Below are 46,037 nucleotides of genomic sequence, written 5' to 3' on the forward strand. Positions count from 1 at the left end.
CGCCAGTGTCTCGCCGTCGACGCGGTCGCCCGAAGCGGCCGCGCCGAACAGCGAAAGCGACCGGGCGCGACCGTACTCCCGAGCGTACCGGAGTGCGACCATCGCTCCGAGGCCGGCGCCGACGAGGTGGACGCGCCGAACGTCGGCGGCGGCGAGGACGGCCTCCAGGTCGGCGGCGAACCGGTCGACGGTGTACGGCGCCGCCGAATCGGAGCCGTCGGTGCCGCGCGGCGCGTAGACGAGCGTCCGATACGGGCCGGTCAGCGATGGTGCCTGCCACCCCCACAGCCACGGGCCGCTCGCGGCGTCGGGGACGAAGACCACCGTCGGTCGGTCGTCGTCGCCGGCGAGTTCATAGTACAGGGTCGCCCCGTCGGTCGTAACCGTCGGCATACGCGCCCCGAGGGGCGGTAGCCTCAAGCGCGTTGTGTTCCCCGACGACCGTCCGAACGTCTTCGTCGGCACACACTTGCCGCCGGCGGGCCAAGCCCGCGACATGACTCCCGAAGAACTCCGCGCGGACATCCCGGCGTGTGACGACTGCGTGTACCTGAACACCGGTGCGAGCGGCCCGAGCCCCCGCCACGTCGTCGAGGCCACGGTCGAGGCCCAGCGAAGCCACGAGTTCGACGCCTGCCGGAGCGACCACTACGAGGCTGCCGCCGAGACGAAGGACGCCGCCCGGGAGCATATCGCCGGATATCTCGGCTGTCGCCCCGCCGCACGTGGCGCTGGTCGCCTCGACGGGCGACGGCATCAGCCGCATCGCCAACGCCGTCGAGTGGAGCGCCGGCGACCGGGTGGTCCGGACCGACCTCGAACACCCTTCCGGCGTCCTCCCGTGGCGTCGACTCGAATCGGAGGGCATCGAGGTCGTCACCGTCCCCTGCCCCGACGGGCGCCTCCCGATGGACGCCTACCGCGAGGCCGTCGCCGACGCGCGGTTGGTCTGTCTCAGTTCGGAGAGCTGGCTCCACGGGACGCGACTGAACGTCTCCGAGGCGGTCGATGTCGCTCACGAGGCGGGGGCCCTCGTCGTCGTCGACGCGGTTCAGACCGTCGGCCAACATCCCATCGACGTGACCGAGTGGGGCGCCGACGCGGTGTGTGCCTCGGGCCACAAGTGGCTGCTCGGGCCGTGGGGGGCGGGGTTTCTGTACGTCGACCCGGATTCACTCGCGGAGTTCCGGCCGCGACACATCGGCTACAGCGGGACGGTCGACCCGACGGGTCCGGACCTCGAGTACAAACCCGAAGCCGCCCGCTTCGAGGTGTCGACCAGTTCGGTCGCGCCGTACGACGGTCTCGTCGCGGGCCTCGAGACGCTCTCCGAAATCGAATTTTCGACCGTCGAGTCACGCATCGAGCGGTTGACCGACCGGCTGAAGGCGGGGCTTGGTGACCGACTCGTCTCGCCGCAGGCCTACGAGTCCGGTCTCGTCGCCTTCGAAGTCGACGACGCCGAAGGGTTCGTCGCCCGAGCGAGCGAGGCGGGTGTCGCGGTCCGCGACGTTCCGTCGGGCGACGTTCGCGCGTCGGTCCACGTCTTCAACACGGCGGCCGACGTCGACGCGCTGTTGGAGTTGTTGTGAAACTGTAACGTTCACGGTCCTTCACGAAACTCGGGTTTTCGGGCGTCCGAGCGGTTCTCCCTCGTGGTTCGGCATCCGTTCACACGCTATTATTATGTGTGTCGGGTCCAACCTACCTGACATGCCGGAATGCCAGAACTGTGGCGCGTTCGTGACGGCAGCGTACGCACGGGTTTTCACGCCGAACGGAATCGAGAATCCACGCGTCTGCCCCCAGTGCGAAGACAAGATTCGCGACGGTTCGGACGTTCGCGAGGCGCGTTCGACCCGTCGCACGTGACCGAAACCGGCTCCTGACCGTTTCTCCGTCGCTTTCACCGACTCGCTTCGAGCAGTTCCAGCGCCTGCTGTAGCAGTTCCTCCGCGCGGTCGGCGTCCCGTGCCTCGGCGGTGACCCTGACGAGCGACTCGGTCCCGCTGGCTCGAACGAGGAACCACCCGTCGTCGGTTCCGACGCGGACGCCGTCCATCGTCTCCACGTCGTCGTAGGCGTCGTGAACGCGCCGTTCGACGCCCTCCATGACGGCGACTTTGTCCTCGCATTCGACGTTCGCTCGCCGAATCGGGTACGTCGGAATGTCGTCGACGCGTTCCGAAAGCGGCCTGTCGGCGGCGAGGGCGGCGATTCGTGCCGCCGCCAGCGGGCCGTCGGGACACAGCGTCTCCTCGGGCCAAATCCACGCTCCAGATGGTTCGCCGCCGAAGGCCACCCCCGGTTCGGCGGCGGCCTCCGAGACGAAGGCGTCGCCGACCGGGGTTCGGACGACACCAACGTCGCGCTCGGCGAGGAAGTCCTCGACTGCGAGGCTGGTGTCGACGGGGAGGGCAACGGACTCGCCCGCCTCGGCTGCGTCGGCGGCGAACAGCGCGAGCAAGGTATCTCCCGAGAGGAAGGTGCCGTCGTCGGCGACCGCCCGCATCCGGTCGGCGTCGCCGTCGTGGGCGATTCCGAGGTCGTAGCCGCCCCCGGCGACGAGATGTGAGAGCGCAGTGCAGTTCTCCGGGGTCGGTTCCGAGGGTCGTCCCGGGAACCGACCGTCCGGTTGGGCGTTCAGCGTCTCCACGTCACAGCCGGCCTCGATGAGGGCGTCGGCGCTGATTCCGCCGGCGCCGTTGCCGAGGTCGACGGCAACCGAGAGGTCGAGCGCGTCCGGCCCGCCAGCGGCCTCGACGAGCGCCTCGACGTGTCGCTTCCGCTCGTCGCCCGATATTCGGGTTCCGAGCCCGTCCCACGCGGCCAACTCGGGGTCGTCGGCTTCGATGCGTTCGGTGATGCGCTCGCGGTCTGCGGCGCCGTATGCCTGTCCCGTCGGCTGCCACAGTTTCAATCCGTTGTCCTCTGGTGGGTTGTGACTCGCGGTCACAACGACGCCCGAATCGGCGTCCCGCCACGCGACGGCGCGGCCGACCGTCGGCGTCGCCGCCACGCCCAAATCGATGACGTCGGTGCCCGTCTCGCGGAGGCCGGCGATCAGCGAATCGACGAGGAGGGCGCCGCTGTCGCGGGCGTCCCGGCCGACGACGACCCGGTCGGTTTCGGCGCCGACCGCTCGCCCCACCTGCAGCGCCAACTCGGCGGTCACGACCTCCCCGACGGGTCCGCGGATACCGCTCGTTCCGAACATACTCCGAACTCACGGGCCGGCCTCAAAACCCTAGCCGTCCGGCTTACTCCTCGGGGGCCCACTCGCAGGCGTCGCCGTACGTCAACGCCTCCTCGTCGATGTATGCGGAGAGACAGGCGTAGTTGCAGAAACCGCCGACGGGAACGCGTTCGTCGTCTTCGGTCGCTTCGACGAACACCGGGTCGTAGTTCGCGAGGTCGCTGCCACAGTAGGTACACTCCATACCCTTGTTCGGAGTCGTCACCGCAAGGGCTTTTTCCGCGTCGGCACGACTCGCGCACATGAAACAGCAGGGCGGAACCGACGACGCCAAGCGCCGTGCGGGCGAGAGCGCCGCCGACGCCGTCTCCGACGGCGCTGTCGTCGGCCTCGGGACGGGGTCGACGGCCGCCTACGCCATCCGTGAACTCGGCCGGCGGGTGGATTCGGGCCTCGACATTCGCGGCATCCCGACCTCACACGGCGCCCGCCGACTCGCTCGGGAAGTGGGTATTCCACTGACGACGCTCGCGGAGGCGACGCCCGACGTGGCCATCGACGGCGCCGACCAGGTGGCCGACTTCGAGTTGATAAAGGGCGGCGGCGCGGCCCACGCTCGGGAGAAACTCGTCGACAGCGCCGCCGAGCGGTTCCTCGTCGTCGTCGACGAGACGAAACTGGCCGAACCGCTGGACGCGGACGTTCCGGTCGAGGTACTCCCCGATGCGGCCCCCGTCGTCGAGCGGGAACTGGAAGCCCTCGACGGGACGCCGGAACTACGGGCCGCCGAACGGAAAGACGGCCCCGTCGTCACCGACAACGGCAACCTCGTCGTCGACTGTACGTTCGGCGCTATTGCCGATGCGGAGGCGCTCGCGGCCGACCTCTCGGCGCTGCCGGGCGTCGTCGAACACGGGCTGTTCGTCGGGTTGGCCGACGAGATTCACGTCGGTAGCGAAGATGCTGTCGACGTTCGTCGGTAGCGATTCCCGTCGACGGCGCTACCGCTTGGGAGGGTTGCGTCGAAAAAACGGAACGGAGGTTCTCGACCTTACAGGTCGCGCGGCTGGACCGTCTTCCGGTCGTTGGCCTCGGCACGCCGGGCGGCGTCCTCGAGGATCTCCTCGACTTCCTCGTCGAGGGCGTCGTAGAAGTCGGAGGCAACGTTCATGTCATCCAGCGCTTCCTTCACAGCGGCTTTGACGATTAGGTCTGCCATACAAGCCGCGGTTTGTCCGGGGTCCTTTATATAAGTTCCCAATCGTGGGCGGTCTCGCCGCTTCTACCGCCGGTTTAGCGTGAAGAACCGGGATGAACCCGGCTGTAGTTCCCGGGGTTTTGTAGCCTTTGTGGCTGGCCGTCACCGTCGTGCGGCCGTTCGGGCGGTACGTCCCGTCTCGCGCGCGCTGACGGTAATTCCCGGTATCGGTCGCGTGCGGAACCGCGAGAGTTTCCCGTTCGGGGGTCCGAACGGTCACCATGCGCGATATACTCGATGCGGTCGCCGACGGCGACCTCTCGCCCGCCGAGGCCCAAGCCGAACTCAGCGGCTACGCACGAACGGAAGCGGGGCGGTTCGACGCCGCCCGAGAGTCGAGAACCGGCATCCCCGAGGCGATACTCGCGGCGGGTAAGACACCCCAGGAGACGGCGTCGATGGCCGCTACAGCGGTCGAGACGACCGGAGCCGCGTTGGTCACGCGGGCCGACGACGACGCGGTCGACGCCTGCAAAACTCGGTTGGCCGACGAGGTCCCCGACGCCGATATCGAACGCGACGCCCGCGCTCGGACGCTCGTCGTCCACGCCTCCGACTACGATGCACCGGACCTCGATGCGACGGTCACCGTCGTCACTGCGGGGACCTCAGACGCCGCCGCCGCGGGCGAGGCCGCGGTCGTCGCCGAGGAGATGGGCGCGACCGTCGAGTTCGTCGACGACGTGGGTGTCGCCGGTATCGCTCGGCTGTTCGACCGGCTCGAGGAACTCCGGGCGGCGGACGTGTTAATCGTCGCGGCGGGCCGGGAAGGCGCCCTTCCGACGGTCGCTGCGGGGCTCGTCGACGTGCCACTCATCGGATTGCCCGTCTCGACGGGCTACGGCCACGGCGGCCGCGGGGAGGCCGCCCTCGCCGGTATGCTGCAATCCTGTACGCCGATTACGGTCGTCAACGTCGATGCGGGCTTCACCGCCGGGTCGCAGGCGGGACTCATCGCACGGACGGTGTCGTCGGCCCGTTCGGAGTCGTGACTCGGCCGTGCTAACATGGCCGAAAACCGGCTGTATGGTACGGTTTGGCGAGGGTATTTGTGTCTAGAGAACCAACTAAAAGGTAGCCGACGAGGGATATCCGCGTCGGCGGCCAGAATGCCCAGGTGTGACCACTGTGACGCGCACGTCTCCGACCGGTTTGCCCGGGTGTTCGCGGACGAAGGCGGACGGGTGCATGCCTGTCCGAACTGCTCTGCGAACGCCGGCATCGCCGAGGTTTCGCGAGACCGTGCCCACGAGTAACGGCCCTGCGGTCGTAGCACTGTGTTCCAACCACAGGGTGCCTCGTTCTACCGACGCCGACAATGAGTAGCGACTCGGTCGACCACTACGTGTACGTCATCGAGTGCGTCGACGGGTCGCTGTACACCGGCTACACGACCGACGTACAGCGGCGGGTCCGAGAACACGACGCCGGCGAGGGCGCGAAGTACACCCGCGGTCGCACGCCAGTCGAACTCGTTTATAGCGAATCCTTCGATTCGAAGTCCGCGGCGATGTCTCGGGAGTACGAGATAAAGCAGCTCTCGCGGGCCGAAAAGGAGCGACTCGTCTTCGAGGCGTAATCAGCCGTCGCTTCGCTCGTAGCGGTTCCGAATCAGTATCGCCGTCGCGTTCATCCCGATGAGCACCACGAGCAGGACGACGACGCCGGCGGCCATCACGCCGTACTGGAACTCGGGTTTCGCGGAACTGGACCACGCGTAAATCTGCATCGGCATGGCGCTGACGCGGTCGAACAGCGCCGTCGGCGGGCTGAAGTTCGTCGTCGGTGCGCCAATCATGATGAGCGGTGCCGTCTCGCCGATGGCCCGCCCCAGCGAGAGGATAGTTCCGGTGAGGATGCCGGGCATCGCTTCCGGGAGGACGACGTTCTTCGTCGTCTGCCAGCGGGTCGCGCCCATCCCGTAGGAGGCCTGTCGCATGTCGTCGGGGACCGACCGAATGGCCTCCTGTGCGGAGATGACGACGATGGGAAGGATGAGCAGCGACAGTGTAATCGAGGCGACGACGACGGTCCCGAAGCCGAGTCCGAGGAGGTTGACGAACAGCCCCAATCCGAGCAGGCCGTAGACGACGGACGGAACGCCGGCGAGGTTCGAGATGTTCACCTGAATCAGCCGGGTAATCGTGCCGACTGCGCCCGTATCCGAGGTGTAGTCCTCGAGGAAGACGGCGGTGCCGACGCCGAGGGCGAACGACAGCACGGCGACCATCGAGATGACGAATATCGATCCGACGATGGCGGGATACAGGCCGGCTTCGACCGGAATCGGCGAGGGTGCACTCGTCACGAAGGCGGGGTCGAGCCACGGGTCGGGGCCGGTGACCCCCCACGCGTCGACGAGGAGCGCCCCGGCGACGATGCCGCCGCCGATGAGTACCGGCAACAGGAGGCCGCCGCGTCCGCGTCGTCGGTGGAGCGTACGGTCGGCGTAGAGGCCGGCCGGAACCGCGGCGGTGACGAACAGCAAAACGGGACCGTTGGCGCCGACGCCGAACGTTCCGGCCGCAAAGCCCGCGGCGGCGGCCCCGCCGATTGCGAGAACGCCCGCCACGGCGGCCGCGACGGTGCTTCGGCGTCGGGCGACGAGCACTGCGGCGACGACGCCGACCGGAACCGCAAGCGTCCAGACGTAGATGAGCCACGTACTCGGGAAGACGACCAACACGCCTCGGAGCGGCCAGGAGGCGAGGAGTCCGAGGATGCCGACGACGGGCGCCAGGTAGACGAGTCGGCCGTACCCCCTGAGTTTGGCGGCGGCGTAGATGCCGACCGCCGGGAGAACACCGACGGAGTACGCGAGGAACCACTGGTAAACGTCGACAAGCACGAACAGCGCGGTGATGGCGACGGCGACGCCCATCCCGCCGACGATGCGTCCGAGCAGGCCCATCCCGACGGCGCCGAGCGGTCGCTGGAGGCCCGCGTAAGCAGTGTAGCTCCCAATCGGGACGGCGACGAGGAACATGTACGCGAGCGGCCACGAGAGCCGCGGCACCGACAGTCCCACCGCCGAGAGCAACTGGAAGACCCCGAAGACGGCGACCATGCCGCCGCCCAGTCCGAGCAGCGTCAGTTTCGTCACGCGGCGGTCGTCGGCGCTGTACAGCAGGAAGGCGAAGACGGGGACGACCAACGTGAGGAAATACGAGAGGAACCACTCCTCGCTCGCCGAGGCGAGGTCGAAGGCGTCGATGGTGACGTAGACGAGCAACACCGCGAGCGCGAGGATGCCGATGACCGACGCGGTCAGCGACAGCGCCTCGAAGACGCGCCCCTTGAGTTTGCTCACGCCGCCGAAGCCCTCGACGGTTCGGTTTTCGGTCGCCATCTCAGTACTCCTCCCGGTAGCGTGCCGCGATGCGGTCGCTTACGATGTTCATGACTAGCGTAATCGCGAACAGCGTCAGTCCGATAGCGAAGAGACTGTCGAAGGCGATGGTGCCGCCGGTGAAGTCGCTGCCGGCGATTTGGACCATCGCGACGGTCATGGTCTGTCCCGGTTCGAGCAACACGTCCGCGGGGTGGATGAAGGGAATCCCGAACAGTCCCGACTGGACGGGCGGTAACCGCGCCTGTGCGCCCATGGCGACGACGACGATCATCGTCTCGCCGATGGCTCGCGACACCGCCAGAATGTACGAGGAGGCGATGCCGGAGACGGCCGCGGGGACGACGACGCCGGTCGAGACTTCGAACTTCGTCGCCCCGAGGCCGTAGCCGGCCTGTCGGAGTTCGTCCGGAACGGCGTTCATCGCGTCCTCGCTAATCGAGGAGACCATCGGAATCGTCATGATGCCGACCATCAGCGACGCCGACAAGGCGTTGAACGTGCTGATTTCGGGGAACAGCGTCGCCCGGAGCGCGGGCGTGACGTAGACGAGCGCGAAGTAGCCGTAGACGACCGTCGGGACGCCGGCCAGTATCTCCAACAGCGGCTTCAGTATCGACCGCGTGCGTGCGTCGGCATACTCGGAGAGGTAAATCGCGGTGAGCGTCCCGATTGGGAGTGCGATGAGCGCCGCCGTAATCGTGACGACGATGGTGCCGAACACCAACGGGACGATGCCGAACACCTCGTTGCTCGGACTCCACTCGAAGCCGGCCAGGAAATCGACGGCCGAGTAGTTGGCGAAGAACGCGGAGGCGTCGACGAACAGCGTGACGACGATGCCGACGGTGGTGAGCACCGACAGCAGCGCACAGACGGCGAACAACCCGCCGTAGGTTCCCTCGCGGAGTCGTTGCCAGCCGTTGGACCGAGTCAACTCCGGTCCATCGGGGGCGTCGCTCACGTTTCGTCCCTCCGGAATCGGCCACTCCCGTCAGCGGTCCGGTCCATCGTATCTATCGACTAGTTCTGCGCTTCCTGTATAGCCGTTTCGAGACGGTCCATGACCTCGCTCTGCTGTTCGTCGGTCAGTGGGACGTAGCCGACCTGCTGGGCGACGAGTTCCTCGTTGCCGGCCTGCTCGACGAAGAAGCGGGCGAACTCCGCGATGTGTTCTTCTGCCAGCGAACTCTTCGAGGCGTAGGTGAAAAGCGGCCGCGACAGGGGCGTGTACTCGCCGTTCGAGGCCGTCTCCAGCGACGGCGGCACACAGCCGTCGCCACCGTCGACCTTCAGGGCCGTCACCTGGTCGGGGTTGTTGAAGTAATACGAGAAGCCGAAGTAGCCGATGGCGTACTGACTCCCCTGCACCCCTTGGACGATGGTGTTGTCGCGTTCGGTCGCCTGGTAGTCGTCGGTGTGGGCGCCGCTCTCGCCGTTGACCGTCTCGGTGAAGTAATCGAACGTGCCGGACGTCTCGGCGGCGCCGTAGCGTTCGATTTCCTCGTCGGGCCAGCCGTCGCGGACCTCGCTCCACGTTTCGGCGGCGTCCTCGCCCCAAATCTGGTTCAGTTCGTCGATGGTGATACAGCCGTCCTCGATGAACTCGTTGTCGTTGTTGACGACGACGGTGAGCGCGTCGGTCGCGGCCTGTAGTTCGACGGGTTCGACGCCGTTGTCGGAACAGAGTTGTTCTTCTTCCTCCTTGATGGGCCGACTCGCGTTGTTGAAGTCCGTCTGTCCGGGACAGAAGAAGTTCGAGAAGCCGCCACCGGAGCCGGTGGAACTGATGTCCATGCTCACGTCGGGGTGTTCGGCCTCGAAGGCCGCCGCGACGGCCTCCATCAGCGGGAAGACGGTGCTGGACCCGGCGATGGCGATGTCGCCCGAAAGTGAGTCGCCGCCTCCGTTGCCGTTGCCGTTCCCGCCGCTGCCGGGCGTTTCGGTACAGCCTGCAAGCCCTCCAGCGGCCAGCGCCGCCCCGGAGAGCAGGAACCGTCGTCGGCTACTCGATTCGAACCCACTGCGACCGCCGTTCGGGTCGTCTGTCATCATCCGAACCAAACGGACAATCGAATAAGAAGGGTGCTATGTGTTCTATATAGATTTATACAGTGGTACATTGGGTGTCCTTCTCACGCACGTTCAAGCCCCGATTCCGGTGATGTTGTGGAGCTATCCTCCAGCAGTCCCTTGATTACTTGTCACCGAACGAATCAGGGTGGTGGGTCACCGGCTACCGAGAAACGACCACTCGGTTGCTATCCGTTCCGAACTGACTCGAATGGCCTGCCCAAACTCGACGCTTTGGCTGACTATATATTCGCGACGACGGCTACAACTCCTCGACCAATTCGTCGGCGGCCGCCTCGACCTCCTTCTGCCACCCCTCGGTGAGAGTACCCCCTCGCTTCGGCGGGTCGATGTCGAGAGTCGCCGCCTCGTAACTCACGTGGTCGAACGTCGAGGCGATGCGCTCGCCGACGAACTCGGCGTTTGCTCGCTTCGAGGAGACACCGCCGGAGTTGAGGTCGTAGTAGCGGGTGAACAACTGCACCACCGACACCGGTCCGTCGACGCCGCTGTCCGAGAGGTGCCTAAACAGTTTCACCGTGTTGTTCGCGGGGTCGGCCCGCCGCCACTCGATTTCGACGAAGACGCGTCCGTTTCCCTCCCCGGCCACGTCGACCGGCGTTCGGCCGACGTAGTGTTCGGTGGTCCACGTGACGTCGGGGCGTCGCTCCGCGAGCGCGGCGGCCAACTCGGCGGTCACACGGTCGGCGTGGCTGCCCACGAGCTGGGCTACCGGAGCCCGCCGAAAAAAACCCTCGTGCTACTCCTCGATGTCGATGGCCGGTCGACCGGGTTCGGCCCGCCCTGCGACCTCCTCGTCGGCCGCTTCGGCGGCCAACACCTGCACATCGGCGTCGAACTCCCGCTTGACGAGCCACGCGGCGGCTTCCAGCGCCTCGAACTCGGTGTCGGGGTCGAGCGTCCGCTGGAGCGCCTCGCGGTTCTCCTGAAGGTCCTGTCCGTAGGCGGCGGCGTCGTCGCCGTGGCGTTTGATGTCGTCGTGTTGCATCAACTCGCCGATGACGTTCGGCGCGTCGCTGTCGATGGCGATTTCCAGCGCCTCGTACTTCCACTCTGGCGTGACGACGATGTCGATGCGCTCGGGGTCGTCGATGCCGGCCACGTCGCTGATTTCGCGGACGTCCTCGCGGGTGTTCTCGACGAGTCGGCGGCGCTTCTCGACGGTTTCGCGGTCGGCCGCGGCGTCGGGCCAGTCGGCGTCGACGGCGAAGCCGTCGTGGCCCAACTCCTCCCACAGTTCTTCGGCGATATGGGGTGAGACGGGCGCCAGCAGTTTCACGGCCGTCACCAGTCCACGCTCGAAGACGGCGGGGTCGACGGCGGTGTAATCCCGATACTGCCGGAGGGTGCCGACCAGCGACTGCGCCTCCCGAAGCGCCGTGTTGAACGTCAGTTCGTCGTACTCCTCACCGGCAATCGTGACGGCGGCCTCGATTTCGTCTTCGACGTAGCCGGTGACCGAACCCGGGTCGTCGGTGGTCTCGATGTCGCCCGCGGCGAACGTCTCGGTCACGTCTTTCAGTCGCGTCAGGAAGGCGTACGCCGATTGGACGCCCTCCTCGGTCCAGTCGAAGTCCCGTTCGGGTTGGGCGGCCTGCATCATGAACAGGCGGGCGGTGTCGGCGCCGTACTCCTCGACGATTCGCTGGGGGGGAGACGACGTTACCGACCGATTTCGACATCTTCTCGCCCTCCAACTGCACCATCCCCTGCGCCAAGAGGTTCTCGAACGGTTCCCGGTGGTCGAGTCCCTCGTGGTCGGCCAGCGTCTTCGTGACGAACCGCGAGTACAGCAGGTGCATCACGGCGTGTTCGATGCCGCCGACGTACTGGTCGACGGGCATCCAGTCGTTGGCCCGTTCGAGGTCGAACGGCGCCTCGTCGAGTCCGGGGGAGACGTACCGCAGGAAGTACCACGAGGAGTCGACGAAGGTGTCCATCGTGTCCGTTTCGCGGGTCGCCTCGCCGCCACAGTCCGGACAACTCGTCTGTTTCCACTCGTCGGCTTCGTCCAGCGGGTTCCCGGTCGTGTTGACGAACTCGGGCAGCTCGACGGGCAGGTCCTCCCCGGGGACGAGCACGGGGCCACAGTCGTCACAGTGGACGACCGGAATCGGCGTCCCCCAGTAGCGCTGCCGGGAGATACCCCAATCGCGCAGGCGGTACTGGGTATCGGTTTCGGCGCTGTCGATGTCCTCGGTCAACCGCTCGCGTGCGGTCTCGCTGTCCAGTCCCGAGTACTCCCCGGAGTTGACCAACACACCGTCGTCGGTGAAGGCCTCCTCGCTGATGTCGGGTACCTCGTCCTCGCTGGGCGCGATGACCGGTTCGATGTCGACGCCCATCTTCTCGGCGAAGTCGTGGTCGCGGTGGTCGTGGCCGGGGACGCCCATCAGCGCACCCGTCCCCACGTCCGACAGCACGAAGTCGGCGACGAAGACCGGAATTTCCTCGCCGGTAATCGGGTTCGTCGCCGTCAGGTCCGTCTCGACGCCGTTCGGCTCGTCGCCGTCGGGGTCTGCCTCGTGGTGGACGAACTCGTGGACGGCGTCGTCTTCCTCAATCAACTGCTCGCTGATGGGGTGGTCCGGCGCCAGCGCGAAGAACGTCGCGCCGAAGATGGTGTCGACGCGGGTGGTGAAGGCTTCGACGGGGCCGTGACCCTCCACATCGAACGTCAGCCGCGTCCCGTACTGCCGGCCAATCCAGTTGCGCTGCATCTGCCGGACGGAGTCGGGCCACCCCTCCAGTTCGTCGATGTAGTCGACCAGTTCGTCGGCGTACTCGGTGATTTTCAGGAACCACTGGTCGAGTTCGCGGGACTCGACGGGTGTGTCACAGCGCCAGCAGAGTTCGTCGTCGCCTTCGACCTGTTCGTCGGCCAACACCGTCTCACAGGAGGGACACCAGTTCACCTCGGCGTCGCGTCGCTCGGCCAACCCTTCCTCGTGGAACCGCCGGAACAGCCACTGGTTCCACTTGTAGTACTCGGGGACACAGGTCGTCACTTCCCGCTCCCAGTCGTAGCCGAAGCCCATCGACTCCATCTGGCCCTTCATCGTCTCGATGCAGTCGAAGGTCCAATCGCGGGGGTTCGTGTCGCGTTCCTTGGCGGCGTTCTCTGCCGGGAGGCCGAAGGCGTCCCACCCCATCGGGTGGAGCACGTCGTCGCCCTGCATGCGCCGATACCGGGCGTAGGCGTCCGTGATGGTGTAGTTGCGGACGTGACCCATGTGCAACTGCCCGGAGGGGTAGGGGTACATCCCGAGGACGTACGTCGGGTCCGAAACGTCGTCGGGGGTCCGATACACGGAGGCGTCGTCCCACGCCTCCTGCCAGCGCCGTTCGACCTCGGTGTGGTCGTAGCCGTCGTCGTGCATGGAGAGAGTAGTTGTGGAATCTTCCGTCGGTCCGGCCCTTAACCTTTCCATCCCAAGAACGTCACGGCGGTGTGGGGATAACACTCATACCGCTCGAAACCGACTGAACCGTATGTTCAAGACGGCCACAGCGAGCGGGGTGACACGGTTCTTCTCCGGTGAGAAACGCGAGATGGAAAGCGGTGACGGCTGGCCGCGCTGGCTCGTCGTCGTGGCGGCGCTACTCTTGGTTTTGGTTCCGTTACTGCCCTTCCTGGCCGTCGCGTGGGTGCTGTCCCGAACCCTCCGCGGCGTCAGGGAACGGGTCTCCTGGGATTAACGCAGTCGGGTGTCGACCAACTCGAAGGGCGTGCCGTTGTTCCGTTCGTTTGCGTGTTCGTAGACGACGTGGGCGGCCGCGACGTCCTGAATCGCCAGTCCGGTCGAATCGAAGACGCTCACGCCGTCGTCGGCCGTCCGTCCGGGTTGCTCGCCGGTGACGATTTCGCCCAACTCGCCGTAGAGGTCCTCGTCGGATAGCAGGCCGCGACTCCACGGGACGTTGATTTCCCCGGAGTGGGTACACTGCTCGTAGTCGTCGATGACGAGTTTCGCGTTGGCGACGATTTCCTCGCCGAGTTCGTTCTTGCCGGGCGCGTCGGCCCCCATCGCGTTGATGTGGGTGTGGTCGCCCACGTCCTCCGCGGAGACGATGGGTGACTCGACGGGCGTCACTGTCGAGAGCACGTCGCACTGTGCGGCCTCGGCGATGGAGCCGCCGCGAACGTCGAACTCGTCGCCGAAGCGGTCGACGAAGGCCTCGACGGCGTCGTCGCGCTTGTCGGCGACGACGACGGTGTCGATGTCCCGGACGACGCTGATGGCTTCCAGTTGGGTGTACGACTGGACGCCGGCCCCGACGATGCCCAGCGATGTCGCGTCGGCGACCGCGAGGTGGTCGGTGGCGACGGCCGCCGCCGCGCCGGTTCGCTTCCGGGTGAGCGTCGTCCCGTCCATGAGCGCGAGCGGGAAGGCGTTCCGCGGGTCGGAGTAAATCATCGTCCCCAACACGGTTGGGAGGTCGTACTTCTCGGGGTTGTCCGTGTGGACGTTCACCCACTTGATGCCCGCAGCGTCCCAGTCGTCGGCGGCCATGTACGCCGGCATCGACCGGAAGTCGCCGTTGTACTCCGGCAGGTCGATGTAGGACTTCGCCGGCATCTGTACGTCCCCGTGCTGGTAGGCGGCGAAGGCCTCCTCGACGGCGACGATGACCTCCTCCATGCGGGCGTTTTCGCCCACGTCGTCTCGGTTCAACAGAAGCGTCTCCATGTGGCAAAATTTGCTACGGCGGTACTTAGATACCCACCCTTTCGCCGGATGCGGTTACACCCACTCGACGCTGCCGTCGAGGTCGAACGGGAGTTTCCCGTACCGGTAGCCTTCGATGCGGCCGGTCGGGCGGGCACGGAAGACGACGGTGGGTTCGTGGCCGACGCCGGGTTGCTCGCCGGCGACGGCGTTCCACTCCGTCTCGGTAAAGGAGGTACAGTCGATGAACAGCGCCGAATCGGGGTGTTTCGCCAACTGGTCGCTCCGCTTTGCGCCGCCGGTCTCCTTGACGGCGGCGACGGGGTGGTCGGCGTGGGACCGACGCGCCGGCGGTTCGGGACGGGTCACCTCGACGAGGTCGTCGTCGACGGCGAAATCCAGCGCGTGGCCGCTGTCCTGTTCGACCTCGGGTTCGAAGTCGAGGCCGGCGTCCGTCAGCAGTTTGGCGACGTTGAACTCCGCCATAGTCGCCCGCATCCGCGTGAGGTCGTATCCGGGGGAGGTGCCGAGTTTCGAGGCCATCGTGTACCGGTGGGCGTCGAGACTCCCGGTCTGCAGCAGCGACTCGTAGAAGGCGAGCCCCTCTTCGGAACTGGCATCCGGGAAGCCGGCGGCGTCCTCGGCGAAGAACCGACGGGTGCTGTCCCGGCCGTCCTTCGAGCCGAAGACCGGGAGGAAGAACCACGTCACGTACTCGTAGTCGGCGAGCCAGGGGTCGGTCACCTCGATGCGGGCGGTGAGTTCCCGCTGTGCCCACCGGGAGACGGCATAGGGCGCCTCGGTGAACGTCTCCTTGTCGGTGCGCCACAGTGCCTCGGGCGTCTCGGTGTTGCCGAGCCAGTAGGCCCGGCCGGGTCGGAAACAGAACAGCGCGAAGTCGCCGTTGTCCATCTCCAACCGGAGGGCGTCGTAGCGGTCGTCGCCGATGGTGAACCACGGCTCTTCGATGCGTGCGCCGAAGGACTGATTCAGCGGCTGTAGTAACTGTTCGCGGACGCTCTGTCGCGTCCACGTCTTCTCGGACCGACGGAAACGGAGGGGACCTGCCACACTCGTCGTAGCACGTCAGCGGGTTTACCGATTACGCATATCCGACCGGATGGCGACGGAACCCCGGAGCCGTCCCGGAGCGAATACATAAATAACCCTTCATATTATCCGTTACATTGATTACCAAGAACTCGTTAGGTGCGTACAGTTACCATGTCAATGGGTGCCTATGACGAGGACGAACACGAGCGACGTGAGCAGAAGGCCTCGACCGTCGATGCCGCCTTCGACGACGAGCGGACGAACTACGAAGGCTCCATAGAGTACGACTCCGGCGACTCGGCGGAAGCACTCCTCGACCAGTTCAAGCAGATGCAGTCGCAGTAGCGGTTCACCGTTCTCGGAGCGTCAGTAGGGTGAGCGACAGCGCGACGACAACCGCCACGGCCAGCACGTGGCCGACGAGGGCAGCGAGCAACACGGGGTAGTCGACGACGAACGGGACCAACAGCAACTGGACGGCCGCGAAGCCGAGGGTTTCGGCGTCGGCCCGCCGGAGCGTGTCGACGGCGTCGGCGTCGAACCGATAGCGCCCCGACCGCCACAGCGCGACGACGGCGGTCCACCAGCCGGTCCCGATGCGATAACAGAGGTCCCACAGAATCAACAGCGTCAGGTAGACGACCAGTATCGGCGGCTCGGGGCCGAACAGCGTTTCGACGAGCGAGCCGCCGGCTCCGGGGTCGAAGACGAACAGGTGGGTGACGAGTGCGACGAACGCCAACACGGCGAGGACGACCTCCACGCTGGAGCCGAACAGCAGTCGCCGGTAGGGCTCCGGGCTGGGGGGCGCTCGCGCGGCGCGACTGATGCGAAGCATCTCGACGCTCCCGACGGCAGCGACGACGACGGCGGCAGTTCCCGCCACCGCCGCGTTCCAGAGGTCGTAGTACCACGCCAACGCGAGGACGGCGGTTTCGAAGACGGCCAACTGGATGGCGATGGCGGCGCCACGTGAGATGTCGACCCCCGGAAGCGCGCCGATGATGCTCTCGTAGACCCACGTCTCGCCGTACTCCGGCCGCATTCAGGGCTCCGGCTCCGGGGCTGGCGTTTCGCTCACGATGGCTCGGTCGCCGAGCGCCTGCCGGACGGCCTCGTCGAACGGCGTCGGTTCGACGTCGACGAACTCGTCGATGCGGCGGTCGGTGACGACGACGGTGTTGCGCAGGCCGGCGACGAGTGGCTTCGCAACCGACAACGGCACGTCCGTCAGCAGCCACAGCCACCCCGCAGACAGTCCCGGCGAGAGGATGGGAACCGGGAGAACGACCGGCGCCCGGCCGGACAGCAACCGGGCGGTGTGTTCGAGTATCTCCTGATACGTCAGCACGTCCGGGCCGCCGATTTCGAACGTCTCGCCGGCGGTTTCGGGGGCGTCGAGGACGCCGACCAGATAGCCGACGACGTCGTCGACGAAGATGGGCTGACACTCGGTGCGGACCCACCGCGGCGTCACCATCACCGGCAGGCGGTCGGCCAGTTGGGTGATGAGCTCGAAGCTCGCCGACCCTTCGCCGACGATGATGGCGGCCCGTAGCGTCGTCAACTCGAACTCGCCGGAGGCGAGGATGTGTTCGACCTCGCGTCGCGACCGGAGGTGTTCGGACAGTTCGTCGCGGTCGTCGCCCAACCCCCCGAGGTAGACGACGCGCTCGACGTCTGCGGCCTCGACTGCATCGACGAAGGTGCGGGCGGCCAGTCGGTCCCGCGACTGGAAGTCGCCGCCGGTCCCCATCGAGTGGACGAGATAGTAGGCGGCCTTGACCGGCGGCACCTCGACGGGTGGGTTCAGGAGGTCGCCCTCGACCACCTCGACGCCGTCGGGGGCGTCGTATCGCTCGATGTCTCTGACCAGAGCGACCACGTCGTGGCCCCGTCGTTGGAGGGCTGGAACGAGACGGCTCCCCACGAACCCACTCGCCCCGGTTACGAGTACGCGCATACCCATAGAACGGGCGCCGACCTCTTAATCCCAACCGGGCGTTTCGGGGGCGTCGAGTCGTTCCTCCACGTCCCGTCCGAGTGTGGGGTCGGGGTCGTCGGTGTCGGCCCGTCGGTTCCACTCGGCGATGGTCCGGCCGACCCACGAATCGGCGTCGAGAACCGCTTCGCGGGCCGTCTCGTAGCGGTCGGTGTCGATATCGAGGCTGCCGGGTCGGGAGGCGGCGGCGACGGCGAGGAACTCCGCGCGGTCTTCGGCGGTCGGGTTCCCGGCGGCGATGCGGTCGACCCGGCCCGACAGTCGGTCGACGTCGGGATGGGCGAACACCGTCGCGCCGAGGGCGCCGGTCCCGAGAAGTGGCGTCGCGTCGCCGGGATTGGCGTCGAGAAGTCGGTCCCTGCCGAAGGCCGTTTCGACGCGCTCGCATTCGGTTTCGGCGGCGAGCGCGAGGTTGTCCGCCGGATACGTGCCGCAGGCGTCGGGATAGCGGTCATCGCCGTGGATGCGACACTGTAGCGTCTCGGGGTCCAGGAAGACGCAGCTCGGGAGCCACGCGGGGTCCCGACCGAAGGGGCCGACCGGTTTCGGCGACTTCCGCAATCCGACGAAGAAGGCGGGACGGTCGCCGACGGCGGCGATGTCGTGGCCGTCGACGGAGACGGACGGTCCTTCGCGGGCGTCGAACAGCCGTGGGGTCATCGCGTCGCCGACCCCAGCCCGGACGAACGCCCGCACCTCGTCGCTGGACAGCGGTACGAGGTTGTACGTGTCGTCCAGCGGGACCAACCCGCCGCGGCGCTCGTGGTCGAGGTCGACGGCGTCGGGGGCGACCGCGCGCCAGTCGATACAGCAACCGGCACAGCCCTCACAGTCGACGCGCATACGTGTGGTTCGCTACCACGAGACAAAACGGTTTTCACGCCGAAGACCTCGACCGACTCCGTTCGTCGTCGACGGTCTCGCGATCAATCCGCCGTCGTAGGCCGGACGCCTTTTGCTGCCGGATTGCCTACTCCACCTATGGCCAAGGAGTCTTGCGACGCCTGCGGCGACGCCGTCCCCATCGGTGGGGGTATCTCGGGGCTGTGGTCGTCGGACCCGCAGGGTACGGGTGGGATGACGCTCGAACTCCGCGACGGCACCGAACACTTCCTCTGTTTCGACTGCATCGAGCGATTGCCCGACGACCCCACCGAAGCGGACGTTCTCGAACTCGAAGCCGAATGACGCTCGGGACCTCGAACCGCCCTCGGTGACGGGAGGGCCGTCAGTCCGTGGCGGCGGTCGTGTCGGGCGTCTCCGAACGTGACGGTTTCGCCGCGCCAATGTAGTTGTCGAGCGCGTAGGGTCCGGCGCCGGTGATGAGTAGCGCCGAAGCGAGGCTGAACGCACCGATGTGTGCGAGGACGGGGTCGTCGGGAATGCCGAACAGCGTGAGCGTGAAGACGGACAGCGCGGTCAACGCCGACATCCGGGTGAACAGCCCGAACGCAATCGCGATGCCGAGCCCCAACTCGGCGAACCCGGCGCCGAGGACCCACAACTCCGGCGGAACCGGGACGAGTTCGACGAGATTGTACTGCTCGACGACGGCCAGCGCCATCTCCGGGGCCAGCAGTTTCTCGAAGACGCCGAGGAACGCGAAGGTGACGCCCATCCCGACGCGGATGACCGTCGGGACGAACCGCTCGTACGGTTCGATGGCGTCGTTGAGCCACGCCGCGGCGTCGTGAATCGGGTCGATTCGTCCGTAGAAAGTGCCTTCGGCGGTTGCGACCGTCCCGAGGGTCTCGTCGGCGCTCGGCCGGCCGCTGCCGACGAGCGCGATGGCGAGAAAGCCCGGCACCCACTCGAGGGAGTACACGGCGAGCGGTTCGAGCGCCAGCGTCACGAGGTAGGCCGCGAGACCGACGAGCGCGGCCACCCGCGTCGCCAGTCCGAACAGCAGAGCGAAGCCGAGGCCGATTTGGAACAGCCTCGTCCCCGGAAACATCGGCTCTACGACCGGGTTGAACAGATAGCCGGCGAACCCGGCGCCGACGAGCGGGAGGCCGAACCCGAGTCGGAGGAGCCACGGGAGTAAATCGTCGTAGTCGCCCATCGCTATCCTGAACACCGCCACGTCTCGGCGGAACGGCCGCACTCGGAGGTAGACGAGGAGGGCCAGAAGCGTCGCGATGGCCCCGCCCCCGAGCACTGCCGCGTTCGTCGGGTCGGTCAGCGACGCGGCGAGGAACTGGAGTCCGTCACCGACGTCGTCCGCGTTCGTCACGTAGCGCACGTGAGCGGCCGCCACCCCTGGGACGGCGAGGAGCCCGAGGACGGCCGACAGGAGCCACCTGTGGGGTCGTTCGGCGCGAGGTTCTAACATAATCTTTCCTTATATTTTCGAACCACCTAAATCCGCGGTCGGTGGGCGACAGCACGGCCAAGCGATGACTTTAGGACGGTGCCACCGTTCGATTCGGTGTGGACCCGTCGCGAATCGTCGAGGAGTTCCCCGCGCCGTCGTTCCGCGGGGCCCAAGAGCAAGCCCTCAGTGACATCCGCGACGCCTTCGCCGCCGGCAACGATGTCGTCCTCGTGCGTGCGCCGACCGGTAGCGGCAAGTCGCTTCTCGCCCGCGCTATCGCCGGGTGTGCCCGCCGCCCCGGCGAGGCCGACCACGTCCAGGCCACCGGCGCCTACTACACCACGCCGCAGGTGTCCCAACTCGACGACGTGGCCGGCGACGAACTGCTCGAAGACCTGAGCGTCATCCGCGGGAAGTCCAACTACGACTGCATCCTCCCCGGCGAGACTTCGACGCCGGTCAATCAGGCTCCCTGCGCTCGCGAGCGGGGATTCGACTGCCCCGTCAAACATCGGTGTCCGTACTTTTCTGACCGCGCCATCGCATCGAACCGCGACATCGCGGCGATGACGCTGGCATACTTCATGCAAACCGCCGGCAGCGACGTGTTCGGCAAGCGCGACGTGGTCGTCGTCGACGAGGCCCACGGCCTCGCCGAGTGGGCGGAAATGTACGCCACCATCGACCTCTCGCCCGCCGAAGTGCCGGTGTGGGACGCCTGCGAACCGCCGAAAATCGACGGCCTCTCCGATGTCGAGGACTACGTCGAGCGACTGACGAGCGTCTGTTCGCGCCGACAGGAGGAACTCCGGGGGAAACTCGAACTCTCGCCGGCGGAGGCCGAAGAACGGGACCAACTCGCGGAACTGGTTCGCGATTTGGGCTGGTTCCTCGAGGACCTCCGTGACCCCGAGAGTCCGACGACGTGGGTGGCCGACCAAAGCGAGAATCGCGCTATCACCGTCAAACCGCTGGACCCGGCGAGATATCTCCACCACACCGTCTGGGACCGCGGCAACCGGTTCGCCCTGCTGTCGGCGACCATCCTCAACAAGGACGCCTTCTGCCGAAGTGCGGGCCTGAACCCCGACAAGGTCGCGCTGGTCGACGTGCCCCACACCTTCCCCGTCGAGAACCGCCCGCTGTACGACGTGACACAGGGGAAGATGACCTACGAACACCGCGATGAGACCCTCCCGAAGGTCGCCCGGAGCATCGTCCGAATCATGGCGAAACACGACGACGAGAAGGGGCTGATACACGCCCACTCCTACGATATCGCCGACCGCCTCCACGAGTTACTCGACGACTTCGGCGTCGCAGACCGGGTTCGCGGCCACGACAGCGAGAACCGCGACGCCGCCCTGTCGGGGTGGAAACGGAGCTCCGGCGCCGACGTGTTCGTCTCCGTGAAGATGGAGGAGGCGCTGGATTTGAACGGCGACCTCTGTCGGTGGCAGGTGCTGTGTAAGGCGCCGTATCCGAACACGAACGACTCCCGGGTCGCCCAGCGACTCGAAGACGGCCAGTGGGGGTGGTACTACCGGACGGCGCTGCGGACGGTGATTCAGGCCTGCGGTCGGGTCGTCAGAGCGCCTGACGACTACGGAGCGACGTACCTCGCCGATGCCTCGCTCGTCGACCTCTTCGAGCGCGCCCGCCACGATATGCCCGAGTGGTTCGAAGCGCAAGTCGACCGGATGACTCGTCCGGAGCTCCCGGCGTTCGACCCGCCGTCGGCCGTCGGCGACGCCTCTGAGTCGAAATCAACCCCATCCCAACCGCGCTCGAAATCGAAATCGACCTCGAACGCCCGACGCTCGGGGTCCATCGACGACCACCCGCTGTCGGACGTGTGGGGCGACGGTTAGAACAGACTCGCCGCGTAGGCGACCATCGATGTCACCATCAGCAGCGCGAAGAACAGCGCGAAGATTTTCTGTCGGTCCATACCCGGCGTTGCTCCCGCCGTCCTATAAGTCCCTCGCCGTCGCGTCGACCCGAGTCCCGGCCCGGAACGTCGCTTCCACGTCCCGAACCGCCTCGATGCCGTCGCGGGGGTCGCTTCCCAACGCGAGGAAGTCCGCCCGAGCGCCCGGCGTCAGCGTTCCGACGTCGTCGGGGACCGTCCGCCCGGCGACGCGCGTCGCCGATTCGATGGCCGCCACCGGCGAGAGGCCGACCTCCTCGACGAGCAGTTCGAGTTCGAGGGCGTTCTCGCCGTGGGGAACGAGGTCGGGTCCCATGAAGTCCGTCCCGGTGGCGATGGGGACGCCGGCCTCGTGGGCGCGGCGGACCGACTCGACGTGGGCGTCGAAGGCCTCCCGGGCCTTCCGCAGTCCGTACTCGGGGACGCCGTGGTCGGCACCCGATTCGACGATGCGGAACATGATGGCGAGTGTCGGGACGAACGTCGCGTCGGTCTCGAGCATGAGGTTGATGGCTTCCTCGTCGAGGTAGAAGCCGTGCTCGATGGTGCCGACGCCGTTCTCCAGTGCCGCGACGACGCCCTCGGTTCCCTGTGCGTGGCTGGCGACCTGCAGGCCCGCCCGCTCGGCCTCCTCGGTGAACGCCCGGATTTCGGCGTCGGTGAACTGCCGTTCGTCGGGGGCGTCCCTCTCCGAGAGGACGCCGCCGGTCGTCATTATTTTCAGGCAGTCGACGCCCTCGCGAAGCCGCTGTCTGGCGGTCTTTCGGCACTCGTCTTCGCCGTCGGCCAGCGTCGCGATACCGAGGCCGTCCTCGCTGGCCCACTCGTAGGGGAGGAAGTGGGCGTCGCCGTGGCCGCCGGTTTGAGAAATCGAGCGCCCGCTGGTGTAGATGCGCGGTCCCGCCACGTCGCCCGATTCGATGGCCTCCCTGAGCCCCAACGCGACCGTACTGCCGAGGTCCCGAACCGAGGTGAAGCCGGCGTCGAGCAACCGCCGACAGTCAGTGGTCGCCCGGGCCGCACACACCGCATCGCTCGCCAGCACCCAGTCGGTCGGCTCCATCGTCCGCAACCCCTGCATGTGGACGTGGGCGTCGATGAACCCCGGAACGACGACGCTGTCGGTCAAATCCAGTCGTTCGCCGGTCGGGTCGACGTCCTCCAGTGGGCCGGCCTCGGTTACGGTCCCGTCTTCGACAGTGAACCGTCCATCTTCCAGAACGCGGCCGTCGCCGTCGAGAAGCGTGCCGCAATCGACGTGCATACTCCTTCGTGCGGGTCCAACTCACATAGCATCGGCGGTCACCCCCGTCTCGGTCAGTCCACACGAGCGTCGACGACGCCGTGGACGACGCCGGCGCTGTGGCTCTTCACAACGCGGGTGTCCAGTATCTCGACCGCCCGCCCGTCGGTCTCCGCGGCGGCCTCCAATCGCGCGATTGGCCGCTCCGGAAACCGCTTTTCGGGCGTCGCTTCGTGGAGGTGAAGCGTTCCACCCGAAACGAGGGCGTCGAGTGCGGAATCGAGGTACTCTGCGGCCTCGTAGTAGCCCATCACGACCCGGTCGGCGGTCGTCTCCACCTCTCGGCAGTCGCCCAAGACGGCCCGAAATCGCTCGGAGACCCCGTTCAACATCGCGTTCTCGACGAGCAGGCGGTAGGAGTCGGGGTCGATTTCGGCGGCAGTCACCTCGGCGCCACCGCGGGCCATCGGCAACGCGAAGTATCCGATACCGGCGAACATGTCGAAGACCCGTTCGCCGGACTCGACGACCTCGCCCATCCGGGCGCGTTCGGCCTTGTTCCCTGGCGAGAACATGACACGCGAGAGGTCCACGGCGTACTTCGTGCCGTGTTCGACGTGGACGGTTTCGGTGTCGCCGGTTCCGGCGACGACCTCGGCGGTGGGGTCCCGGCGCGTGCCGTCGATGCCACCGCGGGCCAGCACCGTATCGGCCTCGCCGTGGAGGTCGAGCAGCGCCTCGCCGACCGCCTCGCGCCGGTCTGCGGGAAGCGACCCCTCGGCAGACACGTCGCCGAAATCGGCGAGGACGACGCTACCGATGACGGCCCACGACCCGGGTGCCGCGTCGATTTCAGCCGCCGAGAAGCCGCGGTCGGCCAGTAGGTTGTCGAGGCCGCGCTCCCGACGCGGCAACTCGACGGAGCGAACGTCGGTGACAGCCGTCGACTGAGGCGGTTTGATGACGGGAACGGCGATGTGGCTCTCGCCGTAGGGTTCGACGCTCCGACCGGAGTCGTAAACGCCCTCCTCGCGGAGCGCGTCGATGGCCGTCTGCGTTCGCGACTTCTCGACGACTGCGGCGAGGTCGCTGCCGTCGTCGCCGGCGGTCATTCCTCGTCGCCGTCGGGCAGGACATGCAGTCCCTCACGGTGTTTCAACACCGGCACCTCGTCGGCGTCGGGGTCCATGTAGTCGGGCCGTGGGACGGTCTTCGATTCGAAGGTTTCGGGGTCCAGCACCTGCACCGCACGCTCGTCTTCGATTGCGACGACGGTCGTCCGTTCGGCGTCCGCTCGGGTCCCGAGTTTCCGGGCGTCGGGGGGCGATGCCCTCCTCGAAGTCGGCCTCGTAGCGCTCGCCGGTCTCCACCCGCTTGCCCTTGAGGTTCCCGTGGGCGCTGGTGACGACGACGGGGCCGTCGCCGTCGTCGAGGTCGATGACGTCGCCGGGCGTATACGGCGGCAGACGCGCGACGAAGGTGACGCGGTACACCTCGTTGCCGTCGCCGTCCTCGGTGACGAGCGTCGGCGCATCCGACACCGACCCGCCCAATTCCCGGACGATGCGGTGGGCGATACCCTGGCCCATCTGGTTGGTGGAGATTTTCATGTTCAGGCCGTCTTTCGTCTCTTTGGTCTCGGTGATGAACGCGTTGCGGTCGCCCGTCGCCTCCCGTTCGGCGATGTACTCCTCGGCGATTTCCTTCGCACGGTCGTTCTCCTCGGGCGTCGGGTTGCGGTCGGTACCCCGAACCTGGACGATGGCGGCGTAGTAATCGCCGGCGATGCGACCACAGCGGTCGCAGGTCTCCCGGGAGATGTAGACCGGGACGGTCACTTCCTCCGAGAGCGGCGTCTCACGGATACGGCCGGTGAACAGACAGTGCATCCGGATGGTGTTCTGGTCGATTTGCTCGGGTTCGACGCCCCAGTCGACCTCTTCGGCGTCGACGTGGACCGACAGCTGTTCGGCCGTCTCCTCGACGGCGATGTCGGTGTAGTCGCGGGCGCCCACGTCGACCCAGCGCTTCCCGCGGTGGAGGGCGCCACACTGGCTACACACCCGGACCTCGATTCGGTCGGGGGCGTCGACCAACTCGAAGTCCTCGAAGTAGCAGTCGTCACACAGTACGGAATCGGGGTCTTTCGGTCCGCCCGGAAGGTCGGCCTCTGACGGCCGCTCGACGGCGTCGCCACAGCGCGGGCAGAACTCACCGGAGCGGGGACCGGAACTCATTGGCGGTCGTAATCGGCGGAGGCGTTTAAGCGGCGCGGCACGCGGACGTGCCGTTCACGCGTCTTCGCGACACTCCAGCAGTTTTCCGTCGGCTCTCGGGTCGGGTGACTCCTCGCCTGTGACTTCGACGCGCCAGACGACGTTCTCGTCGACGTAGTAGCGGGCCGTCCACCAGTAGTCCCCGTGGAATCTGTTCGCGTGGAGGGTGAGTTCGACCGTCGTGCCGTCGACATCGAAGTACGCCGTCCCCGACTCTCCGGGTGCGGATGGCGCCTCGAAATCCGACGACAGCGACGCGACCAACTCGATGTAGCGGTCGACCTCCTCGCCCGGCGGTTCGATGTGGGCCTCCGCCTCACCCTCCTCGGCGGCCTCCAGAAGCACCTCACGGAGGGTCTCGTCGTCGACCTCCCCGATGGGAACGAGGTCGGCTTCGTCGGGGGCGTCGGCCACCGTCGCCCCCACGTTGAGCGTCGGCCGGTAGACCCCGCCACTCCCGGAGAGCGTGGCCTCGTACCCCCCGTCGACGGAGGTGGGGGTCGTCCGAAACGGCGACGGACAACCCGTAGGAGTCGACCCGGGATTCGGGTTCGTACTCGACGACCTCGTCGCGATAGTAGACGTGTTCGTAGCTCTCGAGGAACGACGCGGCCGCCTCGCTGTCGAGTTCGCGTGGCCACTCCACGTCGAGGTCCTGACTCGTCGGACAGCCGTCCGGCAGTTCGCGGGTGCTGTTCCCGGGAAGGGTGTCGGTACAGCCGGCGAGTGCCGCCACGGTCGCTCCCGAGGCGACGAGCAAGGCGCGTCGATTCGGCGTTGGGTCCATACACGACTGTCCGGTAGAGGACGGGGTGGGTTTTGTGATGACTCAAACGCCGGCTTGAGTTATCGCCCCGGTGTGTCCGCGTCCTTCAGAGTACGTCGCCGCCCCACGTCCACTTCGTGTCGAGAACGTAGCGGTAGATGCCGCTGATGCCGATGGCGACGGCGTTCGCGAGCAGGTACTGCACCGACACCCACTCGACCAGCGCGAACAGGACGCCGAGTTGGATGGGTATCGCCGACCCGCGGACGAGGTTCGTCTTCAGCAGGCCGTACAGGTACGCCGAGAGACCGGTGTTTCGGTTCGCCTGAAACGTCCAGGCGTTGTTCAGAACGTACTGGAAGATGATGGTGGTCTCGATGGCGACCGTCGCTCCCACCAGATAGTTCCACCCGACGTAGTCGACGAACAGCCACAACAACAGCATCTGGAGGCCGGCAGCGGTCGTCCCGACGGCGACGAACCGCTGGAGTTGCGCCGCCGCCGGCCCGCCGACGAGGTTTCGGAGGAATTGCCGTACCATCTAGCGGTAACCGAGCGCCTCCAACCGTGTCTGGAGGTCCTCGTCGACCTCCTCCGGTCGTTCGGCCTCTGTGCCCCGAAGCGTCGCGGCGTGGGCGGACGCAATCGGCTCGAACAGCTCGATGACGGATTGCTGGTCCTCGGTCGGTTCCGCCGAGAGGTCGTCTTGCTGGGTCGGGTCCGATGGCCTATGATACAGTTCGGTCCCGCCCGACTCGACGTTCTCGATGTAGGTCCACTCCTCGTCCCGGACGCTCACGAGGAGGTCGCCGTCGTCGAGCGCGCGGGGAATCGGCTGGTCGGTCACGTCCTCGCCGCGGACGGTCACGGAGACGACCGGGTCGTCGGCGGGGTCGGCCCCCGAGGTGACGGTCGGGACGAGCGTGTCGCCGGCCCACGCCGGGGGGGCCTCGGCGCCGAGGAGGTCCGCAATCGTCGGCGGAATCGAATCGAGAGAGACCTGCCGTTCGACGCGCCGTGGTTCCGCTCCCGGCACGTCGACGAGCAGCGGCACCCGAATCAACTCGTCGTACAGTTTCGGGTAGTGGGCGAGGTGGCCGTGTTCCTGAAACTCCTCGCCGTGGTCGCCGGCGACGACGAACGCCGTCTCCTCGCCGACGCCAGCGGCGTCGAGGGCCTCCAGCAGGCGGCCGATGCTGGCGTCGACCTGCCGGGTCGCACCCTGATACAGCATTCGGAGGCTCTCGAGGGTTCGGTCGCTGACCTCGCGTCCGAGCCCCGTCTGTGCGTGGGCGAGCAACATCCGGTGGGTGCCGACGGTGTCGCCGGAGACCTCCCGGATGTACCGCGGTGCAGGGACGTAGGGCGTGTGGGTGTCCATGTAGTGGACCCACAGGAAGAACGGCGACTCCGTCTCCTCGATGAACGACTCGGCGGCCCCCTCGACGTCGGCCATCCGAGAGGTGTTGAGGAAGGGTTTGTCGTCGCTGCCGCCGCGGAGCCAGGAGGCGGCCCGGCGGAACGGCGATGTTGCCAGTTGGAGCCACGCCTCCACCGTCGGGTGACTCGCTAAATACTGGCTGTAGATGCTGCTGCCGATGTCGGCGACGAAGGCATCGAACTCGTCGAATCCGGAATCGTAGTTCCAGTGCTCCGTGAGAAAGCCGTTCGCGGCGTTGAAGCCGGCGGTAGAGACGCCAGCCTCCGAGAGCACTGTCGCGAGGGAGTTCGCCGACTCGACGCCGATGTCACCCGTATCGGCGAAGACTGGTCTGGACGACAGTATCGACGGGAACGAAAACGGCGTCCAGTTGCCGGTCGCGAAGGCGTTCTCGAACACCGTTCCGCGGTCGGCCAGCGAGTCCAGAACCGGCGTGTGTCGTTCGTCGTCGTACGGGGCGATGGCGTCGGCCCGCAGCGAATCCACCGTCACGAGAACGACGTTCGAAACCGGTGTGTTTGATTCCATTGTGATGGTTCCATCGGTAGCCCGCGAACGCGTTCGGACTCCTTGTGGGTATCTCAGGAGCCTCACCGTCTAAATACCGTGGGTTTCGGCGCGTTCGGTCAGCGACGGGGAGACACCGAATCTATATTCCCGCCACTCACACCCCCAGTATGGACAATCCAACAGTCGACGAGTTCGGCTCCCGGCGCTCGACGATGTACGGGCCGAACGGCGCCGTCGCGACGAGCCAACCGCTGGCAGCGGAGGCCGGCCTCCGGACGCTACAGGACGGTGGTAACGCCTTCGACGCCGCCGTCGCCACCGCCGCAGCGCTGAACGTCACCGAACCCACTTCGACGGGGCTGGGTGGCGACGTGTTCATGCTGTACCGAAGCGCCGACGGCGAGGTCGGTGCGATGCGTGCCTGCGGCGGCGCCCCAGCGGATGCGACCCGCGAGAACGTCCGTGAGGCCGTCGCCGACGAACAGGGGGTCGCCCCAGAAGAAGCGACGATGCCCGAAACCGGCGCCCACGCCGTGACGGTCCCCGGCACCGCTCGCGGCTGGGAGGCCACAGTCGAGGGATTCGGCCGCCTCACGCTCGCGGATGCGCTGGAACCGGCCATCGAGTACGCCACCGAGGGGTACCCTGTCACCGAGGTCATCGCCAGCGCGTGGGAACACGGCGAGGAACTGTTCGAGTCCGACCACGCACGGGAGGCGTTCCTCGTCGACGGTGAGCGCGCGCCGAATCCGGGCGAGACGGTCCGACTCGAACAACTCGGCGAGTCGATGCGGGCCATCGCCGAAGAGGGCGCCGACGTGGTGTACGAGGGGTACATCGCCGAGGCCATCGCCGAGGAGGTCCAACGCGAAGGCGGCTTCATGACTGTCGACGACCTCGCCGATTTCGAGGTCGAGTCCCCCGACCCCGTCTCGACGACCTACGGCGACGCGGAGGTGTACGAACTGCCGCCGAACAATCAGGGGCTCATCGCGCTGGAGGCGCTCAACATCGCCGAGGAGTTGGGGGCCCGCGAACACCCCGCCGACTCGGCGGCGCGGATTCACTACCTCGCCGAGGCGATGAAGTTGGCCTTCCACGACGGCCACCGCTACATCACCGACCCCGACTTCGAGGAGATTCCGCCGCTGGAATCGAAATCGTGGGCGGAGAAACGCGCCGCGAACGTCGGCGAGGAGGCCTCGGACGTCTCCTTCGGCGTCCCCGACTCCAACGCCGAGGACGCCGACACCGTCCTGTTGTGTGTCGGCGACAGCGAGGGCAACGTCGTCTCCTACATCAACTCCCGCTTCGCCGGGTTCGGGAGCGGTCTCGTCGCCGGCGACACCGGCATCGCTCTCCAGAACCGCGGGGCCTCCTTTTCCCTCGACGACGACCATCCGAACCGACTGGAACCGGAGAAGAAGCCGTTCCACACGCTCATTCCGGGGTTGCTGAAGCGCGGCGACGACGACTGGTCGGCCTTCGGCGTCATGGGCGGGTTCATGCAACCGCAGGGGCACCTCCAGACGCTCGTCGGAATGGTAGACGACGACAAGACGCTACAGGAGGCACTCGACACCCCTCGATGGCGCTACCGAGAGGACGGCCGCCTGGCCGTCGAGGCCCGGATGTCGACTGCGGTCCAGAACGGTCTGCTCCGCCGTGGACACGACCTCGAAGTCCTCCCGCCACTCATGTTCGGCGGCGCACAGGTCGTCCGCAACGAGGACGGAACGCTGTCGGCGGCGACCGAACCGCGGAAGGACGGCAACGCCTCCGTGTACTGAGTCCAGGTGACACTGCGGCCCGACGGCATCGCCGACGCGCGGACTTTTAGCCTTCGGGAGCCAAAGTGGACGTATGCAGTGGCAAACCGACTGGGGGCTCCGCGTTCGGATGGGGTTCACCATGTTCCTGCTGTTCGCCCTCTATCTCGTCTTCGTCGGCGTGTTGACGCTGTACTTCGGGAACCTGCTGATTCCGGCGATTCTGCTCGGAGCGTTCTCGTTGGCACAGTACTTTTTCAGCGACAAACTCGCGCTCCGCTCGATGGGGGCCCGAACGGTCAGTGAGGAGGAGTACCCGCAGCTCCACGCACAGGTCGGCCGCCTCTCCCAGCAGGCCGACCTCCCCAAACCCGACGTAGCGGTCGCCGACAACCGGACGCCGAACGCCTTCGCGACCGGCCGCTCGCCATCTCACGGCGTCGTCTGCGTGACGACCGGGCTACTGGAGGCGCTCGACGACGACGAACTCGAGGGCGTCATCGCCCACGAACTCGCCCACATCAAGAACCGCGACGTGGCAGTGATGACCATCGCGTCGTTCCTCTCGACTATCGCCTTCCTCATCGTCCGGTGGGGATGGCTGTTCGGCGGGCGGAACCGCAACGGGGCGCCCGTCATCGTCGCCATCCTCGTCTCCTTGGTCGTGTGGGTGATTTCGTTCCTGCTCATCCGGGCGCTCAGTCGCTACCGCGAGTACTCCGCCGACCGCGGCGCGGTCGCCATCACGGGCAAGCCCTCGGCGCTGGCCTCGGCGCTGATGACCATCTCCGGCCGGATGGACCGCATCCCCGAGGAGGACCTCCGCGAGCAGGCCGAAATGAACGCGTTCTTCATCATTCCCATCAGCAAGGGGTTCATCGGGAAAATCGCCCGGACGCACCCGCCGACCGAAAAGCGCATCGAGGCGCTTCGGGAGATGGAACGGGAGATAGAGACCTAATCGTCCTCGGCGGGTGCTCCGCCATCGCTCAGGAGGTCGACCACTTCCACGAGGACGGCGACGGCCAGCGGCCCGGCGATGATGCCGATGACGCCGACGGTGAGGACGCCGCCGGTGAAGCCGACGAAGTAGAGACTGGCGGGGAGGTGTGCCTGACTCGAAGCCAACCGTGGGCGGACGAGCAGGTCGGGAAGGAGACCGATGAGCAACGGTCCGAGAACGATGATTCCGACCGCCCGGTCCGGCATCCCGATGACGAAGTCGTAGCCGGCGAGGCCGACCGCCAACACCCCGGGGCCGACGATGGGGATGAACTGGAGGATGGCGGAGATGACCGACAGCACGACCACGTCGCTGTAGCCGAGGATGTAGAACACGACGAGCGCGATGGGGAACGTGACGACGGCGGTCGCGGCTTGGATGACGTACAGCGCGTACAGGGTCCCCGAAATCCGGCTGTTCAGCGCACGGAGCACGTCGTGGTACTGTGGAGGGGTAATTTCGAAGGCGGCCCGGCCAACGGCGTTCGGCCGCAACAGGAGTCCGTACAGCAGGATGGTGAACATCCCGAGTTCGAGCAGCAGGAAGATAGAGGAGAAGGCCAGCGTACTGGCGATGTCGCGGACGATTTCGGTCGCGGTGGCGACCAGTTCGGCCGTCTCCTGGGTCACGACGAAACCGAAGGCCTCGACGGTAATTTCCTCCGGGAGGTTCCGGAACAGTTGGAGTATCGCGTCCCGCTGCCGGAACAGGGTCCAGACGATGGGCGAAAAGAGGACGACGACGACGACGAACGCCAGCGTCGTCACGAGGGCGCTCGCGATTCGGCGGGAGGTACCGCGGTCGACGAGGCGTTGGCGAACGGGGTAGAGGACGTAGGCGACGGTGATGGCGAAGAAGACGACTTCGACGACCTCCCAGAGTATCGCCGCGGTCAGGAGTGCGACGGCGACGAACAGCGCCGCGAGGACGTATCGGCGGCGACGAAGCGTTGACACAGACCTGATTGCGTGGGGGAGGCCAAAACCGTTTCCCGCCGACGGCCCGCCTGTCGAACGCGCTGCTTAAGTACACGGAGAGATACCACTGGGTAATGAGACGACGCACGTTCATCGCGGGTGCGGGAACCGCCGTCGCCGCGACGGCCGGCTGTGTCGGCTACACGGGCGGCAACGAGGGCGACGGCGTCGTCACCGTCGCCACCTACGAGTCCTTCGTCGACAGCGAGGAATCCATCGGCCCGTGGCTCAAGGAGAACTTCGAGGCCGACCACGACGCCGAAATCGAGTTCACCGTCCCGAGTTCCGGCATCAACCAGTACATCCGTCGGAAACAGGAGGGCGCCGACATCGACGCCGACCTCTTCGTCGGCCTCAACGTCGACGAACTCATCCGCATCGACGATGAACTCGACGAGCAACTGTTCGATTCCATCGCCGGCGACCTCGAACGCTCCGACCGCGTCATCGACGAACTCCGGTTCGACCCCGACGACCGTGCGATTCCCTACGACACCGGCTACATCAGCCTCGTCTACGACGAACGCGAGGTCGAACCGACGACGTTTGAGGACCTCACCGACGAGGCAAATCGTGGGGAACTCATCACCCAGAACGCCCAGGAGTCCGACCCCGGCCTCGCCTTCCTCCTGTGGACGGTCCACGAGTTCGGCGCGGACGGCTACCTCGACTACTGGCAGCAACTGGAGGACAACGAGGTTCGCATCCTCGGGTCCTGGAGCGACGCCTACAACGCCTACACGAACGAGGCCGCAGACATGGTCGTCTCCTACTCGACCGACCAGGTGTACAACGGCGACACGCCACGGCATCAGGTCGGTTTCCTCAACGACCAGGGATATGCCCAACCCGAGGGGATGGCCCGATTCGCCGACGCGCCGGATGCCGACGCCGCGACCGACTTCATAGAGTTCATGCTCCAACCGGAGGTACAGGGCGTCATCGCCGAGAAAAACGTCCAGTTCCCGGCGGTCGACGACGCCGAACTCGACGATGAGTTCGCCAGCCTCGCCCACGTTCCGCCGGAACCGGTCACGTTCGGCTACGACGAACTCGCCGGCAACCTCGACGGCTGGGTCGACGAGTGGGCCCGCCAAATCGTCGAGTAGATGGCTCGCTCCCGCCGGCGCGTCGACACCCCGTTTCTCGTCGCCGGTCTCGTGACGGCCGCGCTGTTGGTCGTCATGCTGTACTACCCGGTCGGGAGCGTCCTCGTCGAGGCGGTGTTCGCCGACGGCCGCCTCTCGCTCGAACCGATTCGGGTGGTTCTCACCGACTCGCTGTACTTCGGGGACCTCGCCGGTGTGTTCGCTGGCGAGTCGCCGCTGGAACTCCTCCGTGCGGTGCTCGCCGGCGAGGCGAGTTTCGGCCGGTTCGGCTTCACGGCGTATCAGGCCGTCCTCTCGACGCTCCTGAGTCTCGCAATCGGCCTGCCGGGGGCGTACGTCCTCGCCAACTACGAGTTCCCCGGCCGCCGGACGGTTCGGTCGCTGACGCTCGTCCCCTTCGTTCTCCCATCAATCATGGTCGCCGCCGGGTTCGCGGCGATGTTCGGCATCAACGGCCCGCTGAATCGGGCGCTTTCGGCGGTCGGCCTCCCGACGGTCGAACTCATGTTCACGCTGGAAATCATCCTGCTGGCCCACGCCTTCTACAACGCGCCGCTGGTCGTCCGGGTCGTCGCGGCGGCGTGGGAGGGCGTCGACACCCGGATGGTCGAGACGGCCCGGAGCCTCGGCGCATCGCCACGCCGGGCGTTCCTCGACGTGGTCGTCCCGCAACTCGCTCCCGCCGTCCTCACGAGCACCCTGCTCGTGTTCATCTTCACGTTCATGTCGTTCCCAATCGTGCTGGCGCTGGGTGGGTTCCAGTTGGCGACCGTCGAGGTGTTCCTCTACGACCGTATCTCCCGGCTCCAACTGGAGGAGGCCGCGGCGTTGGCCGTCCTCGAAGCCGCCATCACACTCGGGCTGACCTACGCGTACCTCCACTACGAGCGCGCCCAAGCCGCCACCCGCGGAGTCGCCGCCAAGTCCCGCCAACGGCTGTTCGCCCGCGTCGACCTCGAACGCCTCGCGGTCGCTGGCTACGGAATCGTGATTGCAATCGTCTTCGTCGGTCCCATCGTCTCGATGCTGCTGGCGAGTGTCCTCGACGCAAATGGGGCGTTCACCCTGCAGTACTACGAGTTCCTGCTCGACCGTCGGGACGCCGTCGTCGGCACCCAACCGGACGTGGCCATCCGGAACTCGCTGGCCTTCGCCGTCGGGACGCTCGTCCTCGCGGTGCCGATGGGCGTTGTCGTCGCGCTGGCGACCGCTCGTGACACCCTCTCCGCCCGCGTCGTCGGGACGCTCGCGATGCTCCCGTTCGCCGTCTCCGGCGTCGTCGTCGGCCTCGGATTGCTCCAGACGGTCGTCTTCGGCGTCGAGGTGTTCGGTCTCCAACTGCAGGTCACCGGCGCCGTCGCCATCGTCGCCGCCCACGCCGTCGGCGCCTACCCCTTCGTCGTCCGGACGGTCACGCCCGCACTCTCGTCGATGGACGACAGATTGGTCGAATCGGCCCGCGCGCTCGGTGCCTCGCGGACCCGAGCGCTCCTCGATATCGAACTCCCGCTCGTCACGCCCGCCGTCGCCGCCGGAGCTGCCTTCGCCTTCGCCATCTCCATCGGCGAGTTCAACTCCACGGTCGTCCTCGTCGAGGGCGGCGACGCCTACACGATGCCCGTCGCCGTCCAGCGGTATCTCTCCGACAGGACGCTCGGTCCCGCCACCGCGATGGGGTCGGTACTCCTGGTCGTCACGAGCGTCAGTTTCGTGGTCATCGAACGTCTCGGGGCGTACGGAGGAATCGAGTGATGGCACGGGATGGCGGCGCGACGAGGTGGCGACGGTGAGGGTCGACCTCGATGGTGTGAGCAAACGGTACGGCCCGACGACGGCGCTGGCGGACGTGTCGCTGTCGGTCGCCGACGGCGAGTTCTTCACGCTGGTCGGCCCCTCCGGGTGTGGGAAGACGACGACCCTGCGACTGCTCGGGGGCTTCGAGGAGCCGACGGAGGGGACGGTTCGCTTCGACGGCGAGTCGATGGCTGGCGTGCCGCCGGAGGCCCGCGGCGTCGGCTTGGTGTTCCAGAGCTACGCGCTGTTTCCACACATGACCGTCGCCGAGAACGTCGGCTACGGACTCCGATTCGCCGACCCGCCGGGCGGCGTCACGACCGACGCGCGAATCGCCGACCTGCTGGAGCTGGTCGGATTGGAGGGCTTCGAGGACCGCGACCCGACGGAACTCTCCGGCGGCCAACAGCAGCGCGTCGCATTGGCGCGGGCGCTGGCGCCCGGTCCCGAACTCCTGTTGCTCGACGAGCCGATGAGCGCACTCGACGCCCGCCTCCGGGAGCGGCTCCGCCGGGACGTCCGCGAGATTCAACAGGAACTCGGGGTCACGACCGTCTACGTCACCCACGACCAGGCCGAGGCGCTCGCCGTCTCCGACCGCGTGGCGGTGCTCTCCGAGGGCCACGTCGAACAGGTCGGCCGGCCACAGGAGCTGTACCGCCGACCGGCCTCACGGTTCGTCGCGGAGTTCCTCGGCGAGAACAACGTCTTCGACGCGCAGGTCGTTGGCACGACCCGTGGTAACTCGACAACTGCAGGTGAAACGGAGGGGTTGACCGTTCGGGTGCAGGGGTGCGATTTCGTCCTGCCTCGGGTGGAGAACGCGTCCGACGAACGTCTGACGTTCTGTGTCCGACCCGCGGCCTTCGAGGTCGATTCGGGGACGAACCGACTCACCGGCGACGTGGTCGACAGCGAGTTCCTCGGCGAGACGACCCGGGTCCACCTCGACTGGGAGGGGACGCGGGTCGTCGTGGCGCTCGATACCCCGCCCGAGGCCGACGAACTGACCGTCGGGTTCGACCCCGAAGACGCGTGGGTGTTGTAATCAAGTCGACCAGAACCGTTCTAATGCGAAATCGAACATATCGGTGCTGACGGCGCCGAACTCCTCGCGGTCGGCTTCGCCGAGCAACTCGCGGACGCTGTCCCAGGAATCGCGCGCGTAACGTTCGTCACAGAACACCCGGACGCCGCGTTCCTCTGGGCCGCGGATGACGCGGCCGACGGCCTGTCTGGCCTTCCGGACGGCCGGCACCGCCAGGGCGTATTTGAACCCGTCCCCGAAGGCGCGGTCGTAGGCCGTCCGGACCGCCCGGGTTCGGGGACTCGCCGTGTTGATGATGGGGACGCCACAGACGATGGCCGCCGACAGGCGGTCGCCGCGGTAGTCGACGCCCTCGGTCAGCGTTCCGCGGAGACTCGTCACGAGCACCTTCGGGTCGCCCTCGAAGAACTCGCGTTTCAGTTGCTCGGTCGCCACGTCGTCGGTCGCCTCGTCGACGAGCACCTCCTTGTCGTGGTCCGAGAGGATGGAGGCGGCCCACTCGGCCTCCCGGTATGACGGCATCCCGACGAGGACGTTCCCCGGCGAGTCGGCGACCTGTCGAATCGCCCGGGCATGGGCGCGTCGGGTGTCGGTCTCTTCGTCGGGGTCGCCGCGGTTCGAGTAGGTGAATTTCGGCGCGGCGACGGCGTAGGACCCCCGGTTCTCCTCGGGGAACTCCAGTCCGTACGTTCGCTCGACGACGGGTCGGTCCTCCTCCTCTTCGAGATGTCGGAGGCCGGTCACCTCGGCGAAGGCCTCCAGCGGCTCCAGCGTCGCACTCATCAGGATGCCGCCGCCGAACTCGCCGAGTTGCTCGCCGATGGCGCCCGATGGGAGGCAGTTGTGCAGCGAAAAGCGGGCGGTGTAGGCCCGGCGCCACGACTCGGCGGGGTGGGTGTCGTCCCACGTCCGTTCGAGTTCGATTTCCCGGAAGAAGTCGGTGTGGTCGGCCCGGTACCACGTCCCCAGCGTCCGTCCGACCGGGGGTGCAGCACGGCGTTTGTCCTCCTCTTCGACCGTGTCGAGGATGTGGCCGGCGACGGCACACACCGACTCGGCGCGAGTCCACACTTTCGCGTCGAAGCCGTTGCGTTCGGCCCACCGCGTCAACTCGTCCGTGCCGGGCTGTTCGGGGTCTCTGAGCGGTATCTCGTCGTCGCGTAGCTCGGGGAGGTTCCGCTGCCAGTCGGGTCGCTCGGCGTCGAGGTGGTCGGTGACTCGTTGGTCGAGTTCCTCTTGGAGCGCGACGAAAAACCGCTTGGTGTCGCGTAACTCCCCCAGCGTCACGTCGGTCTCGTTCAGTTCGTCTCGGACCGTGGCGGCCTCCTGTTTGGCCTCGCCGCCGTAGCGGGTCTCGGTGCCGCCGCCGGCTTCCTCCATCGCCGCCAGTGGCTCGATGACCCGCGACAGTTCGCTCTCGGCGCTCCGGAGCGAGCGCCCGGAGACGCCGTCGCCGACCAAATCCCGGACTCGGGGTTCGAGCATGTGCGCCTCGTCGCAGACGACGAACGTCTCGTCGTCTATCAACGCGCCGGTGAACGACTCGACGGTCGTCGGGTCGAAGGCGTGGTAGTAGTTGCCTACCAGAACCTCGACGTGGGGCAACAGCGCGCCCATCACCGAATGCGGGCAGGCGCCGTGCCCGGCCGACAACTCCACGAGGTCCTCGCTCTCGATGAGGCCCAACTCGGTGGGGTCGAAGGGGACTGCTTCGACCGGGTCGCCCTCTTCGGGCAGGTCCGCGAGGTACTGTGCGTAGAAGGGGCAGTACTCGACGCCGCTGTCGCCGGCCTCGGGCATCTCCCGGGGATACGGCGTCGGTTCGCCGGCCGCCTCCAGATACGACGCGCTGCTTCCGGAATCGCCCAAGCCGACCTGCTGGCTGCGTGCCTGTGCCGCCAGCGAGTCGGCGGTCGTCTCGTCGGTCAGTCCACGAGTGCGCTCCCGGAGGCCCTCACAGCGCTCGTAGACGTTCGTCTCGTCGATGCCGCCGGCTCCTTCGATGTTGTACGGACACACGTCCGCTTTCCCGACGAGCGTCATGGCCGAAATCGGGTGCCAGTCGTCCGGCAGGTTTCCGTTGATGGTTCGGAGGTCCTCCTCGAACTGCCGGAGTTGCTGTTTGACGCTCGTGAGGACGAAGACGCGTTCGTACGTCGAGTCGGGGTCGCGGACGAGGTGGATGCCGGCGGTCAACGCAAGCATCGTCTTGCCGGTGCCGCAGGCACCCTCCAAAGCGAGAAATCCGCCCTCGCGGGCCGTCTCGACGGCCGTCTCGATGCCGTCGACTTGGTCGTCGTAGGGTTCGTCGTGGCCGAAGATGGGCCGCCAGTCGGGGCCGTCGGCGCCGTTGCCCCTCCCGACAGACGCGCCGCTTCCGTCGTCGCTCCCGCTCGACTCCTCGGCGTCGTGGGACACACCGGGAGTGACGCGTCTTCGCCTAAAGACGTGTCGAACGGCCCGGCCGTGGGTTTATTTGCCGTCGGGAACCAACTCGGTCCGATGGCCCGCGAACGCTCGCTTCGACCCTCCTTCGACGTGAACTGGCGGCCGACGCTCCTCGGAGCCGCCGCGCTGTTGGCCGTCCTCCTGCCGGGGTTGCTTCGGCTGGAAATCCGTCGGGAGGTGTATCTCGGCGGCCTGCTGGCGGGTCTCGTCGCCGGCGGGCTGACCGACCGCTACGGCAACGCGATGTCCAACGGGCTGTTGGCGGGCGCCCTCGGCGGCGCGGCGGCCTGTGTGGTGCTGTTCGCCTACGGGTCGTACGCCTCGTGGCGGCTCGGCTTCGGCTTCGATTCGGTGTTCGCCGCCCAGTACGGCTTCCGCGCGATTGCGCTGTTCGTCCTCGCGGTGCCGATTCACGCCGTCGAGGGGGCGCTTGCGGCGCTTCTCGCCAACGGCCTCCGGGTCCGACTGCTGGACCGCTTCGCCAGCGGCGGGTAGCGACGGTAGCGTCCCGGTGCCGGGCGGCTTATCCGTCCGACCCCCGAGATTCGGGTATGGAGTTCGACACCGAGGCGTGGCGCGAGGAGTTACAGTCCTACCGCGCCGAAAAGGACGAGCAGTTCGCCACTTCGCGGCAGTCGCCGCTCCCGCCCGAGAAGCGCGAGAACTTCGACGGCCTCGCGTACTTCGACCCCGACCCCGCCTACCGCGTCGAAGCGACGGTTGAGTTGGTCGACAGCGACGAGACGGTGGCGATGGAGACGACCGCCGAGGGCGAGCAACTGTACGAACGCGCCGCTCGCCTCCACTTCGAGGTGCCCGACGCCAGCGGCGATGTCGACGAACACACCCTCGTCGCCTACCAGCGCGTCGACCACGAGGGCGGGTCGCTGTTCGTCCCCTTCCGCGACAAGACGACCGGCCAGCAGACGTACCCGGCCGGGCGGTACATGGAACTGCACGCGGAGGGTACACTCGAAGACGGCGCGACGGTGCCGCTTGATTTCAACCTCGCGTACAGCCCGTTCTGTGCCTACAGCGACGCCTACGAGTGCCCGCTGCCGCCCGAGGAGAACTGGTTGGAAGTGGTGATTCCGGCCGGCGAGCGCTACGAGAACTGACGACTGGCTTCGCCGAGCCACGTCTTTTTGCCCACTGCCGACCACGTGTGTCTATGCCACACGACTGGCGGGATTCCGTCGACCTCACCGAGACCCAGCGACTGGTCCGGCGGAACATCCGGGAGATATGCGAGGCCTTCGACGACGCCTACTGGCGCGAGAAGGACCGGTCTGGCGAGTATCCCCACGAGTTCGTCGACACGCTGGCCGAGGAGGGCTGGCTCGGAATCCTGATTCCCGAGGCGTACGGCGGCGCGGGGATGTCGACGGCCGAAGCCGTCGTCATGATGGAGGAAATCGCGGCCAGCGGCGGCGGGTTCGCCGCCGCTCAGGCGATTCACGGCGGCGTGTACAACTCGGTGCCGCTGGTGAAATACGCCGACGAGTCGCTGAAAGCCGACCTGCTGCCGAAGGTCGCTTCGGGAGACGTTCGGATTCAGGCGTTCGGCCTGACGGAACCCAACGCCGGGTCGGACTCGACGGCGATGGAGACCCGCGCACGGAAGGACGGCGACGAGTACGTCGTCGACGGGGCGAAAATCTGGATTTCCCGCGTCGAAGCCAGCGATTACCTCCTCCTGATGGCGCGGACGACGCCCCGAGAGGCGGTCGAGAAACGAACCGAGGGCATCTCGATGTTCCTACTCGACCTCGAAGACGCCTACGACGACGGCCTCGAAATCGAGTCGATTCCCAAGACCGCGAGTCGGGCGGTCGGCGCCTACCAACTGTGGTTCGACGGGGCCCGGGTACCCGCAGAGAACCTCGTCGGCGAGGAAGGCGAGGGGTTCTACCAGATGCTCGACGGCCTCAACGAGGAGCGAGTCGTCATCGCTGCGGAGTGTCTCGGGTTGGGCGAGGTTGCCCTCGAACGAGGTATCGAGTACGCCGGCGAGCGGGAGGTGTTCGGCGGGCCAATCGGCGCGAACCAAGCGATTCAGCACCCGTTGGCCGCTGCCTACGCCGACCTGCTGGCGGCGAAGAAAGTGATTTACGACGCCGCCGACCGTCTCGACGACCTCCCGCGGGAGGCCGCCGGCGCCGAAGCCAACGTCGCGAAGTACCTCGCCGCCGAGGCGGCCTTCGACGCCGCCGACGCCGCGGTTCAGACCCACGGCGGCTTCGGCGTCGCCCGCGAGTACGACGTCGAGCGGTACTTCCGGGAGGCACGGCTGACTCGGCTCGTCCCCATCACCCAGCAACTCGCGTTGAACTACCTCGGCGAGCACGTGCTGGGGATGCCAAGGAGTTACTGACTCGCTTACGGCGCGACGCCGACGGTCAGCAGCGTCCCGTATTCGCGGTAGCGTTCGACCATCGCCTCCCGCGTTTCCCAGTCGTCGGTCGGGAACTCGCTTGCCGGCGGAATCTCGGTCTCTCTGTCGGGGATGGTGTCCTGTTCGGCGACGTAGAAGCCGGCCTCCCGGAACGCCGCTCGGTACTGTTCGTAGTCCCACAGCGTCATCTCGATTGAGATGTTCTCCTGCCAGGCGTGGGTGTGTTCGCTTTCCTCGAAGTAGTTCACCGCACAGTAGAACGTCCCGCCGGGTCGGAGAACACGGCGCAGTTCCTCCAGCGCGCCGACGGGGTCGGGCGCGTAGTAGAACGCCTCCATCGAGAAGGCGTGGTCGATGCTGTCGTCGGCAAAGGGCAGCGACTGGAAGTCCCCGACGACGTACCCGACTGCGTCGTCGTCGGTGTAGTCCCGTGCGTTCTGTACCATCTCGGGGGCGCCGTCGAGGCCGTAGGCCCGGCCGGCGTCTTTGGCCTCACACATCGCGCGGGCGGCGTAGCCGCTCCCACAGCCCAAATCGAGGACGGTGTCGCCCGATTCGATTGGCATCCGTCCGAGGGCGTACTTTGCGGTGTGCCAGTGGCGCTGCTCCATCCCCTTGTCGCGGCCGTCGGCGGCCCACTCGTCGAACTCCGCGCGAACGCTCATGAGCGCCGTTGGTCGCCGGAGGGGTTAACGCCCACGAAGCGACTCGGTCCGTCGCCGCGAGCGTTCGCCTCAAGTGTCCCGACGCCCACCACTCGGTAATGAGCGACACCGGCCCGCTACAGCCCGACCGTCCCGACGCCGCCCGACGGTTCGAGGTCGAGGCACCGTTCGACCCGGCGGGCGACCAACCCGAAGCCATCCGCGAACTCGTCGACGGCTACGAAGCCGGCGCCGAGAAACAGACGCTTTTGGGCGTCACCGGTTCGGGGAAGACCAACACCGTCTCGTGGGTCGTCGAGGAACTGCAGCAGCCGACGCTCGTCCTCGCACACAACAAGACGCTGGCGGCCCAACTGTACGAGGAGTTCCGGAACCTCTTCCCGGAGAACGCCGTCGAGTACTTCGTCTCCTACTACGACTACTACCAGCCGGAGGCCTACGTCGAACAGACCGACACATACATCGACAAGGACATGTCGATAAACGAGGAAATCGAGCGCCTGCGGCACTCCGCGACGCGGTCGCTTTTGACCCGCGACGACGTCATCGTCGTCGCCTCGGTGTCGGCCATCTACGGCCTCGGCGACCCGAACAACTACGAGTCGATGGCGCTCCGGCTGGAGCGCGGCGAGGAAATCGGCCGGGAGGACCTCCTGAAGAAACTGGTCGATTTGAACTACGAGCGCAACGACGTGGACTTCCAGCAGGGTACCTTCCGAGTCCGTGGCGACACCGTCGAGGTGTTCCCGATGTACGGCCGATACGCCCTTCGCGTGGAGTTCTGGGGCGACGAAATCGACCGTCTGATGAAAGTCGACACGCTGAACGGCGAGGTGGTCTCCGAGGAGCCGGCCGGACTCGTCCACCCGGCGGAACACTACTCCATCCCCGAAGAGCGCCTCCAGCGGGCCATCGACGAGATAGAGGAACTGAAGGAGAAACGCGTCTCGTACTTCGAGCGGCAGGGCGATTTGGTCGCCGCCCAGCGCATCGAGGAACGCACCACCTTCGACATCGAGATGCTTCAGGAGACGGGCTACTGTTCGGGCATCGAGAACTACTCGGTGCACATGTCCGACCGCGAGTCCGGCGAACCACCCTACACCCTGCTCGATTACTTCCCGGACGATTTCCTCACCGTCGTCGACGAGTCCCACGTCACGCTGCCCCAAATCAAAGGTCAGTACGAGGGCGACAAATCCCGGAAGGACTCGCTGGTCGAGAACGGCTTCCGGCTGCCGACGGCCTACGACAACCGCCCGCTGACCTTCGAGGAGTTCGAGGAGAAAACCGACCGGACGCTGTACGTCTCGGCGACGCCCGGCGAGTACGAGCGCGAAGAGAGCGACCGGGTCGTCGAGCAAATCGTCCGACCCACGTACCTCGTCGACCCCGAAATCGAGGTGCAACCGGCCGAGGGACAAATCGAGGATTTGATGGAGCGCATCGAGGCGACGAGCGACGACGAACGCGTCCTCGTGACGACGCTGACCAAACGGATGGCCGAGGACCTCACGGAGTACCTCGAAGGCGCCGGCGTCGACGTGGCGTACATGCACGACGAGACGGACACGCTGGAACGCCACGAACTCGTCCGGTCGCTGCGACTCGGCGAGATTCAGGTGCTGGTCGGCATCAACCTCCTCCGAGAGGGACTCGACATCCCCGAAGTCTCGCTCGTGGCCATCCTCGATGCCGACCAGGAGGGGTTCCTGCGGTCGGAGACGACGCTGGTCCAGACGATGGGCCGGGCCGCCCGGAACGTCGACGGTCGGGTCGTCCTCTACGCCGACGAGACGACCGGTGCCATGGAGTCCGCAATCGAAGAGACCCGCCGCCGTCGGGAGATTCAAACGCAGTTCAACGAAGAGCACGGTCACGAACCGACGACCATCGAGAAGGCGGTCGGCGAGACGAACCTTCCGGGGTCGAAGACCGACACCAGCGGCGTCTCGGGACTCGACGCCGACTCCGCCGACGAGGCCGAAGAACTCATCGAACGCCTCGAAGACCGGATGCAGGAGGCCGCCGACAACCTCGAGTTCGAACTCGCCGCGGACATCCGCGACCGTATCCGCGAACTCAGGGAGGCCTTCGAGGAGTTGGCCGACCCCGACGAGGGGGTTCCGACGCCCGACGACGAGTTCTGAAACCGACACGCGTCGGCGTCGTCTTTTTCTCCTCCCCCTCCGACCGGTCGGTATGGCCGTTCGTGCGCTGTTCCGTTCGCCCGCCGCCGTCGTCTGGACGCTCCTCGGAGCGCTCGCCGTCGGTGTCGTCTTCGCCGCGGGCTGGCAGGCCCTCGCGGCCGTCCGGCAGACAGTCATCGGAGCAGGACCGGGCTTTCTCGTCGGGTTCGGCGAACTGCTGACAGTCGCCGTCGCCATCGTCGTCGTCGCGGTTCTCGCTCTCGTCTGGTACCCTTTCAGCGCTGCAATCGCCTATGCGGTCGGCCGAACGGAATACGGCGGCGGCGCGTCGGTTTCGGCTGCCGGCACCGCCGTGTACGAACGCCGGTGGTCGCTGTATCGGTGGCTGAAAACTCGGTTTGCGGTCGGTGACCTCGCCGACCGACTGCTCGACGAGGACGACGTGGCGCAAAACGAGGTGGGGTTGGGGTGTGCGCCGTTCGTCGTCCCGGCGTTGGTCCTCGATTCGGGGACGCTGCCCGAGGCCGTCGGCCGGGCCAACCGGGTGACGCCCACTGGCGGCCGCGAGCGCGTTGCCGTCGCATCGCTCGGTCTCACGGCGGTTCTCGCCGTCGGGACCTTCGGCGGCGGAGCTGCCATCGACGGGACGACCTGGCCGCTCGTCGCGGCCCTCGCTGTCGGGGTTTTCGGCTGTGTCGTCACCGCCGCAATCGATTCGGCGTGGCGGGCGGCGACGTACGTCGACGACGACGGCGACCGGGAGTTCTACCGCTAGAGCGAGTCGACAAACGAGTCGAAGGCACCCGAATCGGCGTGGACGTGGGCGTAGGTGCCGAGCGTCCAGTACTCGGTGAGTCCGTCCTTGCCATCGGCGATACCGTCTCCTCGCTTCACCTCGAAGGCGAACTCGGCGTCGTCGGCCACCTCGGCCGTCGAGTAGTGGAATTCGTGGCCGCGCAACTGCTCGCCGCCGCTGGCGGTGAGGGTGTCCCCGCGAGCGACCAACTCGACGTGGTCCAGGGCCTGATACCGCTCGCACATCGTCACGTCGGCGGGGAGGACGCCGGCCATCGCGTGGGTGTCGCCGTCGGTGTCGGTCAGCGTCTCCGACAGCGCCATCAGGCCGCCGCACTCGCCGAGGACGGGCAGGCCCTCGGCGGCCCGCGCTCCGAGTTCAGAGAGGGTACCGCCCGCGGCTAACTCCGCGCCGTGGAGTTCGGGGTAGCCGCCGGGGAGATAGACCCCGTCGCAGTCCGGCAGTGGGTCACCTGCGACCGGTGAGAACGTGACGACCTCGGTGCGTTCCCGGAGCCGTTCGAGACTCGCCGGATAGCGAAAGCAGAACGCGGCGTCGTCGGCGACTGCGACCGTCTTTCCGGTGTCGGTTCCGGGCGGTCGGGGCTCCGGCCGTGGTGGTTCCGTCGCCACCGCCAGTAGTTCCTCGACGTGGATTTCCTCGCTGGCTTCGTCCAGCGTCTCCTCGTCGATGGGTGCCTCACTCCCCATGTGGAGGCCGAGATGGCGGTCGGGAATCTCCAGGCCGCCGAGCGGGGGCACGCGGCCGAAGTACGACAACGAATCGGGGAGGGCGTCCCGAATCCCGGCCTCGTGGCGGCCGCCGTGGGCGCGGTTGGCGAGGACGCCGGCCACGTCGATGTCGCGGTCGGCTTCGGCGGCGTACTCGCGAAAGCCGAGCGCTTGGGCGGCGACGCTTTCCATGCCCGCTTTCGCGTCGACGACGAGGACGACCGGAAGGTCGAGTACCTCGGCGACGTACGCCGTCGAGTTCGTTCCGTCGTACAGTCCCATCATCCCCTCGACGACACAGATATCGCCCGACCCGCGGTGGTAGTTGCGTCGACAGCCCTCCTCGCCGGACAGCCACGGGTCCAGCGTCCGGGACGGTCTCTCACAGACGGCGGCGTGGTGGCTGGGGTCGATGAAGTCCGGCCCGGCCTTCGCCGGTTGGGGGCTCTCTCCCGCCCGCTGGAGTGACCGCAGAACGGTGAGCGTGGCGACGGTCTTGCCGACGCCGGAGGACGTGCCTGCAAGGACGACGCCGTTCACGCCTCGGGCACCTCTCGGTCGGCGTCGGCCAGGAGGCGGTCGTACACCTCACGGACGCCATCGCGTACGTCGGTCATCGGTAGGCCGGCGCGGTCGGCCAACGCGAGGGCGCCGCCCATCCCGACGCCCTCTTTGGCTTCACCGCGGTTGTAGGCGGCCATCGCGGGGTGGTCGTCGGTGAACCCGGGGTCGGTCGTCGTCACCGAGAGGTCGAGTTCGCGGGCGGCGCGGTCGAGGTCGACGGTGGGGTCGTCGTCGACGAAGGAGGTGGTGGCGAGCGTGAGGTGGCCGTCGTAGCCGTCGTGTCGGAGGCAGGCCGCGGCGGCGACGAGTTGTGTGCCGCCCGCCAGCGTGACGGCGGTGTTGGTTTCGAGGGGCCCGGCGGCGACACCACAGAGGACAGCGAGGGCGGGGTCGCCGGCGCGTCGGAGCGCAACCGTCGGTTCGCCGGCGGCGTCGCCGGGGTCCAGCGACGAGGCCGAGAGCGCTTCGTCGACCACCCGCCGTTTC

Annotated in this window: 41 protein-coding genes and 4 pseudogenes; 18 read left to right on the plus strand and 27 right to left on the minus strand. The window is 67.0% G+C overall.

Annotation, left to right across the window (positions count from 1 at the left end; genetic code table 11):
* The coding region (locus GJ631_RS12200; RefSeq protein ID WP_156709425.1) for an alpha/beta fold hydrolase at positions 1–393 on the minus strand (393 nt) is incomplete at its 3' end.
* Positions 394–496: 103 nt separating this feature from the next.
* On the opposite strand from GJ631_RS12200, the pseudogene GJ631_RS12205 reads away from it, so the two are divergent.
* Positions 497–1,592, plus strand: a pseudogene (locus tag GJ631_RS12205) (aminotransferase class V-fold PLP-dependent enzyme).
* 314 nt (positions 1,593–1,906) lie between these two features.
* Here GJ631_RS12205 and glmM read toward each other — a convergent pair.
* The gene (gene glmM, locus GJ631_RS12210) at positions 1,907–3,217 is read right to left on the minus strand and encodes a phosphoglucosamine mutase (protein WP_156709426.1); all 1,311 of its coding nucleotides are present in this window, start codon (positions 3,215–3,217) and stop codon (positions 1,907–1,909) included.
* A gap of 43 nt (positions 3,218–3,260) precedes the next feature.
* Positions 3,261–3,440 carry a hypothetical protein gene (locus GJ631_RS12215; protein WP_156709427.1) on the minus strand — a complete coding sequence of 60 codons (180 nt, stop codon included), beginning with the start codon at positions 3,438–3,440 and terminating at the stop codon, positions 3,261–3,263.
* A gap of 58 nt (positions 3,441–3,498) precedes the next feature.
* On the opposite strand from GJ631_RS12215, the gene rpiA reads away from it, so the two are divergent.
* A complete protein-coding gene (rpiA, locus tag GJ631_RS12220) occupies positions 3,499–4,179 on the plus strand; it encodes a ribose-5-phosphate isomerase RpiA (protein WP_156709428.1) in 681 nt (226 codons plus the stop codon).
* Between the two features lie 68 nt (positions 4,180–4,247).
* On the opposite strand, the gene GJ631_RS12225 is transcribed toward rpiA, so the two are convergent.
* Positions 4,248–4,415, minus strand: coding sequence for a DUF1931 domain-containing protein (locus GJ631_RS12225; protein WP_156709429.1), 168 nt, complete (start codon positions 4,413–4,415; stop codon positions 4,248–4,250).
* Positions 4,416–4,675: 260 nt separating this feature from the next.
* On the opposite strand from GJ631_RS12225, the gene larB reads away from it, so the two are divergent.
* Together larB and GJ631_RS12235 are read left to right on the plus strand one after the other, a co-directional pair.
* Positions 4,676–5,446 (plus strand): nickel pincer cofactor biosynthesis protein LarB, encoded by a 771-nt coding sequence (larB, locus tag GJ631_RS12230; RefSeq protein ID WP_156709430.1) that lies wholly within the window; start codon positions 4,676–4,678, stop codon positions 5,444–5,446.
* Between the two features lie 326 nt (positions 5,447–5,772).
* Entirely contained in the window at positions 5,773–6,033 is a 261-nt protein-coding gene (locus tag GJ631_RS12235) for a GIY-YIG nuclease family protein (RefSeq protein WP_156709431.1), read from the plus strand.
* On the opposite strand, the gene pstA is transcribed toward GJ631_RS12235, so the two are convergent.
* From pstA to leuS, 5 genes and pseudogenes are all read right to left on the minus strand, one after another.
* Positions 6,034–7,803, minus strand: a complete 1,770-nt coding sequence (gene pstA, locus GJ631_RS12240; RefSeq protein ID WP_156709432.1) for a phosphate ABC transporter permease PstA — start codon at positions 7,801–7,803, stop codon at positions 6,034–6,036.
* A gap of 1 nt (position 7,804) precedes the next feature.
* Positions 7,805–8,767 (minus strand): phosphate ABC transporter permease subunit PstC, encoded by a 963-nt coding sequence (gene pstC / locus GJ631_RS12245; RefSeq protein ID WP_370518653.1) that lies wholly within the window; start codon positions 8,765–8,767, stop codon positions 7,805–7,807.
* Positions 8,768–8,826: 59 nt separating this feature from the next.
* Positions 8,827–9,855 carry a PstS family phosphate ABC transporter substrate-binding protein gene (locus GJ631_RS12250; RefSeq protein WP_156709433.1) on the minus strand — a complete coding sequence of 343 codons (1,029 nt, stop codon included), beginning with the start codon at positions 9,853–9,855 and terminating at the stop codon, positions 8,827–8,829.
* A 283-nt stretch (positions 9,856–10,138) separates the two neighbouring features.
* Positions 10,139–10,597: a hypothetical protein gene (locus tag GJ631_RS12255; protein ID WP_370518654.1), complete on the minus strand. Its 459-nt coding sequence runs from the start codon at positions 10,595–10,597 to the stop codon at positions 10,139–10,141.
* A gap of 39 nt (positions 10,598–10,636) precedes the next feature.
* Positions 10,637–13,277, minus strand: a pseudogene (leuS, locus tag GJ631_RS12260) (leucine--tRNA ligase).
* A 112-nt stretch (positions 13,278–13,389) separates the two neighbouring features.
* Here leuS and GJ631_RS12265 point away from each other — a divergent pair.
* Complete coding sequence (locus GJ631_RS12265; protein WP_156709434.1) at positions 13,390–13,596, plus strand: hypothetical protein; 207 nt, start codon at positions 13,390–13,392, stop codon at positions 13,594–13,596.
* Here GJ631_RS12265 and GJ631_RS12270 read toward each other — a convergent pair.
* Both GJ631_RS12270 and GJ631_RS12275 read right to left on the minus strand, forming a co-directional pair.
* Positions 13,593–14,588, minus strand: a complete 996-nt coding sequence (locus tag GJ631_RS12270) for an ornithine cyclodeaminase family protein (protein ID WP_156709435.1) — start codon at positions 14,586–14,588, stop codon at positions 13,593–13,595. The genes GJ631_RS12265 and GJ631_RS12270 overlap by 4 nt on opposite strands.
* A gap of 54 nt (positions 14,589–14,642) precedes the next feature.
* Entirely contained in the window at positions 14,643–15,638 is a 996-nt protein-coding gene (locus GJ631_RS12275; RefSeq protein ID WP_370518655.1) for a DUF5784 family protein, read from the minus strand.
* 153 nt (positions 15,639–15,791) lie between these two features.
* Here GJ631_RS12275 and GJ631_RS18640 point away from each other — a divergent pair, with 153 nt between their 5' ends.
* Positions 15,792–15,965: a DUF5786 family protein gene (locus tag GJ631_RS18640; protein WP_231753977.1), complete on the plus strand. Its 174-nt coding sequence runs from the start codon at positions 15,792–15,794 to the stop codon at positions 15,963–15,965.
* A gap of 4 nt (positions 15,966–15,969) precedes the next feature.
* On the opposite strand, the gene GJ631_RS12280 is transcribed toward GJ631_RS18640, so the two are convergent.
* Genes GJ631_RS12280 through GJ631_RS12290 form a run of 3 tightly spaced genes read right to left on the minus strand, consistent with a single transcriptional unit; the run spans position 15,970 to position 18,465 of the window.
* Positions 15,970–16,665, minus strand: a complete 696-nt coding sequence (locus tag GJ631_RS12280) for a hypothetical protein (RefSeq protein ID WP_156709436.1) — start codon at positions 16,663–16,665, stop codon at positions 15,970–15,972.
* Positions 16,666–17,583 (minus strand): NAD(P)H-binding protein, encoded by a 918-nt coding sequence (locus GJ631_RS12285; protein ID WP_156709437.1) that lies wholly within the window; start codon positions 17,581–17,583, stop codon positions 16,666–16,668.
* Between the two features lie 24 nt (positions 17,584–17,607).
* Complete coding sequence (locus GJ631_RS12290; RefSeq protein WP_156709438.1) at positions 17,608–18,465, minus strand: YkgJ family cysteine cluster protein; 858 nt, start codon at positions 18,463–18,465, stop codon at positions 17,608–17,610.
* A 138-nt stretch (positions 18,466–18,603) separates the two neighbouring features.
* Between GJ631_RS12290 and GJ631_RS12295 the strand changes: the two genes are divergently transcribed.
* Positions 18,604–18,810, plus strand: a complete 207-nt coding sequence (locus GJ631_RS12295; protein WP_156709439.1) for a hypothetical protein — start codon at positions 18,604–18,606, stop codon at positions 18,808–18,810.
* Positions 18,811–18,850: 40 nt separating this feature from the next.
* Here GJ631_RS12295 and GJ631_RS12300 read toward each other — a convergent pair whose 3' ends face one another.
* Complete coding sequence (locus GJ631_RS12300; protein ID WP_156709440.1) at positions 18,851–19,954, minus strand: DoxX family protein; 1,104 nt, start codon at positions 19,952–19,954, stop codon at positions 18,851–18,853.
* A 98-nt stretch (positions 19,955–20,052) separates the two neighbouring features.
* Between GJ631_RS12300 and GJ631_RS12305 the strand changes: the two genes are divergently transcribed.
* Positions 20,053–21,807, plus strand: a complete 1,755-nt coding sequence (locus GJ631_RS12305) for a helicase C-terminal domain-containing protein (protein WP_370518656.1) — start codon at positions 20,053–20,055, stop codon at positions 21,805–21,807.
* A gap of 102 nt (positions 21,808–21,909) precedes the next feature.
* Here GJ631_RS12305 and GJ631_RS12310 read toward each other — a convergent pair whose 3' ends face one another.
* The 7 genes and pseudogenes from GJ631_RS12310 to GJ631_RS12340 form a co-directional block, all read right to left on the minus strand.
* Positions 21,910–23,130 carry an amidohydrolase family protein gene (locus tag GJ631_RS12310; RefSeq protein ID WP_156709441.1) on the minus strand — a complete coding sequence of 407 codons (1,221 nt, stop codon included), beginning with the start codon at positions 23,128–23,130 and terminating at the stop codon, positions 21,910–21,912.
* A 53-nt stretch (positions 23,131–23,183) separates the two neighbouring features.
* Positions 23,184–24,221 carry a class I SAM-dependent methyltransferase family protein gene (locus GJ631_RS12315; RefSeq protein WP_156709442.1) on the minus strand — a complete coding sequence of 346 codons (1,038 nt, stop codon included), beginning with the start codon at positions 24,219–24,221 and terminating at the stop codon, positions 23,184–23,186.
* A pseudogene (locus tag GJ631_RS12320) lies at positions 24,218–25,346 on the minus strand (60S ribosomal export protein NMD3). Before GJ631_RS12320 ends, GJ631_RS12315 begins: the two are co-directional and overlap by 4 nt.
* Positions 25,347–25,400: 54 nt before the next feature.
* Complete coding sequence (locus GJ631_RS12325) at positions 25,401–25,799, minus strand: hypothetical protein (RefSeq protein WP_197425030.1); 399 nt, start codon at positions 25,797–25,799, stop codon at positions 25,401–25,403.
* On the minus strand, positions 25,732–26,172 hold the full coding sequence (locus GJ631_RS12330) for a hypothetical protein (protein WP_156709444.1): 441 nt from the start codon (positions 26,170–26,172) through the stop codon (positions 25,732–25,734). The genes GJ631_RS12325 and GJ631_RS12330 overlap by 68 nt, the downstream gene beginning before the upstream one ends.
* An 85-nt stretch (positions 26,173–26,257) precedes the next feature.
* The gene (locus GJ631_RS12335) at positions 26,258–26,692 is read right to left on the minus strand and encodes a GtrA family protein (protein ID WP_156709445.1); all 435 of its coding nucleotides are present in this window, start codon (positions 26,690–26,692) and stop codon (positions 26,258–26,260) included.
* Complete coding sequence (locus tag GJ631_RS12340; RefSeq protein ID WP_156709446.1) at positions 26,693–28,120, minus strand: sulfatase; 1,428 nt, start codon at positions 28,118–28,120, stop codon at positions 26,693–26,695. It lies immediately after the preceding gene.
* 149 nt (positions 28,121–28,269) lie between these two features.
* On the opposite strand from GJ631_RS12340, the gene GJ631_RS12345 reads away from it, so the two are divergent.
* The gene (locus GJ631_RS12345) at positions 28,270–29,892 is read left to right on the plus strand and encodes a gamma-glutamyltransferase family protein (RefSeq protein WP_156709447.1); all 1,623 of its coding nucleotides are present in this window, start codon (positions 28,270–28,272) and stop codon (positions 29,890–29,892) included.
* Positions 29,893–29,965: 73 nt separating this feature from the next.
* Positions 29,966–30,832 carry a zinc metalloprotease HtpX gene (htpX, locus tag GJ631_RS12350; RefSeq protein WP_156709448.1) on the plus strand — a complete coding sequence of 289 codons (867 nt, stop codon included), beginning with the start codon at positions 29,966–29,968 and terminating at the stop codon, positions 30,830–30,832.
* On the opposite strand, the gene GJ631_RS12355 is transcribed toward htpX, so the two are convergent.
* Complete coding sequence (locus GJ631_RS12355; RefSeq protein WP_370518657.1) at positions 30,829–31,830, minus strand: AI-2E family transporter; 1,002 nt, start codon at positions 31,828–31,830, stop codon at positions 30,829–30,831. The two genes, htpX and GJ631_RS12355, sit on opposite strands and share 4 nt — an antisense overlap.
* A 95-nt stretch (positions 31,831–31,925) precedes the next feature.
* Between GJ631_RS12355 and GJ631_RS12360 the strand changes: the two genes are divergently transcribed.
* From GJ631_RS12360 to GJ631_RS18645, 3 genes are read left to right on the plus strand one after another with little or no spacing between them, the layout of a single operon-like run.
* The gene (locus GJ631_RS12360; protein ID WP_156709449.1) at positions 31,926–32,960 is read left to right on the plus strand and encodes a thiamine ABC transporter substrate binding subunit; all 1,035 of its coding nucleotides are present in this window, start codon (positions 31,926–31,928) and stop codon (positions 32,958–32,960) included.
* Positions 32,961–34,712 carry an iron ABC transporter permease gene (locus GJ631_RS12365; protein WP_156709450.1) on the plus strand — a complete coding sequence of 584 codons (1,752 nt, stop codon included), beginning with the start codon at positions 32,961–32,963 and terminating at the stop codon, positions 34,710–34,712. It begins immediately after the preceding gene.
* Between the two features lie 34 nt (positions 34,713–34,746).
* Positions 34,747–35,802 carry an ABC transporter ATP-binding protein gene (locus GJ631_RS18645; protein ID WP_370518658.1) on the plus strand — a complete coding sequence of 352 codons (1,056 nt, stop codon included), beginning with the start codon at positions 34,747–34,749 and terminating at the stop codon, positions 35,800–35,802.
* Here the strand turns inward: GJ631_RS18645 and GJ631_RS12375 are convergent, their stop codons facing one another.
* Positions 35,803–38,124: an ATP-dependent DNA helicase gene (locus GJ631_RS12375; protein ID WP_370518660.1), complete on the minus strand. Its 2,322-nt coding sequence runs from the start codon at positions 38,122–38,124 to the stop codon at positions 35,803–35,805.
* 180 nt (positions 38,125–38,304) lie between these two features.
* Between GJ631_RS12375 and GJ631_RS12380 the strand changes: the two genes are divergently transcribed.
* Genes GJ631_RS12380 through GJ631_RS12390 form a run of 3 tightly spaced genes read left to right on the plus strand, consistent with a single transcriptional unit; the run spans position 38,305 to position 40,624 of the window.
* Complete coding sequence (locus tag GJ631_RS12380; RefSeq protein WP_156709452.1) at positions 38,305–38,745, plus strand: hypothetical protein; 441 nt, start codon at positions 38,305–38,307, stop codon at positions 38,743–38,745.
* Between the two features lie 56 nt (positions 38,746–38,801).
* Positions 38,802–39,368, plus strand: a complete 567-nt coding sequence (locus tag GJ631_RS12385; protein WP_156709453.1) for a DUF1684 domain-containing protein — start codon at positions 38,802–38,804, stop codon at positions 39,366–39,368.
* A gap of 53 nt (positions 39,369–39,421) precedes the next feature.
* Positions 39,422–40,624, plus strand: a complete 1,203-nt coding sequence (locus GJ631_RS12390) for an acyl-CoA dehydrogenase family protein (RefSeq protein WP_156709454.1) — start codon at positions 39,422–39,424, stop codon at positions 40,622–40,624.
* A gap of 5 nt (positions 40,625–40,629) precedes the next feature.
* On the opposite strand, the gene GJ631_RS12395 is transcribed toward GJ631_RS12390, so the two are convergent.
* Positions 40,630–41,310, minus strand: a complete 681-nt coding sequence (locus GJ631_RS12395; RefSeq protein ID WP_156709455.1) for a class I SAM-dependent methyltransferase — start codon at positions 41,308–41,310, stop codon at positions 40,630–40,632.
* A gap of 98 nt (positions 41,311–41,408) precedes the next feature.
* On the opposite strand from GJ631_RS12395, the gene uvrB reads away from it, so the two are divergent.
* Both uvrB and GJ631_RS12405 read left to right on the plus strand, forming a co-directional pair.
* Positions 41,409–43,460: an excinuclease ABC subunit UvrB gene (uvrB, locus tag GJ631_RS12400; RefSeq protein ID WP_156709456.1), complete on the plus strand. Its 2,052-nt coding sequence runs from the start codon at positions 41,409–41,411 to the stop codon at positions 43,458–43,460.
* A 52-nt stretch (positions 43,461–43,512) separates the two neighbouring features.
* Complete coding sequence (locus GJ631_RS12405) at positions 43,513–44,235, plus strand: hypothetical protein (RefSeq protein WP_156709457.1); 723 nt, start codon at positions 43,513–43,515, stop codon at positions 44,233–44,235.
* Here GJ631_RS12405 and GJ631_RS12410 read toward each other — a convergent pair.
* Together GJ631_RS12410 and GJ631_RS18650 are read right to left on the minus strand one after the other, a co-directional pair.
* Positions 44,232–45,527, minus strand: coding sequence for a cobyrinic acid a,c-diamide synthase (locus GJ631_RS12410; protein ID WP_370518659.1), 1,296 nt, complete (start codon positions 45,525–45,527; stop codon positions 44,232–44,234). The two genes, GJ631_RS12405 and GJ631_RS12410, sit on opposite strands and share 4 nt — an antisense overlap.
* Positions 45,524–46,037 (minus strand): annotated as a pseudogene (locus GJ631_RS18650) (TIGR00303 family protein); the annotation flags it as partial. The gene GJ631_RS12410 and the pseudogene GJ631_RS18650, both read right to left, overlap by 4 nt.

Source organism: Natronomonas sp. CBA1123, from assembly GCF_009741925.1.
GTDB lineage: Archaea > Halobacteriota > Halobacteria > Halobacteriales > Haloarculaceae > Natronomonas.

Bases quoted from the DNA above. Each gene is read 5' to 3' on its own strand.
- GJ631_RS12365 (WP_156709450.1), top strand. From the start codon at position 32,961: ATGGCTCGCTCCCGCCGGCGCGTCGACACCCCGTTTCTCGTCGCCGGT.
- GJ631_RS12405 (WP_156709457.1), top strand. From the start codon at position 43,513: ATGGCCGTTCGTGCGCTGTTCCGTTCGCCCGCCGCCGTCGTCTGGACG.
- larB (WP_156709430.1), top strand. From the start codon at position 4,676: ATGCGCGATATACTCGATGCGGTCGCCGACGGCGACCTCTCGCCCGCC.
- GJ631_RS12270 (WP_156709435.1), bottom strand. From the start codon at position 14,588: ATGGAGACGCTTCTGTTGAACCGAGACGACGTGGGCGAAAACGCCCGC.
- glmM (WP_156709426.1), bottom strand. From the start codon at position 3,217: ATGTTCGGAACGAGCGGTATCCGCGGACCCGTCGGGGAGGTCGTGACC.
- GJ631_RS12225 (WP_156709429.1), bottom strand. From the start codon at position 4,415: ATGGCAGACCTAATCGTCAAAGCCGCTGTGAAGGAAGCGCTGGATGAC.
- GJ631_RS12265 (WP_156709434.1), top strand. From the start codon at position 13,390: ATGTTCAAGACGGCCACAGCGAGCGGGGTGACACGGTTCTTCTCCGGT.
- GJ631_RS12280 (WP_156709436.1), bottom strand. From the start codon at position 16,665: ATGCGGCCGGAGTACGGCGAGACGTGGGTCTACGAGAGCATCATCGGC.
- GJ631_RS12315 (WP_156709442.1), bottom strand. From the start codon at position 24,221: ATGACCGCCGGCGACGACGGCAGCGACCTCGCCGCAGTCGTCGAGAAG.
- GJ631_RS12340 (WP_156709446.1), bottom strand. From the start codon at position 28,120: ATGGAATCAAACACACCGGTTTCGAACGTCGTTCTCGTGACGGTGGAT.
- GJ631_RS12215 (WP_156709427.1), bottom strand. From the start codon at position 3,440: ATGGAGTGTACCTACTGTGGCAGCGACCTCGCGAACTACGACCCGGTG.
- GJ631_RS12310 (WP_156709441.1), bottom strand. From the start codon at position 23,130: ATGCACGTCGATTGCGGCACGCTTCTCGACGGCGACGGCCGCGTTCTG.
- GJ631_RS12290 (WP_156709438.1), bottom strand. From the start codon at position 18,465: ATGCGCGTCGACTGTGAGGGCTGTGCCGGTTGCTGTATCGACTGGCGC.
- pstA (WP_156709432.1), bottom strand. From the start codon at position 7,803: ATGGCGACCGAAAACCGAACCGTCGAGGGCTTCGGCGGCGTGAGCAAA.
- htpX (WP_156709448.1), top strand. From the start codon at position 29,966: ATGCAGTGGCAAACCGACTGGGGGCTCCGCGTTCGGATGGGGTTCACC.
- rpiA (WP_156709428.1), top strand. From the start codon at position 3,499: ATGAAACAGCAGGGCGGAACCGACGACGCCAAGCGCCGTGCGGGCGAG.
- GJ631_RS12345 (WP_156709447.1), top strand. From the start codon at position 28,270: ATGGACAATCCAACAGTCGACGAGTTCGGCTCCCGGCGCTCGACGATG.
- GJ631_RS12235 (WP_156709431.1), top strand. From the start codon at position 5,773: ATGAGTAGCGACTCGGTCGACCACTACGTGTACGTCATCGAGTGCGTC.
- GJ631_RS12285 (WP_156709437.1), bottom strand. From the start codon at position 17,583: ATGCGCGTACTCGTAACCGGGGCGAGTGGGTTCGTGGGGAGCCGTCTC.
- GJ631_RS12385 (WP_156709453.1), top strand. From the start codon at position 38,802: ATGGAGTTCGACACCGAGGCGTGGCGCGAGGAGTTACAGTCCTACCGC.
- GJ631_RS12380 (WP_156709452.1), top strand. From the start codon at position 38,305: ATGGCCCGCGAACGCTCGCTTCGACCCTCCTTCGACGTGAACTGGCGG.
- GJ631_RS18640 (WP_231753977.1), top strand. From the start codon at position 15,792: ATGTCAATGGGTGCCTATGACGAGGACGAACACGAGCGACGTGAGCAG.
- GJ631_RS12360 (WP_156709449.1), top strand. From the start codon at position 31,926: ATGAGACGACGCACGTTCATCGCGGGTGCGGGAACCGCCGTCGCCGCG.
- uvrB (WP_156709456.1), top strand. From the start codon at position 41,409: ATGAGCGACACCGGCCCGCTACAGCCCGACCGTCCCGACGCCGCCCGA.
- GJ631_RS12395 (WP_156709455.1), bottom strand. From the start codon at position 41,310: ATGAGCGTTCGCGCGGAGTTCGACGAGTGGGCCGCCGACGGCCGCGAC.
- GJ631_RS12250 (WP_156709433.1), bottom strand. From the start codon at position 9,855: ATGACAGACGACCCGAACGGCGGTCGCAGTGGGTTCGAATCGAGTAGC.
- GJ631_RS12295 (WP_156709439.1), top strand. From the start codon at position 18,604: ATGGCCAAGGAGTCTTGCGACGCCTGCGGCGACGCCGTCCCCATCGGT.
- GJ631_RS12300 (WP_156709440.1), bottom strand. From the start codon at position 19,954: ATGTTAGAACCTCGCGCCGAACGACCCCACAGGTGGCTCCTGTCGGCC.
- GJ631_RS12330 (WP_156709444.1), bottom strand. From the start codon at position 26,172: ATGGACCCAACGCCGAATCGACGCGCCTTGCTCGTCGCCTCGGGAGCG.
- GJ631_RS12335 (WP_156709445.1), bottom strand. From the start codon at position 26,692: ATGGTACGGCAATTCCTCCGAAACCTCGTCGGCGGGCCGGCGGCGGCG.
- GJ631_RS12390 (WP_156709454.1), top strand. From the start codon at position 39,422: ATGCCACACGACTGGCGGGATTCCGTCGACCTCACCGAGACCCAGCGA.